Source organism: Peptostreptococcus anaerobius 653-L, from assembly GCF_000178095.1.
GTDB classification, from domain to species: Bacteria; Bacillota; Clostridia; order Peptostreptococcales; family Peptostreptococcaceae; genus Peptostreptococcus; species Peptostreptococcus anaerobius.
The window spans coordinates 1-43,589 of sequence record NZ_ADJN01000064.1; the positions used below are offsets into that span (position 1 = coordinate 1).

The 43,589-nt window shown below is 35.9% G+C and carries 32 protein-coding genes and 1 pseudogene; 5 read left to right on the forward strand and 28 right to left on the reverse strand.

What is annotated here, in order from left to right; all coding sequences use genetic code 11:
• Positions 1-44: 44 nt before the first annotated feature.
• From HMPREF0631_RS08065 to HMPREF0631_RS08080, 4 genes are read right to left on the reverse strand one after another with little or no spacing between them, the layout of a single operon-like run.
• Entirely contained in the window at positions 45-341 is a 297-nt protein-coding gene (locus HMPREF0631_RS08065) for a hypothetical protein (protein ID WP_039866493.1), read from the reverse strand.
• A 7-nt stretch (positions 342-348) separates the two neighbouring features.
• Positions 349-1,113, reverse strand: coding sequence for an ABC transporter permease (locus HMPREF0631_RS08070; protein ID WP_002844401.1), 765 nt, complete (start codon positions 1,111-1,113; stop codon positions 349-351).
• An 11-nt stretch (positions 1,114-1,124) separates the two neighbouring features.
• The gene (locus HMPREF0631_RS08075; RefSeq protein WP_002844376.1) at positions 1,125-1,850 is read right to left on the reverse strand and encodes an ABC transporter permease; all 726 of its coding nucleotides are present in this window, start codon (positions 1,848-1,850) and stop codon (positions 1,125-1,127) included.
• Entirely contained in the window at positions 1,847-2,614 is a 768-nt protein-coding gene (locus HMPREF0631_RS08080) for an ABC transporter ATP-binding protein (RefSeq protein ID WP_002844388.1), read from the reverse strand. The genes HMPREF0631_RS08075 and HMPREF0631_RS08080 overlap by 4 nt, the downstream gene beginning before the upstream one ends.
• 145 nt (positions 2,615-2,759) lie before the next feature.
• On the opposite strand from HMPREF0631_RS08080, the gene HMPREF0631_RS08085 reads away from it, so the two are divergent.
• Together HMPREF0631_RS08085 and HMPREF0631_RS08090 are read left to right on the forward strand one after the other, a co-directional pair.
• Positions 2,760-3,464, forward strand: coding sequence for a response regulator transcription factor (locus HMPREF0631_RS08085; RefSeq protein WP_002844395.1), 705 nt, complete (start codon positions 2,760-2,762; stop codon positions 3,462-3,464).
• Between the two features lies 1 nt (position 3,465).
• The gene (locus HMPREF0631_RS08090; RefSeq protein ID WP_002844396.1) at positions 3,466-4,863 is read left to right on the forward strand and encodes a sensor histidine kinase; all 1,398 of its coding nucleotides are present in this window, start codon (positions 3,466-3,468) and stop codon (positions 4,861-4,863) included.
• A gap of 608 nt (positions 4,864-5,471) precedes the next feature.
• Here the strand turns inward: HMPREF0631_RS08090 and HMPREF0631_RS08095 are convergent.
• From HMPREF0631_RS08095 to HMPREF0631_RS08120, 6 genes and pseudogenes are all read right to left on the reverse strand, one after another.
• Positions 5,472-5,639 (reverse strand): annotated as a pseudogene (locus HMPREF0631_RS08095) (relaxase/mobilization nuclease domain-containing protein); the annotation flags it as partial.
• A 305-nt stretch (positions 5,640-5,944) separates the two neighbouring features.
• Positions 5,945-6,529 carry a sortase gene (locus HMPREF0631_RS08100; RefSeq protein ID WP_002844397.1) on the reverse strand — a complete coding sequence of 195 codons (585 nt, stop codon included), beginning with the start codon at positions 6,527-6,529 and terminating at the stop codon, positions 5,945-5,947.
• Positions 6,522-9,650: a SpaA isopeptide-forming pilin-related protein gene (locus HMPREF0631_RS08105; RefSeq protein WP_002844390.1), complete on the reverse strand. Its 3,129-nt coding sequence runs from the start codon at positions 9,648-9,650 to the stop codon at positions 6,522-6,524. Before HMPREF0631_RS08105 ends, HMPREF0631_RS08100 begins: the two co-directional genes overlap by 8 nt.
• Positions 9,640-10,626 (reverse strand): Cna B-type domain-containing protein, encoded by a 987-nt coding sequence (locus tag HMPREF0631_RS08110; protein ID WP_002844387.1) that lies wholly within the window; start codon positions 10,624-10,626, stop codon positions 9,640-9,642. The genes HMPREF0631_RS08105 and HMPREF0631_RS08110 overlap by 11 nt, the downstream gene beginning before the upstream one ends.
• A gap of 40 nt (positions 10,627-10,666) precedes the next feature.
• Positions 10,667-11,542 (reverse strand): class C sortase, encoded by an 876-nt coding sequence (locus tag HMPREF0631_RS08115; RefSeq protein WP_002844402.1) that lies wholly within the window; start codon positions 11,540-11,542, stop codon positions 10,667-10,669.
• 1 nt (position 11,543) lies between these two features.
• Complete coding sequence (locus HMPREF0631_RS08120) at positions 11,544-13,004, reverse strand: SpaH/EbpB family LPXTG-anchored major pilin (protein ID WP_002844374.1); 1,461 nt, start codon at positions 13,002-13,004, stop codon at positions 11,544-11,546.
• Between the two features lie 773 nt (positions 13,005-13,777).
• On the opposite strand from HMPREF0631_RS08120, the gene HMPREF0631_RS08125 reads away from it, so the two are divergent.
• Positions 13,778-14,101, forward strand: a complete 324-nt coding sequence (locus tag HMPREF0631_RS08125) for a hypothetical protein (protein ID WP_002844375.1) — start codon at positions 13,778-13,780, stop codon at positions 14,099-14,101.
• A gap of 239 nt (positions 14,102-14,340) precedes the next feature.
• On the opposite strand, the gene HMPREF0631_RS08130 is transcribed toward HMPREF0631_RS08125, so the two are convergent.
• From HMPREF0631_RS08130 to HMPREF0631_RS08205, 16 genes are all read right to left on the reverse strand, one after another.
• The gene (locus tag HMPREF0631_RS08130) at positions 14,341-16,188 is read right to left on the reverse strand and encodes a recombinase family protein (protein WP_002844385.1); all 1,848 of its coding nucleotides are present in this window, start codon (positions 16,186-16,188) and stop codon (positions 14,341-14,343) included.
• 62 nt (positions 16,189-16,250) lie between these two features.
• Complete coding sequence (locus tag HMPREF0631_RS09890; RefSeq protein WP_001058405.1) at positions 16,251-16,397, reverse strand: SHOCT domain-containing protein; 147 nt, start codon at positions 16,395-16,397, stop codon at positions 16,251-16,253.
• A 446-nt stretch (positions 16,398-16,843) separates the two neighbouring features.
• Positions 16,844-17,260, reverse strand: a complete 417-nt coding sequence (locus tag HMPREF0631_RS08140) for a sigma factor-like helix-turn-helix DNA-binding protein (protein WP_001051308.1) — start codon at positions 17,258-17,260, stop codon at positions 16,844-16,846.
• A 277-nt stretch (positions 17,261-17,537) separates the two neighbouring features.
• On the reverse strand, positions 17,538-19,361 hold the full coding sequence (locus tag HMPREF0631_RS08145; RefSeq protein WP_002844382.1) for a serine hydrolase domain-containing protein: 1,824 nt from the start codon (positions 19,359-19,361) through the stop codon (positions 17,538-17,540).
• Positions 19,358-20,737 (reverse strand): MATE family efflux transporter, encoded by a 1,380-nt coding sequence (locus tag HMPREF0631_RS08150; RefSeq protein WP_002844373.1) that lies wholly within the window; start codon positions 20,735-20,737, stop codon positions 19,358-19,360. Before HMPREF0631_RS08150 ends, HMPREF0631_RS08145 begins: the two co-directional genes overlap by 4 nt.
• Positions 20,738-20,763: 26 nt before the next feature.
• Positions 20,764-22,155 carry an ABC transporter ATP-binding protein gene (locus HMPREF0631_RS08155; RefSeq protein ID WP_002844372.1) on the reverse strand — a complete coding sequence of 464 codons (1,392 nt, stop codon included), beginning with the start codon at positions 22,153-22,155 and terminating at the stop codon, positions 20,764-20,766.
• Positions 22,152-22,847 carry an energy-coupling factor transporter transmembrane component T family protein gene (locus tag HMPREF0631_RS08160; RefSeq protein ID WP_002844403.1) on the reverse strand — a complete coding sequence of 232 codons (696 nt, stop codon included), beginning with the start codon at positions 22,845-22,847 and terminating at the stop codon, positions 22,152-22,154. The genes HMPREF0631_RS08155 and HMPREF0631_RS08160 overlap by 4 nt, the downstream gene beginning before the upstream one ends.
• On the reverse strand, positions 22,847-23,455 hold the full coding sequence (locus HMPREF0631_RS08165) for an MptD family putative ECF transporter S component (protein WP_002844381.1): 609 nt from the start codon (positions 23,453-23,455) through the stop codon (positions 22,847-22,849). The genes HMPREF0631_RS08160 and HMPREF0631_RS08165 overlap by 1 nt, the downstream gene beginning before the upstream one ends.
• A gap of 19 nt (positions 23,456-23,474) precedes the next feature.
• Complete coding sequence (locus HMPREF0631_RS08170) at positions 23,475-24,215, reverse strand: class I SAM-dependent methyltransferase (RefSeq protein WP_001077894.1); 741 nt, start codon at positions 24,213-24,215, stop codon at positions 23,475-23,477.
• Positions 24,216-24,800, reverse strand: a complete 585-nt coding sequence (locus HMPREF0631_RS08175; protein WP_002844398.1) for an L-2-amino-thiazoline-4-carboxylic acid hydrolase — start codon at positions 24,798-24,800, stop codon at positions 24,216-24,218. It lies immediately after the preceding gene.
• Positions 24,797-26,551, reverse strand: a complete 1,755-nt coding sequence (locus HMPREF0631_RS08180; RefSeq protein ID WP_002844378.1) for an ABC transporter ATP-binding protein — start codon at positions 26,549-26,551, stop codon at positions 24,797-24,799. Before HMPREF0631_RS08180 ends, HMPREF0631_RS08175 begins: the two co-directional genes overlap by 4 nt.
• Positions 26,548-28,302, reverse strand: coding sequence for an ABC transporter ATP-binding protein (locus tag HMPREF0631_RS08185; RefSeq protein WP_002844383.1), 1,755 nt, complete (start codon positions 28,300-28,302; stop codon positions 26,548-26,550). Before HMPREF0631_RS08185 ends, HMPREF0631_RS08180 begins: the two co-directional genes overlap by 4 nt.
• A complete protein-coding gene (locus HMPREF0631_RS08190) occupies positions 28,292-29,761 on the reverse strand; it encodes an ABC transporter ATP-binding protein (RefSeq protein WP_002844386.1) in 1,470 nt (489 codons plus the stop codon). Before HMPREF0631_RS08190 ends, HMPREF0631_RS08185 begins: the two co-directional genes overlap by 11 nt.
• A complete protein-coding gene (locus HMPREF0631_RS08195; protein WP_001162459.1) occupies positions 29,758-30,462 on the reverse strand; it encodes an energy-coupling factor transporter transmembrane component T in 705 nt (234 codons plus the stop codon). The genes HMPREF0631_RS08190 and HMPREF0631_RS08195 overlap by 4 nt, the downstream gene beginning before the upstream one ends.
• Positions 30,463-31,062: an MptD family putative ECF transporter S component gene (locus HMPREF0631_RS08200; RefSeq protein WP_002844380.1), complete on the reverse strand. Its 600-nt coding sequence runs from the start codon at positions 31,060-31,062 to the stop codon at positions 30,463-30,465.
• Between the two features lie 65 nt (positions 31,063-31,127).
• Complete coding sequence (locus HMPREF0631_RS08205) at positions 31,128-31,742, reverse strand: TetR/AcrR family transcriptional regulator (protein ID WP_000155678.1); 615 nt, start codon at positions 31,740-31,742, stop codon at positions 31,128-31,130.
• Between the two features lie 590 nt (positions 31,743-32,332).
• On the opposite strand from HMPREF0631_RS08205, the gene HMPREF0631_RS08210 reads away from it, so the two are divergent.
• Together HMPREF0631_RS08210 and HMPREF0631_RS08215 are read left to right on the forward strand one after the other, a co-directional pair.
• Complete coding sequence (locus tag HMPREF0631_RS08210; RefSeq protein WP_002844384.1) at positions 32,333-32,683, forward strand: plasmid mobilization protein; 351 nt, start codon at positions 32,333-32,335, stop codon at positions 32,681-32,683.
• A 5-nt stretch (positions 32,684-32,688) separates the two neighbouring features.
• A complete protein-coding gene (locus HMPREF0631_RS08215; RefSeq protein WP_002844393.1) occupies positions 32,689-34,020 on the forward strand; it encodes a relaxase/mobilization nuclease domain-containing protein in 1,332 nt (443 codons plus the stop codon).
• Positions 34,021-34,112: 92 nt separating this feature from the next.
• Here the strand turns inward: HMPREF0631_RS08215 and HMPREF0631_RS08220 are convergent, their stop codons facing one another.
• Both HMPREF0631_RS08220 and HMPREF0631_RS08225 read right to left on the reverse strand, forming a co-directional pair.
• Positions 34,113-34,772 carry a hypothetical protein gene (locus tag HMPREF0631_RS08220; RefSeq protein ID WP_002844392.1) on the reverse strand — a complete coding sequence of 220 codons (660 nt, stop codon included), beginning with the start codon at positions 34,770-34,772 and terminating at the stop codon, positions 34,113-34,115.
• 42 nt (positions 34,773-34,814) lie between these two features.
• Positions 34,815-43,568 (reverse strand): helicase-related protein, encoded by an 8,754-nt coding sequence (locus tag HMPREF0631_RS08225; protein WP_002844379.1) that lies wholly within the window; start codon positions 43,566-43,568, stop codon positions 34,815-34,817.
• Positions 43,569-43,589 lie beyond the last annotated feature (21 nt).

A 43,589-nucleotide genomic window follows, 5' to 3' on the forward strand; every position in this document is an offset into this window, starting at 1 on the left:
AGTATTAAAGAGATAAATATTTTTCTCATAATAAGAATACCTATCTATTGAATAACGTTAAGGAATACTGCAAGTGCAAGAATACCGCATATAAGCAATATCCATAGGCTACTAATAACCATCCCAATAATGTTTACAACACTTCTGCTATCGTGATTTTTAACACAGACAACGGATAGTGCAAACCCAACCAATACAGATACTATATTTGCACCTGCCCAGACCGAACGCACTCCATCAGACAATGTAATGTTCAGCAGGGATGGGATAAAAGTTGTCAACGGCAATATACTAATGACAATTGCTGCTATACTCAGTTTTTTAAATTTTTTATTTTCCATAATCGTATTACCTCATTTCTTTTTTTCCAAAGCGTGTTACCGCCACTATAAGTACCGAAGTAAAAATCAATATCGCACATGGTAAAAACGGAAATAGCTGAAAAGCTGTACTCTCACTTCCTACACTGAAATCATGTAAAGAACACGAAACCAAATAGCCGCTATAACAATAGGGATAAGCAATCCAAAGTGGTGTATTCGCTACTAAGACACTGGGAATAACCAACAATAGATTAAATCCGACAGAAAGTAGCGTCTTGCTAAACAATACTGTAATTGCCCACATGATTGCTATACTCGGAAGCATAGTAAGAAACAGATCAACGCTCCATTTCAGCAAATACATGATAGGTAATGCTTCCGTAATTCCTGCACTTTTCGTTGCAATCAATCCTCCAACAACAAATACACCAAGAAACACAACCATTTCCATGAACAAATAGAATAGCAACACACAAAATTTTGCGGCAGAAAGTGCATATCGGCTAACAGGCAACGCCAACATTTTTAATATTCCGTTGTTTCCCGTTTCACGTCCTGCAAGCATTACGCAAACAACAATCATACTAAATGGGAGTAAATAATAGGCATATACTAATGCACTTTGAATAAACATTGCCGCCCAGGCATTGGTGTATTCGGGTGTAAAATAGCTTTGCAGATTTGCGACACCAGAAGCTACTACCAATATCGGAGCAATGAAAATCAGAGGAACAATTTTACTTCTCTTAACTTTCATAAATTCAATTTTAAGTAATTCTAAAAAACTCATATCGGCACCTCCTATTCATAACGCAGATTTTTTGCTGTCCATAATCCTGCAAAAAGCAAGACGGCTGTCTCAATCAATGCTATTATTACAATAGTCATATCTGGCTTTGCACTCGTCGCAACGGCAGGCTTCAGCATAACTACAAACGGATGGACACATAACCATTTTATATTTGATGTCGCTAACGCCATTCCGCTTAAAAAGCCTGCCACTCCAATGCCAAGAGGTATCCACATATTTTCAAATCGAGAGGATATGAAAAGCATAAAAGCTAATACAGGCATTGATGTCGTAAAAGAATATCCTGCAAAAGACAACAATGTTCCAAGTTCAAATGTTCCCTCTGGCAAATCTGTCATTCCAATTTTGGCAAGAGCTAAGTGCTGCAAGCCTATGGCAAATGAAAGCATGACCGTCAAAATTAAAAACTTGCAAAAATACATAGCAGGAACACTCATTGGCAGCATATACATCTTTTTCACGGCACTTCCCTTAAATTCCATGTTATATATGATACAGGAAGCAACGATAACGCCAAACATATTTAGCACCATAATCATGCCATAAACCTGCGTAAGAAGAACATCCATAGGAGCTAACGGCAAATTAAGCAGCGTATCTTTCCGTACAATAAAGTTTACAAGTGCGTATGCCGCACCCAAAATTCCAACCGCAAGCATTAACGGAATAACGCCTGTTCTTTTTTCTTTCCGAAGCTCAATAGATAACGCTCTCATAATATTGCCCTCTGCTTTCTGCTTGCATTATCTTTATCTATCATACTCAGAAACATATCTTCCAGATTATCAGCGGCAAATCCAGACTGCATTGCGTTCTGCCGTAAACTATCCAGACTACCCTCAAAAAGCAGACGCCCATGATTAAGTATTCCTATATCATCTGCCATCAGCTCAATTTCAGACAGCATATGAGAAGAAATAAGAATGGTACAATCATAAAGGGCGGGTAACGACTTAATCAGATTTCGGATTTCATGTATGCCAGACGGATCAAGTCCGTTTGTCGGCTCATCCAAAATCAAAATAGGGGGTCTGCCAAGCAATGCACCTGCAAGTCCTAATCTCTGCTTCATACCCAACGAGTATTTTTTAGCAAGGCGGTCGCCAAACTCAGAAAGACCTACCAATTCTAATGCGTCCTCAACAGCACTTTTAGGCAATCCCAAAATACACCTTATAATATCCAGGTTTTCTCTGCCTGTTAAGTTTGCATAAAAGGATGGTGACTCAATGAAAGAACCTGTTTCTTTCAAGATGGAAAGACGGTCATTCGGAAACTGTTTACCGTCAATTTCAAAGCTGCCTGTTGTCGGGGTGGTAAGCCCTAAGAGCATTTTCATTGTAGTAGACTTTCCTGCACCGTTCGGACCTAAAAAGCCGTAAATACTCCCTTTTCGAATATGCAGTGAAACATCATTGACAGCAACAAAAGATTTGTATTTTTTTGTCAACTGCTCTGTTTTGATAATATAGTTGTTCATAGCAACATCTCCTTTCTGTCCTTATGGTACAACACCAACCTTGTGGCAACCTTCTATCCACCTTACATTTACCTTACATTCATTCGCACATTAGGAAATTTCAAAATTCTATGCTATAATATTTAATTAGGAGGAAGGTATCTGTATGAATTTTGAATATTTGAAAGATAAACGCCTGTTGCTTGTAGATGACGAGCAGGAGCTTTTGGATATGGTTGTGTCTATTCTGAATGAGGAAGGATTTAACAATATTGCCACCGCAAAAACCGTCAAAGAAGCACTTGTCTTAGCAGACAATTTTCAACCAGAATTTGCTATCCTTGATGTAATGCTACCAGACGGTAACGGCTTTTCTTTAATGGAACAGTTAAAGCAGAAAGGCGAATACCCACTATTATTTTTGACAGCCCGTGGAGAGGACGAGGATAAATTCAAGGGGTTTGGTCTTGGTGCTGATGACTATGTCGTCAAACCATTTTTACCAAAGGATCTAACATTCCGTATAATGGCTATTCTACGAAGAAGCTATAAGGACGAAAATCCTCTTGTAAAATTGCAAAACAGCGTAATTGATTTTGACCGTGCAGAGATAATCAAAGGCGGAGAGCATATCGCTCTAACGGCAAAAGAGCACGACATTTTGGCTGTTTTATACCGCAATGCAGGTCGGATTGTAACAATAGATGCTCTGTGTGAAGCAGCTTGGGGCGAAAATCCATTTGGATATGAAAACTCTTTAATGGCACACATACGCCGTATCCGAGAAAAAATAGAGGAAAATCCTTCACAACCTGTTTCACTGATAACAGTAAAAGGATTGGGATACAAGCTGATTGTGGAGGGCAGATAACATGAACAATTTGCCTAAACTTATATGGCGTTTTACGGGTATTCTTTTGTTGAGCTTCGTGCTGTTGGTATTTGCTAATTTTGCTATATTTGCATCCCTTATGGTTTGGCAATCGCCATCTGTTGCTGACTCGCCATATAATGTGGCAACACAGACAGGCAAGGCGTTTCAAATAACCGAAAGCGGATATACATTGCAGGAAGATGTTTCCACGCAGTTAAAAGAACAAAATATATGGGCCTTTGTTGTTGATAACGATACCTTGCAAATCGTGTGGAAAACAGAAAATGTTCCCGATACAATACCTGCTAATTACTCATTGTCTGATATAGCTGATTTATCTGTCGGGTATCTCGATGGGTATCCTACTTACACGGGCGAAACAGAAAATGGCATTGTCGTTCTTGGCTATCCTAAAGACAGCTTTTGGAAACATACAAGTGCGAGTTGGAACTATAACTTTTTTGCCCACTTACCACAAATCGTTTTCATTGTTTTTGCTGTTAATATTGCGGTTATCCTGCTGATTTATGTGGTAGCAAATATGAAATTCTTAAAACCTGTAAAACCAATTACAAAAGGCATACAAGATTTGTCTATCGGTGAGCCTGTTCATATTTCAGAAAAAGGTCTGCTTTCTGATATTTCTGCCAATATCAATCGGACTTCTAATATATTGCAGGAACAGCGGCAACAGTTAAAGAAAAAGGAAACCGCAAGAGCGGATTGGATTGCAGGAGTTTCTCATGACATCAGAACTCCGTTATCTATGGTTATGGGGTATGCAGGTCAACTAAAGGACGATGCAACTTTGACTTCTGAAGAACGACAAAAGGCAGAAGTCATTGTAAGACAAAGTAAGCGTATACAGAACTTAATCAATGACCTTAATCTTGCGTCCAAATTAGAGTACAATATGCAGCCGATAAATCCTGCAAAGCAAAATCTAATTGCTATTGTTCGGCAGGTAGTTGTTGATTTTATCAACATGGATATTGAGGACAAATATCCGATTGAATGGGAAACAGACGAAGCCTTAACCATATGCCCTGTAAAAGCTGATAAGGACTTACTAAAGCGAGCGATTAGCAATCTCATTCAAAACAGCATCAATCATAATGAACAGGGCTGTAAAATCTATGTCAGCGTTACGGCTGACAGCGGCATATGCACAGTAGGTGTTTCTGATGACGGCGTTGGAGCTACTAACGAGCAAATAGAAAAGCTCAATAATGCTCCGCATTATATGGTCTGTGACGAAAATACAGCTGAGCAACGCCACGGTTTAGGACTTCTTATCGTAAAGCAGATTATATCAGCACACGACGGAACAACCATTATCGAGCATAGCTCCTATGGCGGTTTTTCAGTAAAAGTCACATTGCCAATACAAGAATAAAAGCAGAGCCGATGCACTGTTTATAGGTGCATCGGTATTTACATATGAGCTTTTATCTCTTGTATATAGAAATTATATCTCTTATTGTAAGAGATTTCAGACCGTTCAATAAGAACTCTCATTTCTGTAAAATATAATAGAAATATTATATTGGTTGATTGTATAATCAATTTGTACAACTAAATAAAAAATGATTCATTGCGAATCCTGTGTTAAAATATAAGTCACAACACAAATACATACACTCCTTGTATCAGCTAAAACACATTCACCACTTATAAGTTTATGCGTTCCTATAATATTATTTGTGGTATCTCCATTTATTGGTAGAGTATTACCGTTTGATTGCTTTTTCAATATAACACCAGATCAGTTAATAAATGTATATAACTGCATTAAGATACCATTATTGTATCAATTTTTAGGGAATGTAGTTATGCAGATACATATGATAATAGTGATGTATTCGATTATTGTAATGCTATCTCTCCCCCTCTTTCCCATGATAATTTTCATAGTTTTTCCTATATTGAACAATGTCAGAAAATTGTTCTTTATTCAAAGAATACTCTTGCATAAGGGTATTCTTTTTTTACTTATTGCCATTCAATTTCGTGAGCTTTTATAGGATCAACCTCTCCTGGCAGAAAAGATTGAATTAAATGCCTAGCTAGAACTGTACCTTTAGTATCATTGTCTTCTCTAGTTTTCAAAAATTGAATATGTGCAGTAGATGGTTGTCTTCCTTTGTAATTAAGGGATTTGTTTGAATTCATTATACCAGCTTCTATTCCTCAGGATGACAGTGCTGTCGATGCTGTCCTCGACAGTAGTTTTCGGATTCGCTTTTTAATCAGAAATATCAACTCGAAAAGCCTCGATTAAGGAAACTATCCGCCTAAAATTCTAATATCAAACAAGCCTAGCCACAAAGGCTTATAGCTTTACAAGCAATTATTAGACAAGGTAAAAGTGGATGCCCCCATCAAAAGATGGGTCACATCCACTAGCAAGTATTATTTCGTCCAGATTTATTCAAGCCTTGACTTAATTTAGAAAAATATTCACCCTATTTTTTATTCTAACTTTGAATTTTACAGCGTACAAGGACTCTAGATTTTCCACCTAGGGTGCAAGTAAATAAGCTTAGGTCCCAATCTCCTGCCACAAGCTCATTTATTTGATCCGGCCTAATAATTTCTACATCTTCTACCTCATAGATGAAGTGATTATCATTCATATCTACAAATTCAACCTTATCTCCTTTATCAAGCCTATGAAGATATCCAAAGTGAGCATTATAGTTATGGGCAAGGATTATCATATTATTTTCATATACACTTCCCCTGTACCTTGCTGGAGATATCCTTATTAAGGGATATGACCAATCACTAAGGATGGACAAGTCCAGGGAAAGTTTTTCAATTTTGAGATAACCTATATAGTCTAAGCCATTAATTTGCCTGGTTGGCATCTCCATTTTTGGATTTTCTATATAATTATTTTGTGGACTAGGTTTTTTCCCAACTTTCTCTTTAAGTTCTGTTACAATTTTTTCCGTCCTCACTTTAGCCTCATAATCTTCTCTAAGATTATGAGCAAAAAAGATAAAGGCTAACAAGATACAAGCTCCTCCAAAATAAAAATATATGTTCTTTCTAAGCATTTCTTTTTTTCCTTATTAGGACAAAGCCTGCTACTAGAATTAAACTTCCTCCTATGACTTTTATAAGAGTAATCCCTCTAGCTCCTGTTCTCGGCAATTCTACACCCGGTACATTTCCTATAATATAAGTATCTATGCCCTTGACTGTTTTTTTTGCTAGGGCTATCCCTTTTTCATTTGTTATAGTAGTTTTTCCTTGTCCATCTACTTGGATTTTCCAGAAGGCATTTTCTGAAATAAAACCATCTGGAACTTTTGTTTCTACTAAAATATATTTACCAGGCTTGATAGACCTAACTTCTACTTTTCCATTCCTAGCTGACTTAGCTATAAAGACTTCACCATTCTTATTCCAATTGTCGTCAGAATTATAAATAGTAAACTCCGCACCAGGCAAGGAATCACCCGTTTTTGAATTTTTCTTTATGATATCAAAGTTTGAGATGAAATATTTATTTTTTATTGTACTTGTAATAGTTTTATCTTTTTCTACATTAATAGTTTGTTTGGAATATTCCACTGTGAATTTTCTATCTAAATCAATTTCTTTAATATCTAACCTAGCTCCTGCTGGTAAATTCTTTATCAGAACTCTTTCACCATTACTAATTTTAAAGCTTGCTTTGCCATCACTATCAAATGTAATAGTAGAATTCCCGTTTGGAAATTCACACTCAAATTCTCCAGAGACTGCCCTGTCCTCACCATTTAAGTCTTTTTTTCTCAGAGTCAACTCTACAGAAAATTCTTTATTTTCCAGTTCATTCTTTTCTTTTCCAATTAAGTTTGTCAATACTTCTTTTTCGATTTCTATATTGCCAGTTTTAGTTTCATTTTTTATATTAAGAATACCCCTATTATTTCCTCGATAAATCATATTGCCACTTTTATCAGATTGAATTAAATCGCTGGCATTATCAGTATAAGATAAATTCACTGTGTTTGGTCCGTTAGACTTGTAATCATAAGGAAATTTATAAGGTGTTATTACTTCTTCTATCTCGTAAGTTCCCCAAGGCAGATCTCTTAATGTCATAGTTCCATCATCATCAATTTCTGAATCGCTGATGATTTCATTAGTTTTTTTATCTATTATCTTAAATCTTGCTCTTCTATCTCCGAGCAATTTGCGGTTATTTTTGTCTACCTTTTTGATTTTTAAGTCATATAGAAGTCCTCTGACAGAAGGCTTTGGAAATTCAGCTTGATAATTTGTGGATGAGTTTGTATTTTCCCAAGTCCTTTTATAAAATAATTTTGCATAATCCGATGTAAAATACGCTCCTCCATCACTCGCAGACCTTTCCATGTTGTTGGCACAAGGATGAAATCCAGGTTTTTTTACATCTAATTTAACCTTATAAACAAGTTGAGCTACATTATAATAATAGCCTGTAATTGGACTTTGTTGGTGAGTAATCTTTACATTAGGATTTTCTTTTATATTCCATTTTATTAATTTGTTTTCCTTGTCATAAGCCACAGAACCATCAGCATACTCTTGACCATCATATATTAAATAATCTCCCAATTTGTCATCAACATATTCTAATTGTGCAGGAGGGACTAGATAATAAACTCCCGCTTGTTCAAGAGCGTCTAGATTTACAGTAAACGATAAATCATTGCCCTGTAAATTAACAGACTTCGATGTTAAAAATACAAGTCCGTTAACAGATATAAAACCTGTTGCATTATTACAGTTAGGTACTTCTCCATAAAATTTCATTTTCCTAGTAGCAATTTTGCGATTATTTCTTTCAAAATACACAGTAGCATGATAAGTCCTACCTCCATTATTTGGATTAGCATTTACTTTCCCATGCCTTCCCTTTATACTAGTTATGATATCTCCTATATCATTTCTATGATATTTATTTGAGGTAGTTATTATAAAATCCGCTTCTTGTAATAAACTATCCCAACCTACTCTTTTTGATATACTTAAATATATTTTGAATTCATTTTCCACATCTGTTGGAACAACATTTTTTTGAATCCAAACATCTTCGTAATCCCCAAAAGCTGTAAATCCCTTTTTATCCCTTTGAGAATTCCCCTTGTATATTTGGCTTACTATCTGCCATCGATTCTTCCCATTTGTTCTCAAGTTTATATTATTATAATTTGTGTAAAAACTATTAGAATAGAGGGCTGGTATATATCTAATATCTTCATCTATTTCTTTTGTGCTTCTTACAGAGTACTTATCTTCCTCGTTTTCGCCTTCTACGACAAGTTTTAATAAATCTTCCTCTTCTAAATCCATATTATCCTTGACTCTAATAATAAATTTTATTTTACTATTATCTAAACTATTATTTTCCAATATTAGTTTATTATTCTTATTTTCTTCTACGGATTCATTCTTTATAGTTAGATGCTCATCTTCTAATGAATAATATGCCTTTATATTTCTCAATTCTCCTAGCACGGATTGTATTTTTTCAAAAGCATCTTTATTATTTGAAAGATCACCCTGATTGTCTTTTATATAAGAGTCGATTTCATTTAATATCTCTTCTATTCTTTTTTCTTGAGTCTGTGTAAATAACTCTTTGACTATTTCTATGTTCTTAGTAGGATGTAGGGATAGGGTCTTAATTACTTTATTATTTTGTGATTCTAGGCTTAATTCAAAATAACCCTTCTTACCTTCAATTTCGCTAGCTGTTAATTCTGTATAATTAATTTTATTATCGCTTTTATCAATATCTAAGTCATAATGATCTTCTTTATTTTGCCTATCAGCTAAATCATCTTCATTGTCTAATTCATCAGAATTTCTTCCATTAGGAGAATCGTTATTAACCTTATCTTTATTGCTAATAATAAGCCTATATTTTTTAATAAGTTCTTTGTCAGCTTCTGATAATTTTATTTGCTCTTGTATTAAATCTTGATTTGTTTCTTCATTTGAATCTTCTCTTATTTGATCATCCATATTAGAATCTATATCTGACTTGCTATCATTTACAATATCATTAGCACTTACATTCGAATTAAATACATTTTGAGAGTTGTTTTCTACATAATCACTAGCAAAGACTCCTGAAAAATGAGAGAATAGCATGATTATAACTAAAAATATATTTAATAACTTGGATATTTTATATTTCATTACCTTCTCCCTTTCTCTTTTCTTTGACGTATCCTATTACAATACTAATAATCCCCATGCCTGATAGAAAATATACAGGCCACCATAATTGTCCAGTTTGTGGTAACATAGGTGGTTTTTTAAAAGCTACTTGTTGAGGAGTTGGGGCTGGTTTTGGTAAAGTAGCTGGGAGATAAATATTTGTAATAACAAAGCTATTATCGTAATTCTTAACTTTGACTTCGTATCTTTTTCTATTAACATTTTTCTCAACTACTGTCCATGACACGCTAGAATCAAGGTTCTTCCAAACATAAGTCCAATTATTGTCTTTGTTTAGCCTTACACTCTCTTTTGATTTTCCATTGCCCAATAGTTCCACTTCTATAAAGCCTGGTCTTTTGTTTTCATAACCATCATCATCCCAAACCTTCAAGACATCTAGGTCTATGGTCTTTTTGGTGCGAGTTTCTTTTGTAAGTTTAGGATAGGCCCTTGATTTATCTAAATATATGCCTGTTTCTGTATCCTTTTCAGGAAGTAAAACAACGAAGGGATTACTCATATACTTGTAGGAGCCTGTAAATAAATCCTCTCCAACAATAAGATATAGACCCTTGTTTACTTTCACATTCAATAAGCCCTTATCGTCGGTTTTTCCCTTACAAAATGCTTTAACCTTGTCTTTTTTTACATATCCTTTCAAGGTATTAGCATATTCATTCCACTGACTTTTCTTAACTTTATCATAATTTATGGGATATTTACTAAAGTCTTCACTCAAGCTGATATTGTTGTTTTTATCAATATTTCCTATTTTATATATGCTAAATTCAGCATCCTTTATGCCATCACTTCCATCTGTATAAGAAATTGTAAAATCTATTTGTTCTGGAGAATTAATATTATTACTCGCGTAAACATTTTGAAAATTAAAAGCAATGCCAAATAGCAATACAAAAAGACACAATAGCTTGCTTTTATTTATTCCTTTCATTTCATTTATTCCTCCTCCAAATTTTTAAGTATATCCATAACTATTTTTCTGATAAACTTTTTTCTTTTTTAAGATATATGAAATCTTTTATTATAGATAGAATGATTATAATAATCAGACCAAACATTAAAACTAGTTTAAGGATAGTAAGAAACATGTTTTTCTTAACTTCGTTTCTTATTGTTTCATCCTTTGATATGTTTGGCGAACTAATTCTTTCTCCTCTAACTAGTAGTCTATGAGTATTTATTCCATATGGCGTACAAGTGAACAATGTTACATAGTCTTTTCCTGCAGAAACTTTTAGAGGCTCTACATTTTTGGGTAGAACTGTTTCTTTAAGGATTACTTGATAATATAAATCTTCACCTAAGACCGATACTATAAACTTATCTCCAAGATCTAATTTATGTAAATCTGTAAATAGTTTTGCACTTGGCAAACCACTGTGAGTTGACAAGCAAGCATGAGTTGATGCTCCACCGACAGGCAAAGATGTGCCAGGCAAGTGACCCACCCCCTTTTGGATAACTCCTTCATTTACCCCATGATAGATGGGAAGATAGACCCCTATTTTTTTTATTTTAAGAAAGCCCATCATCCCATCATTAAAAGGATTTAAATTTTCTTTGTAACCATGAACTAAATTCGGATAATAAATAGCATCTTTTTCTTCAAAAATCTTTTGATTGTATAAACTAGCCTCATCTTTGATTTTTTGAATGTCAATCTTGGCAAATTCATCTAAAGATTTCTCATAATTTATAATCCCCCTACTCTGCGTAAAATTATTTACATAATCACTTATATTAGGGTAGAAAAAGATAAGGAAGCCTATTACAAGTAAAATTTTTAGAAAAATAGATTTCTTCCTCTCCATAATTTTTCTATGAGAAGGAATTAAATTCCTTCTCATATTACCTTTCTTGTAATTTAATTTTTCTTCTAATTAGGCTTAGTGCTGCATAAAGAATTACTGCTCCACCAATCAAAGCAAATAACTTAGTTCCTGCTCCACCAACTTTTGGTAGTTCTGTACCTGAACTATTCTCTACATCAGAAGTTGCTTCCATAGTTACTGTGTCTGCTGCATTAGAGCCATCTTTCAAGACAACTTCTTTTTCTTCTGTAAGTAAGTTGTATCCGTCTGGTGCTTTTGTTTCTTTTAGCTTATAAGTTCCAGCCTTTATTCCTGTAAATTCGAGTTCACCCTTCTTATCTGATGTTAAAACTGTTGCTTGATCTAAATTTTCAACCCATGAAACTTTCTTTTCATTATTTGCAGTATCTAGCTTGTAGAATTTTCCGTCAGAGTTTTTAAGAACAAATTGTGCACCTTCAAGTTTTTTAGTTTTGTCATTCTTAGCACATTTTGTAACTTTGATTTTTCCTGAATATATTTTTACCTTTTCTTCTGGAGTCTTATCCTTAGTTTCGCCATTCTTAGGGTCGTTTGAAAACTCGACATGAGCCTTGTTTTCTTGACCTTGATTACCAAGAACAAAGTCCTTGTTTACTGTTGTATCATAAGTAAGCTTTATGTCTTGACCAACTATAGCAGAACTTTTTTTCACAAGCTCTAATATATTGAATGTAACACTTAAATCCTGACCACTTACAGCCTTTGTAATATTTGCTGTATTATCAACTCCACCAATTGTAACTTTGATGCTATTTGCATCAATACTTAGGCCCTTTGGAAGTGTATCTTTTAGAACATATTCATACTTCTTATAACCAGTTGGATCTGGAACTTTTCCTGTAATTGTGAAGCTTACCTTCTCGCCATAATCTGCAGATTTTGATTTTGCTTCCTTTTTGATTGTTGGATAAATTCCCTTCACTGTAACTTCACCCGTAGGTTTAGTAGATGTTAGAGAAACTATAGAACTTTGACCCGTAGCAGCTTCAGATGCTCCTTCTGGATGAACTAAATAATATCCAAGGTCTAAGCCTGTAAATTTTAATGTCTCACCAGTTGCTTTTTGAACAGCTTGTCTTTTTTTATCAGCTATTTCACCCATTGCAGTTTTTGCAAATTTTGCCACATTATCATCAGTAATGTTTATATACTTAACCTTCCCATCTACTACAATAGGATTAAGGCTGTTATTTGAATTATTTTTATCAACTATAAACTCTTTACCATTTCCTTTAGCGAAAAAATCTTTCCATCCATCTGCTATAGTATAAGATACATTGTCATCTTTGTAAGTTAAGTCAAATATCTTATAAATTCCATAAGTCTTATCCTTAGTTGTTCCATTTACAGTTATCGAACCATTGCCTGCAGCGAAAGCGTTATTTAGCCCAATACTTGTCAACAAAAGAGCAAGTGCAAGCATCATTCTCAATATTTTTTGAATCCTATCTTTCATATTTCCTCCTTAATTAATTAATTTTTTTGATTTTAGAGCTTTATTGTATAACTAAGTCGCTTTATCGTAATAGTTTAAGCAATTCATAATTAACCTCCTTACGCTTAATTTAGTGTTGATAACACCGTTTTTTTAATTTTAGGTGTAGAAAAAAGTATCAGCTATAAAAGATAAGTAGCTTCATTTATATACATCCCATTGCTTGCTTTGATAATTTGAGTCGCATTTAATTTGATAGGCTACCGTTAAAATTAGAATTTTTCGGATTCCAGATAAAACATTGCAATTTCAAATAAAAATAAAAGTGTACAAATTGATATTGCAATTTACGACTTTATTTGTATCCATCTTCTCAAGGATATTAATGGATGTCTGATATCTATCTTTCCCATAAACTCTATCCAAGGATAACTCTGAGGAAGATTCACTAGCATATGTATTTACTGATATTAAGCTTGAAAAAGTAATACCCGTCGCTAATAACAGTGATATGCTTTTCTTACTGTTTTATATTTTTGTATTCATAATACCTCATACCACCAATAAAAAATTTTAGAGAATAATCTCTAATAAAATTGTAGTCCTATTAATATTGATTGTCAATATTAATTAAAAATAAAAATGATTGTTTCTTGCAAAAGTAAATTCCACCATGATATAGAATTTGCTTTTATCAAATACACTTTATTTGTATATGGAATTTACTAGTTCATAATTCAAATGTATCATAAGTTTATAGTTGCATTCCATTGATTTATGAGGAGGAAATTATTATGAACACACAAAAATATTTAACTCTTGAATCAAGAAATATAAAGGTAGATAAATCCTGTCGTATTAACCGTACTTTTAAGGATTATAAAGACTATATGACTAATCATCCTGACCTTCCAGCGCAACAAATAGATTCTGTTGTAGGTATAAAGGGTGGTCCAGTATTGCTTACTATACACTTTGTAAAACAGGAACTACAACTTGCATTTTTAAGAGAGTCTAACAACTCAAAATCGCTTACTGACATATTTAAAAATCTGTACTCTAAAATGGGTTCTGATGCATCTTCTGACATATTTCCAATTTTGTTAGCAGATAAATAACAAAACCGAAATCGGTTTTAATTCAATCAAATTGTACAATTAGGATCATTGAAAATGCAACTATGATATATCTTCACTAGGGATGGAATTTACAATTTACGAAAAAAACAAGTGAATCCGACTCCTAATTAGTATGTATAAAATGCTTCCAAAACTTTACTTCTTAGAGTGTATTTTAATACTTTTCTATTGAAAAGTCAGGGCTATTGTCTTAACAAAGAAAAAGAGATTCCAGTAAATTATACATTTACATGAAATCCCTTTGTTTCAAGCCTTTTATACAGTTTTAATCGTTTGTTTTTGACAGTAGAACTACAGTCTCCACATGTGTTGTCTGTTGAATAGGAACACAATTTATTAACCTCGTTGCTTGACTGAGAATACAATTTATCGCCATCATTTTCCTCAACAACCTTTGCATTTTTTCTTCTGCTCTTGAATAATCGTCCGTTTTGAGAATCCTTTTTCCCTGTCTTATATATGATAGTAATCATTGCAGGATCAATATCACCATCATCATTTGTCCCACCGATTACAATTTTGTCTACTATACTTTCAAATACTGTCCTATCAAACTCTTCAAGATATTTATTAGACTCCAGTAACTTCTTAAACCCCTCAAGCCTTTTCTTCAATGCTTTTTCATCAGTCAGTGTTACCTCTAAAGTCCTCTTTTCTTCGAGCAATTTTTCCTTGCTTATGGCTATTTCATTATATTTCTCTTGATATATCTCCATACTGATTGCTTCATTAAGTCTTAATTCTACAAGGTCTTTTTCTTTCTTCAGTATTTTATCAAGTTGATTGCTTATTTTCTTCAAGTCCTTTGCTAAGCTATTATCTTTTAGCTCTTCTTCCACAGTTTTCAAGAACTCATTTGTAATTTCTACATTATTGTGGCATACCTGACGATAGCTTTCCATAAATGCTTTTTCTATAGCTTCTTCCTCAATGCCTTTGCTATGTGGACAATATTTCTTTCCGTTTTTTGTTGCATTAACACATTGCCAAATTACCTTTGTATATTCAGAGCTTGAATGCCAATTTCTTCTTGAAAGCATGTGTCCACAAAAACCACATTCAAGCATACTGCTAAAGGCGTATTTTCTTGAATACTTTTCTCTTTTGCCACCATTGTTAGCAACAGTATTTCTATTTTTTGCTCTTCTTAATCTAATCCCCTGCGCCTTTTCAAAATCTTCTTCAGAAATAATAGGTTCGTGATGATTCTCAATATAGAATTTATCTTGTTCTCCGAAGTTATCCAATCTTCTTTTTGAAATAGGATCAACAGTAAATGTTTTGCCCATAAGAAGATCGCCCTTGTATTTTTCATTCTTAATGATTCCTAAAACAGTGGTTTCAGTCCACCTCTTATGCCCTCTTGGTGATAAATAACCTTGTTCTTCAAGCTCTCTGGAAATAACCATCCCACCAACACCTTCAAGGTATCTCCTGAAAATATATCGTACAATCTCAGCTTCTTTTTCATTGACGGAAATACTCTTGGTCTCCGGATCATAGTCATAACCTAAGCAGCCTTGAAACCCGACCATTTCTCCTCTTTCCATCTTCATTCTCAAGCCTTTTTTAACATTGGCTGAAATATTTTCCACTTCCTGTTGAGCGACTGAACTTAAAATAGTCAAAAGCAATTCGCCATCCATCGTTAATGTATTGATATTTTCTTCTTCAAAAAATACTGCAACATTGTATTCCTTCAGCTTTCTAACATATTTCAAGGTGTCTAAAGTATTTCTTGCAAATCTTGATATAGATTTTGTAATTACCATATCTATATCTCCGTTCATACAATCATTGATTAATCTTTGAAAATCAATTCTTCTGTCAACCTGTGTGCCGGTTATTGCTTCATCAGCATATATCCCCGCAAGTGTCCACTCATTATTTTGCTTTATAAAATCTGTGTAGTGTTCTACTTGAGAATTATAGCTGTTAATTTGATCTTCGGTATCCGTGCTGACTCTGCAATAAGCTGCTACCCTCTTTATTGAGCGCTCTACACAGCCTGATGCAGTTCTTTTCAGTGTGGTATCACCTTTAATAACTTTTACATCTCTTTTCACTGCACCCGCCTCCTTTTTTTGTATCTTTCTATGCAGTTTTATTATACCACACTTCCAAGACATTATAAATATAATTCTGTGGGAATGTTATACTTTTTCATCAATTTAATTTTTATCTTTTTATATTCAATATCGCTGAGTAAGTGCTTAGAAAGTAACATAGACAGCATAGATAATTGGAGGCTGTATTTTAATAATTCATTATTCATTTCAACTCCTCCTCATTCAAATTTATTTTTAAGTTTAATGACATTGGTAGGTGCTTGGCAGCAACATAGGAATCTCACCTCCGCCTCTTATTCCAGACGAGCCGGCTTAAACTATTGAAGTATCATTATCACTACTTGTTTCAACGAACAGATTGCCACATCTGTTTTTATGTATTCTTATTTATCGCTCGCTTTCTTGTTTCCTTGATTTATCAGTATTCATAAAACCAAAATTTCTTTCAGCAGAAAGGTCATGGCGTAAGTCATAATCCTCCACAAGTAGCTAAAGTCCTACCTTGGTCTATTCAGTTGTCAAGGAACAAGTGCCTAATGGCATTAAGAGAGATTTTTAACTTTGACTTTTCTCAAAACACTTCTTAAATAAGAAATGAGGACAGTTCTCCCTTCACTTTATAAAGGAAAATCTGCCCTCATGCACAAGGCGATTACTTCATAAATTCTTCCAATAGCACACTTAGTTTTTTAAGAATGCTATTTTTTCGCCATTGTATAGCTTGATAGCTCACTTTCTTACCTCTCGCTATGCTTGATAGCGTTTCATCATTGAAATACAAACGCTCTATGATGTCCCTTTCCTCATCGTTTAGTTTTGATATAGCATTTCTGACTGCCTCAATCATCATCTGTGTTTCAACAATCTTTGCTACATCAACGCTTTCATCAGCGATGTTATCTACAAAATTCCCATCATGATCCAAAGAGGAAAAGAAAAGCAGGTGGTTTTTTCTGTCCACCTGCTCTAAATACTTCTCGTGTTCTTTTTCTCGCCAGTAGACTTTATAAATATCTTCACTGACTTTTACCTTTTGCCCTCTGACATAAAGGTAATACTCTTTTGCCATAAAGTTTCCTCCATTTCTTTTTTGTCTATTTGTTTTTCAGACAAAAAAGGAGGACTCCTGCACATAAGCATAAAAAGTCCTCGAAAACGGAAGAAACCTGTTCTTCCAAAATGTTTTAAATTTAATTGTTTATAATAATTACCGACATCAAAAAGGTCTATTATTATTTTCTATATAAATAACAGACCCTACATAACACATAGCAATTACCTCCACTATTTAATCAAATTTTCCTTACTCGAAAAATATATATTAGAGCATTCTTTTAAAAGATCCTCTATACAACAGTTAAAAACCCAAGATAATATGCCGAAAAAATCTGAGCTATAAATATTAGTAGTAATCCACTGTTTTTGATACTTCTTTCTTTGAAAATTGCATATCCTCCACATAAAATCCCTATAATACTAAAAAACCATCCGGCAATAACAATAATCATAAGTTCATGAGCAAGAATTTCATATATTGAAAACCAATGAACTATTCCGGTAATTCCAGAAACCCCAAGCATAGCTCCACAAATATATAGATACATATGATGCCGCGTACATTTCTTCCGCCTTTGTAGAGTTGAAATGATGCATATAATCAGTAATGTTAAAAATAATAATGTGGTTGATATATAAGTTCCCAAGCTGAACAAAAATGCTATTTTTCCTTGTGTGTTAGTGGCAGGGATATAATCATGAGCTAATCTAAAGCTCATAGAATGTACTTTGCCGTCAGCTATATTAAAAGCAAGTGTTTTTTCTTCAGGACTCGCATCCTTGCAAAAGAAAATGTTAGAATCTATTTGTTCGTAATATTGCTTTTTATCTTCAAATGGCATAGTAAGACAAAGACGATTTCCATCTGTCACCCTAATGGAAATCATTTGCATTTTCCCTTGTATTTTTCCAACATTTTTCAATGCAGAGCGGGCAGGAAGATAATCTCCGCTTAACATCTTAAGATCTAAATTTTCTTTTATCTTTTTTTCATCAGCTTCTGTATATGCAATTTTTTCCATAATCTCCGAGCAAAACTCCGTCTCCATTACATTTGTCAATATTAAAATTGCTCTCTCATTTTTTGGCTCTACCCATATTTGTGTTTTGAACCCGTATGTTCCCCCTTCATGCCCAAGTATTTCCGGATTATTCACATATTGCCAGAAGCCATGAGACAAACCGGAATTTGCACCATAGGAGCGATAGGTTTCTGTAAACATATCTTTTTTAGTATGAGGATTATTAAACAACAGATTATCTTTGTCATGATTTTTAGCCAGCTCTTGTGCATAATTCAATAAATCTCCGGCTGAGCCATTCATTCCACCAGCAGGGTACATTCTTAAATACATATTCGGTTCTTTTCGGAATCCCTTTTCAGAAAAAGAATAACCGACTGCCTTTCTTGCCAAAATCGTAGGATTGTCATTCTGAAATGGACCTATCGATGTATTGTTCATATCTAAAGGTTTCAAAATATGTTCATTTACATATTCTTTGTAATTTTGACCGCTCGCTCTCTCTACAATAAATGCAGCTAATGCAGCACCCCAATTAGAATATGCGCTTACCTTGCCCGGTGAAAATACCTGTTCGGGTTGATATGAGGACAAGACTTCGGCTAATGCAAATTCCTTATCACTTTCAAAATAGCGCAGGTTAATAAGCTGATCCTCGAAACCCGCCGTATGATTCATGAGATGGAGCATTGTAATAGGTGTATCATAATGCAAATTTTTCAAAAAACCTTTTGGTAAATAATTGCGGATATCCGCATTCAAATCAATTTTTCCTTCTTCACTTAATTGCATTACACTCACCCATATAAAGGTTTTTGATATTGAGCCCCATTCAAAAACTGTGTTCTCAGGATTCATAGGTATATTTTTTTCTAAATCAGCATATCCGTAGGTTTTTGAAAACACAATTTCTCCGTGTTCAGATACAATAACACATGCACCCGGAACACTTTTACCTATATACGCATCCGCAACTTTATCAATAACAGTTTCGTAATGTTCAGTTTCTTCCGCAGCAAAAATAAAGGAACGCGGAAATAAAACGACAAAGGCAAAAGCAATGAAATAACTCAAAATGAAGATTTTTTTCATGATATTTCGCCAACTTTCACCTTGCTTATTTCCTGTGCAAGCTTAATGAGATGCTTGTATTCACTAATTAGCAATATAATTGCAATCAAAATTATAACGACATCATTCAAAGGCAACGCCAACCATACTCCGAGAACATTTCCGTTCAGAAAACGAGGCAATATCAATACTAAAGGGACTACAAGTACAAGTTGCCTTAGTATAACCAATACTCCTGCCTGTTTTGCTTTCCCGATAGCCTGAAAATAAGTGACTGTCATTATGAGCATGCCATAGGTAGGAAATATACAGTACATAAGTCTAAAATTAGATAATCCTGAACTTACGATAGCTGAATCGGTAATAAATGCAGATAATATCTGCACTGAAAAAATTTCGATTATGGCAAAGAAAAATCCGGCAAGACAAGTCGAACCTATAATAAATACATTCGTAAGTTTTTTAACCCTTATATATTCTTTTGCTCCGAAATTTGTTCCGACAGCGGGCTGCATCCCTTGACTCATTCCCCATATCGGAACAAATGCAAGCTGCATAACTCTTTGAGCGGCTCCCATAAGAGCTATTTGCTTTTCTCCGCCAAAATGCACTGCCGTATTATATACAACTGTCATTTGAACCAACATCATAATTTGCATGAGCATAGCGCTCATTCCCACGGAAAAAATTTCAGGTAATAAATCTTTTGCAGGTTTTATCCCATGAAAACGAACCACCGGACTTTTTTTCAAGAAGTATATTAAGGTGACCAGAGCTTGACTGATTTGAGAAATTACAGTTGCAATCGCAACGGCTTGCGGTCCCCGAGATGGCATAAGCAGAATGAATATAGGATCTAATATAATATTCAAAATAGCACCGGCCGCCATGATTCCCATTGCAACTCCCATGCGGCCCTCTGCCCTTATTACCATATTTGCACCTTGCATAAAATTTACGAATATGGAGCCGAGATATACTGTTCTTAAATAAGAAACACCCATCTCCAGCACTTCACCGTCGGCACCAGATAAGCGTAAAAATTCAGGAGCAAATATGATACCGATAATCATAACTACTGATGATAGAATGATTACCAAGAAAGTCAAATTTCCTATAATCTTATCCACGGTTTCTTTATCTTTTTTCCCGATTGCCCGAGAAAGTACAGAGCCCGAACCTATTCCGAGAAGAACTGCAATCGCATTATTGATCAATACAAACGGAGATGCCGCCGAAACTGCACTCATGGCATCGGTTCCTACCATTTGCCCGACATAAATTGAATCGACAAAGGCATATAATCCTACTATCAGTTGACCCAAAATCGCCGGCAAACTAAGGCTAATCATCAATTTCCAAGGATTTTCCGTAAGCAATTTATCACGAACATCCATTATAAGACCCTCCTTGTCTTTTATTTTTATGTTTTATCTATATTTATTCTGTATTCACAGCAAGCATCCATAAATTCCTCATCATGAGTGATTACAAAAATGGTTTTTTCTTTTTCCGTAGCCTTTTTTAGTTCCCTTGCAACCAAAAACATATTTTCGGCATCCAATCCACTGGTCGGTTCGTCAAGTATCAAAATATTTTTACCTGATAACAGCGCACAGCATACCGCAAGTCTTTGTTTTTGTCCCCCTGACAAGGAAGCAGGATGAGAATCTTTATATTCGTACAGATGCATATCCTTAAGCAATTTTTTTGCATCTTCTAAATTCTCTGCATCATATTTTGTTCCGAGCAAAAGTTCTTTTGAAACGCTTTCTGTAAAAAATTGTGTACCTGTGTCATTTGAACAGTAATAGGTATGTCTGCGAAGATTTCTGTATCTTACCTTTTCACCATGAATATAAACATTACCTTCTGTTGATTTTTCAAGTCCGCTCAAAATTAAAGCTAAACTGGTTTTTCCCGCACCATTGTTGCCTGTGATGGCAGTAACACTTTTTTCATTAGCAAAAATATCCACATTTTTTAATATTTGTTTTTTATTTTTCTTGAGAGCTATCCTTTCTCCCTGTATTGCAATATTGTCCGTTCGGGGTGGGGGAATTTGGTTTGTAAAAGGTTTATTTATAATACGGCGAAGTCCCTTTGAAATGCGTTCCAAGTCATTCATTGTACTAAATTCTAAAGAAGAATATTCATGCTGTATCTGTCCGTCTTTCATATATAAATACCTGTCGGCAAGCTCTTCTGTCCAACTGAGACGATGTTCGGCAATCAGCAATGTGTATCCTGCTTTCTTTAACTGCATAAGGATGTTTTTCATTTGAGTGATGCCGTCTTTGTCCAGATTTGCAGTCGGCTCATCAAACACAAAAACCTCCGGATGCATTGCATATACAGAAGCTACTGCTGCTCGTTGTTTTTCACCACTTGAAAGCAAATCTAAGGAAATCTTTCCTATGTTTTCCAATTTCATCTTATGAATAGCATCCTTTGTTCTTTTTTGAATTTCAAATTTTGAGAAACCGTAATTTTCACATCCAAATGCTATTTCACCCTCAAGCTCTGACGAAAAAAATTGTCTTTGAGGATCTTGAAATATGCTGCCGACAATTTTACCGATATCATAGGACGGCATCATTTCAATATCTTTTCCTGCAATTCGTATACTGCCTTTTTTAGTTCCTTTGTAATATTTTGGAGCAAGACCGTTGATAAGTCTGGTAATGGTCGTTTTCCCACATCCTGATTTTCCTGTCAAAACCACGCATTCACCGGCTTTTATCGCTAAATTTATATTCGTCACACCATGGTTGCTATCAGCATACTGAAAGGAAACATTCCTTAATTCAATCATATTTTGATGCCTCCTATCCATAAATAGCCCGATACCAAAGCGAACCATAAAATCATGGCAAATATATCCGTTATTTCAATCTTGCTCTCATAGTAGCTGCTTCTTTTTCCCGGTGATTCTCCACCTCTTGCAATAGCTGAAACGGAAAGCTGATCTGCTGTCATCAAAATTCTGACGAGCAGGGGAATCAGCACATATTCGCATGTCCTTGCGGGTGCTTGCAATATCTGTTTAATACCTGTCAGGTTTCTGTTTTTCATAGATAGATACACACTCCTTAACTCCGATTTCATGGTAGGAAAGAATCTGAATACTACAAGAACTCCCAAAATAATGGATGTGGGAAGGTGAATACTGCTTAGGAACGCTGAAATCTTTCCGGGTGGTGTTGTAACCAAATCCCATGACATCAAGAAAGCAGGAGAAAGATTCCAAAACATCAGCACATAAAATTCTGAAAAAATCAACATATGAAGTCCGCAGCGTTGTATGGCGCAGAGCAAAATTCCCAATAAGATGTAGAATATGCCATAATTAAATACGATTTTCCATTTTCCCTGTATAATAAGATGCAAAAAAGCGACAATTGTAAGGATACAGCTGAAAATGACATCTTTTCCCATATAAATGGCTATCAGCACACAAATGAATCCCCATATTTTAGTTATGACAGCAAAAGAAATTTTCCTCATTATAGAAGTCCCGTTTTTTTGAAATGCTTTCCCATAATTTTTTTCCCGGCCAGACCACCCGCAAACCCACATATCGTGGTAAAAATCACAATGAATACAATCCATCCGGGAGTCTTATAGTAGCTGATATATGAATCTATATAATTTTGATCCATGCCACTGCTTTTTGCAAAGCTGTAATAGGTTTCCCAAAAGAACCAAATCGGCAGTAAATTGACACCGTTATATAAAAGACTGGCAACAGTCCACGCCGCTATAATTTGTTTTGGATTTCTTTCAGAGCAATTTTTCCACAAGATTACTTCGCATATCATACCAACCGCAACAAAGTACGGTAAAAGATACCAGTTCCCCATCAACAGATAAATCATACCGACGATACTCATATAAACAAGGCTGACAAAGTGCTTCCTTACCCGACACAAAAGCAGATAATAGACAGGTGCACATAAGAACATGGTAAAACCGATTGATAAAACCATGCTGACAAAATGATTGGCCATGCATACCATATTTACAATAAACTGGATGAGAATAAGAAAGAGACTCAACAGAGCAGCCGCAATGACATCTTTAATTTCCCATTTTAATGCTTTATTTTTTTTCATTTATTTTCCTCCGTAAATATTACTTTTGAGCTTTGATGATAAAGGTCGGCATCGTGCGATACCTGCGTGCCATAAAAGGATTCCAATACTTTTCCTGTAACAGTGTCTCTGTTTCAATGTTCTTAAAACCTGTTTCTCTGCATGTTTCCAAATCCCATTCCGGGCGTTTTATATAACTTAAAGGGAGTTTTTTCAATTCGTCCATCATATCTGTATCATGATAATAATCCTGAAATTTGCCGTAGCGTTTTGTTAAAATGTTTTCATCTGACTGAAAGAGCTTTGCCTGTTCCTCTCCCCAAAAAGGGAAAAGCCAATTTGCATCTAAATTCAGCATACAACCGCCGGATTTCAAAATTCTGTACCACTGCGCATAAACTTTTTTCGGATTATTAAATAGCCAAAAGGCATGTCTTGAGACCACTGCATTAAAGGTATTATCGGGAAAATCCACTAACTCTGTGTCTTTAAGCATAAAAGTGATTTTATTTGAAAATCCTAACTCCTCAGATATTTTTTCAGCTTCCTTGAGCATTGCGACATTATTGTCTATTGCAATGACATCACACCCAATTTGTGCAAGAAGCAGTGAAATAAACCCGGTTCCACATCCGACATCTAAAATTTTGTTTTTTTGACAATCTCCAAGACACCGTTCTAACAAACCTCTCCATTCCAGACCTCTTTCTTCTATTTCTTGAAGAAGAAACATTTTCATTTTTCCGGCATCCCCGGACCATTTTTCCTCAGCCCTATTCATTTAACTTTCCCCTTTCCTATTTATGAAGCAAAAGTCGCATTTTTCACCGTTCATTCCCAGTGTCTGACTTCTTTCAAATACAAATCCCTTTATATTTCCGAATACGATATGATCACACAGACAGAATATCTCACAAAGCTCTGGGCATTCAAAAAAATTGCAGGTATCCGCCCAAAGGCACTTGAGCACATCGACACGGTAGTATTCCCCGTCATCCGACAGGATTCTGCTTTTCCATATTTCATCGCCCGACATCCCTTTTTTCATAAACAAACGAAATATCCTGAAAAACCCGGGGATATGGAAAAATGTTTTCAAAAGCTTATGTGCCTTTTGGGCAACATAAAATGAATACTCCTTTACCAATTCTTTTGCCTCATTTTTTGAAAGCCCTTTATCTATGAAACATCGGTATAGGGCTATATTTGAAATAATGCTTCTTTTTTGCCTTTTTTTCTGTTTTTCCGTCCATGATCCTTGATTGATTTCTTTGATGAGCTGCTTCATTTTTGTTTTATGTTCCGCATCTATTTTTTTTAATATCTGTGCATTTAACTTTCCGAAGTAAAATTTTTTGTATGTCATTCCAGACCTCCTAATTTCCATCCAATTGCATTTCCCCGAATTTCAACAAATCGTCGATAAAGTCCTTCCTGCTGTATCAGCTCCTGATGTTTTCCTCTTTGCACAATTCGTCCATTTTCAAGAACAAGAATTTGATCTGCTTCTCGAACTGTATTCAACCTGTGAGCAATCATCAGAAGCGTTTTATTTTTTGTCAGCTCTGAAATAGCCTGCTGCAATTCCCGTTCGTTTTCAGGATCGACACTTGCCGTAGCCTCATCTAAAATGACAACAGGTGCATCTTTCAAAATCGCTCGTGCGATAGAGATTCGCTGCTTCTCACCGCCGGAAAGGGTTGCACCTCCTTCTCCAATCTTTGTTTGGTATCCATCCGGAAGTGCGGATATGAAATCATGGCAGCATGCTTTCTTTGCCGCTGTAATCATTTCTTCTTTTGTTGCCTGCGGTTTTCCAAAAAGAATGTTATTTTCAATGGTATCTTCAAAAAGGTAAACTCTTTGAAACACGATGGAAAAATTTTTAAGAAGGCTGTCGCAGGTATAGTCTTTGACATTAACGCCGCCTAAAAGAATTTCTCCGTCTTTTACATCCCAAAACCGTGCAATTAAACTGCAAAGGGTCGTCTTTCCTGAGCCTGATGGTCCTACAATGGCACAGCTCGTACCTTGAGGAACAGAAAAGCTTACATCGTGCAGAATTTCCTTTTCCTCATATGCAAAGGAAATGTTTGAAACGGTTATGTCGTATGCTTTCGGGATAAGGTCTGTTCCCTTTTCATCAAGAAGGGGAATATTGGATATTGTTTCCAATCTGTCTAAAGAAGCATCCACAACTCTTGCAACGGCAGCCGTACTTCCTGCAAGCTCCACAGTCGTATAAATCATAAAGCTTGCGACAATAAGGAGCAGGCACTTTTCAGGAGTTATTTCTCCGTTCATAAGCAGGTATGGTGCAACAACAAGGATTGCGAATCTGGCAAATTTGAATATCATTTGAAAGACGGCAGCTAAGCCGGAGAAAACTTTTTCTAAAGCGATGTTTGCCTCTGCGCTTTCATTGATTGCAGCGTCTACGGATTTGTCCGAACGGTCGGCAAGTCCGAATGCCTTTATCACGGACATCCCCTGTATATATTCTAAAATGCCTGTAACAAGTCCGGCCTGTGCAGCTTGCCTGCGCGGAGAATATTTCATACCAGCTTTTTGTGTTTTTGCGTACACACAAAGGGAAAGAAAAAGCCCTATGAACATCAAAACTCCAATTTTCCATTCATAAAACAAAAGCCATATCCCTATCACTGCGGCGTGGATAAATCCTCCGGCTACCGCTTCCATGACGGTAACTGCATTGGTTTCCAGATCTCCAAGTGTTGTAGTAACTGCCGCTGTAATATCTCCAAGGCGATGCTCATTAAAATATCCCATAGGTACGCGTTTTAATTTTTCGCCAAGCTCCATGCGCCATTTGGAACACATGGAAAAGCTTCCAAGGGTTCTTTTTACAGCGGAAAGATTCGTAAATAGAATGCGTCCTGAAATACTTAAAAGCATAATCCCCAAGGCTGCCCATATTGTTTTAATCGACATGAAGCCACTTGAAAGTGATAATAGTATTCCGTTCAAAACTGCAAGCACAGCCATAATGGGAAGCATCTCAAACACGGAATTGCACATATGAAAAATAAACGATAAAATCAATCTTTTTCTTTCCATTCCGGAAAAATCCAAAAGTCGTCTGAACATCTGAATCATGCTGATACCTCCTTCATATCAAGCGTGCTGATATGTGCATTCCAAAGTTCTCTGTAAAGAACACAATTTTGGGTAAGCTCCTCATGTTTTCCTTCCGCTTCTATATTTCCTGCATTCATGACGATAATCTTATCGGCTGATGTGATAGTAGATAATCGATGTGCAATGACAATCAGCGTTTTTCCCGCTACAAGCTCGCTGATGGAGTGCTGAATTATCGACTCATTTTCAGGGTCTGTAAAGGCGGTAGCTTCATCTAAAATAACTACGGGGCTGTCTTTTAATATGGCTCTTGCAATGGCAATGCGCTGCTTTTCTCCGCCGGAAAGATTGCTTCCGCTGTCTCCGACAACGGTATCGTAGCCATTGGGAAGTGATGTAATAAAATCATGGCATGCCGCTTTTTTTGCTGCATTTTCGATTTCGCTGTTTGTAGCATCCGGCTTACCGATTCGTATATTTTCTCGTATAGAAAGATGAAACAAATAATTATCCTGTGAAACATACGCAATATGTTCCATTATCTGCGAAAGCGGTATGTTCTGCACATCGACACCGCCTATTTTCACGGTTCCGCTTCCCGCATTCCAAAAAGACGCAATGAGTCTGGCGACAGTGGATTTGCCCGATCCCGACGGTCCGACCAAAGCCGTCATTTCATTTTCATTCGCTTCAAAGGAAATGCTGTGTAAAACCTCTGTATCCTTGTAAGAGAAAGAGACGTTGGAAAATTCTATTTTTTCTCCTTTAAGCTGTACTCGTTTTTCCGGGCGTTCCATTTCTTCCGTATCCAAAAGGCTTCCGATTTCTTTTACGGTGGCATCTACCATAGCAAGGCTGTCTGTATATCGCAATGCCTGAATAAGCGGAGCAATCAAGCCCAATGATAAAATAATGCAGGATATAAAACTGCCTGCGCTTATGCTTCCGCCTATATAAAACAAACTTCCGACAGGAAGAACTCCGATTAGACTTGAGGGTGCTATTGCAATACCTGCCGCATAGTACGGATTCGTCTTTTTGAACCATTCCGATTTAGAATTTTCATTCTCCTTTACCGCCTCTGCATATTTGCGATAAGAATCGCTACTTTGATTAAAAGCCTTAACCACTTCGATTCCGCCTATATATTCAACCGTAGCGGCATCCATAGCTTTTGCGGCTTTAATAACTCTGTCATAACGCTTCTCATAATCTTTCATCATTCCCATATAACAGAGCATCCCGACAGGAAAGGTTGCAAGAGCAATAAGTGCCAGCCTCCAATCAAGGAACATGAAATAAATCAACATTAAGACAGGAATCATAATATTTGCTGTTAATTCCGGTATCATGTGAGCAAGGGGTAACTCCAGTTTTTCAACCGTATCTACAAGCATCGTTTTGAATTTTCCTGACGGGGTATCCAAGACAAATCCCATGGGCACTCGTGACAACTTTTTCGTAAGTGCAGTACGAATATTTTTTAGTATAGTAAATGCGGCTTTGTGAGACCGCACCGTAGATACAGTTGATAGACCAAGCTGCAAAAGGTACCCCAAAAGAGCAATTACTGCCATCGGCATGATTGATTTCAAGCTGTAATCGCCGGCGCATATTTGAATAATAATGCGTGAAACTGCAATGTACGGGACGATTCCAAACCCTGCACCAAGAACGGCAAAAACAACCGAACTTAAAAGCAAGCCTTTACATGATCCGGCAAACTCAAATAAGCGATGCAATGTGTTTTTGTTCTTCTTATTCTTCATTTCGATCTCCTTCTGCTAAAATATATTTTTCGATATTTTTCTTTTCTTCACCTCTCAAATCGGCAATTATTTTACCGCCTGACAAAAGCAAAACTCTGGAACATATTGTTTTTATAAATTCAATGTCGTGTGTAATAATGAGCAGGATTTTTTCCTGTTCAGAAAGTCTCTCTACCATCGTTCCTACTTCCCGCATGCTTTTTAAGTCAAGCCCACTGGTCGGTTCATCGAAAATAAGAATTTCTTTATCACAAAGCAAGCTGATTGCCACTGCCAACCTCTGTTTTTGTCCTCCTGAAAGTGAAAGGGGATGTCTGTTTTTTAATTCGGAAAGAGATAAGGCCGATAAAGTTTCGTCAATAACAGACTCATCTGTTGTTTTTGTTCCGAGTGTGCATTCTGTTTCCACACAATCCGTAAAAAGTTGATGTCCGACATCCTGCATCACCATGTAAGATTTTTTAATACGCGCTTTTGCAGACAAACTCCTGCCGTCTACAAAAATATTTCCCGATTTTTGTTTTATCAGTCCGCATATCGTGCGTGCCAGTGTCGTTTTTCCTGTTCCGTTTGCGCCGGTAATTGCGACGATCTCTCCACCATTTGCGGTAAAAGAGATGTTTTGCAAGATAATCTTTTCACCATATTTGACATGAATATCTTTCAGCTCTAAGGTGTGTTGGGAAAATTTTTTATCATTGGTATTTGTTTTGATTTCAGAAAGATTTCGACACCTGAGCCCCATATTTTGTATTTGTTCAAGCGGGAGCTCGCAAAAATCCTGTATACTCATATCCTTAAAAATCTGACCCTCCTGCATTAAGATGACCCTGTCTGCAACATCTGTTAAATACCACAAGCGATGTTCTGCAATGATAATCGTTTTCCCTTGTTGTTTTATTTTTTCTATCAGTTTTTTCAGTTCAAGCACGGAATGAAAATCCAGATTTGAGGACGGTTCATCCAATACAAAAATATCCGGATTCGTGGCATACACAGACGCAAATGCAATTTTTTGTTTTTCCCCTCCGGAAAGTTCAAAAATGCTGCATCCTTTTAATTTTTCTATATGCAAATCTTTAGTAATCCTTTCAAGCTGCTGTTTTAATTCTTTCGTCTCAAGCATTCTGTTTTCCAGTCCGAAAACAATTTCACTATCTGTATCTGTGTTGAAAAATTGTGTTCTCGGATTTTGAAAAACCGTGCCGACACTATCGGAAAGAGTTGAAATTTCGGTCTCGGCAACATTCATTCCTTTTACAGTTACTTTGCCTGAAAGTTTTCCTTCAAAAAAATGAGGAATCAGCCCGTTTACCAATCTGGTAAGAGTCGTTTTTCCGCATCCTGATGCACCGCACAAGAGAACACATTGTCCTTTTGGAATATTTAAGTGTAATTCCCGTAAAGAAGCTTTTTCCATATCCTTGTAGGAAAAAGAAAGTTTTATAAATTCAATCAAGGGAATACACCTCCTCGTAAAAAATCAAAAAATATCATGCAAATAATCCCTATATAGATTGTTACAATCAGAGCATCATGGATTGAAAAACAAACTTTTTCCATACAGCTGCGCCTTCCGACATGATCTATTCCTCTTGTAATTGCGGCTTGTGTGATTTCATCAGAGATTTTAGAAGCAGATACCAGCATCGGTACATATACATACTCCATTATTTTGACCGGATGGCGTAAAAATCCTGTAAAAGAAGCGGTTATCCCTCGAAGAGCCATGGCGTCCTTAATATAGTTCCATTCCTCAGCCATTGTCGGAAAGTATCGCAATGTAACAGAAAGTGCAATAGTGAAACCTTTAGGCAAATGCAATCGACTGAATGCAGCTAAAAAAGCACTGACCTTTGTAGTTTGTATTAAAAATGTGCCGAGCATAAAACAAGGAATAAGTTTTCTTATATAGACATCAAACATATATATGATGCCTCCGATCGTAACAGGTAATTTTGATATAACAAAAAGCTGTACCATCAATAACACAATAAAGAGAATTCCGTATTTTGAAGCAGTACGGAACTCTTTCGCCTGTAAGAGCAATAATATAGGGATTGCTGTAAAAAGGCATTCTATAACGATACTTTCATTCAGAAACACGGAAATACTTGTTATTGATAAAATCAGCAGCTTTGTTCTGGGATCTAAAGCCATTTATATAATCCCCACTTTTTCAAAATGTTTTTTCAATAATTTTTTACCTATAAGGCCTCCGATTATGGCACAAATAATTGTCCCCAAAATCATTAAGGGGATAACCCACCAATTTATTCTAATAGCATTGATGATTCCTTCAAAAGAAGAAACATCTCCTTTTCTACGCATGAATTCATCAAACTGTGCAGGCATGATAGCCATGGGAATATAGGCTCCCATTGGAGACAGCGCAAACACGCAATAGGCAAGTAAATTTCTTCTGAATGATTTGAAATTTCCTGATTGGCAAATAAAGTCCGCAATAAATCCAAATACGATGAAAAATACCGACATCATCCAAAACATACCGGTAACAAATAACAAGATTCCGGCAAGTATACCAAGTATGGAAAGTGATCCGCGCTTCGGTATTTTAGCGGTGTATAACATAAAAACACTGCCCGCAAATAAAGCTACTATCATCGGCATAAACGGAAAAGTGACAGGTGTCATCTGTGCGATACCGCCTATAACAAATGCAATAACAAAATAAATAAGTGAAAAAATGCCTATGGAAATATAATCTCTTGTTAGTAATATATTTTCTCTATTTTTCATAATAATCATATCCTTTCTAAATATAGTTGTTAGCCTTTGCTAACCTTGCGTGAAAATTTTACGCTTTATTTAAACCTTAAAAGTCCATCCCATCCCGAATTAAAAAAAACTGCAAGCTCTTTAACATATTTAATGGCTTGTTCTCTTGTCATATCATGCACAATCGTTTCAAAAACAGCTGTAAAATATGCACTGGTAATCATGTGATGTAAATCATGACTGACGTTTCCTGCCATTTTGCCTTTTTCTTTAAGAATAGCGTAATATTTTTCCGTACGGGATACTTCCAATTCTACAAGTTCATGAATATAATCTTCGTATTTTGTGCCTTCAGAACAGCAAATTACAAGCTTGAATTCTTCAAAATAATCATAAATATAATTCACAAAATGCAAAAGATATTTTGTAGACAGCTCTCTGCTTTCTAAAGTTTTATTTTCTGGAATTAAATCAAAATGTGCATCTTGTGCAGCTTTGAACTGTTCTATTAACCCATCAGCTACATCAGAAACAATAGCTTCAAATAAGGCCGCTTTATTAGGATAGTAACCATAAAAAGCACCTTTCGTAAATCCTGCTTCCTCGACAATTATTCTAAGTGAAGCATCCTTAAATCCTTTTTTTAAAAATTCTTTCTTGCCGACTGCCAATATTTTCTTTTGAGTCTCAGAAATAGTCATTTAAACACCTCCATCAACAATATACCATCGGTATATACCACCAGTATATACCATTGGTATATTGTTGTCAATAGTTTTTTTACATTCATAATAATATTCACATTTTTTCAATTTCCTGTTTGAAATTTACTCTAAAAATTAAATCATACGAGAACAAATTAAACTTATAATGCTAATGTTATCTTTAATCCAGAACTTTTTGAGCCTTAAAACAAAGAAATGTTTATTATGAATGTAAACTATTGCAAAATAATAAAGAATTACAAAAGTCCTTCGATTGGAATTATTCACCATATAAATCAACAAATCTGCGTTCTTCTATGGAGAGAAATATTTTAAAATTAATACAAAACCTATGATATAAATACAGCTAAAGGAATTGATTTATGGTATAATACAAATGTAATACTTAATAAAAGCTTAACGCTTGCTACCCTAATCATTCTTTTGTAGCAAGCACAGTAAGTGTACGGACACTTACGTAAAAATTGATGAAGCAGCCCTCTGGGATCTGCTTCTTTTTTTATCAATTTTTAACTTGTTAGGGTGTACCCTAAGACCCCGAAATACATTCAAAGGAGGATTTACCTATGGCAAATAGAATACGAAATGAAAGACTTGAAATTAAATTAACCGAAGAAGAAAAGGCTCTTTTTGAGGAGAAAAGAAAACTTGCGAAATGCAAAAATATGAGCCATTTCATTCGCAAGTGCGTTTTAGAAAAGGAAATATACCAAGTGGATTTAGAACCCTTTAGAGATTTACAAGGCTTGCTTTCCAACGCTACAAACAACATCAATCAGATTGCAAAGCGTATAAATTCTACTGGAATAATCTACAAAGACGATATAAACGATATAAAAAAGCAGATTGAATATTTCTCAAAAGAGTTGTGGCAAATACATTCTCTGCTTCTTAACAGAACTTCCGGAGGTGATTAAATTTTATGGCTATTACAAAAATACATCCTATAAAATCAACCCTTAATCTTGCCATTTCATATATTGTTAATGGAGAAAAAACGGACGAGCAAATCTTAGTAAGCACTCATAAATGCCATCAGGAAACTGCTCATACCCAGTTTTTAAGAACACGAAATGATGCGGGAACAAACGGAACTGTTCTTGCAAGACACCTCATTCAATCCTTTTTACCCGGAGAAGCAAGTCCTGAAATGGCACATCAGATCGGTCTTGAACTATGTAAAAAGATATTAAAGGATGAGTACGAATTTGTCTTATCTACCCATATAGATAAAGGGCATATTCATAATCACGTCATATTTAATAATGTGAATATGGTTACTGGTAAGTGCTATCAGTCCAACAAGAAAAGCTACCACCAAATCAGGTATCAGAGCGATAAGTTATGTAAAGAAAATAACCTATCTGTGATTGATGAGTTCTACGAGAGCTATAAGAGAAAGTACAAAATAAATGGAAAGTCTTGGTATGAAAATGAGCAATTTAAGAAAGGTACTTCTTGGAAAAGCAGGCTTCAATTTGACATTGATCGTTTGATAAAACAGTCTAAGGATTGGGAAGAATTTCTAAAGAAGATGGTGGAACTTGGTTATGAAATAAAACATGGCAAACACATTGCCTTTAAGCCAAAAGATAAGCAGAGATTTACAAGGTCTAAGACGATTGGTGAGGATTATACCGAAGAAAGATTAAGAGAGCGTATTACAGAAAATCAATCTATTAAAGCCCCGCCTGTCAAAAAACGAATCGGAAATGTTATCAATATGAATACCAATGCCAAAGTGAAAGAGAGCAAAGGCTATGAATACTGGGCAACAAAGCATAACTTAAATACAATGGCTGAGTCAGTTGTTTTCATCAGGGAACATGGCATTAACTCCGTTAAGCAGCTTGATGAATACATTAGGAAAAGTGCTGAAGAAAGACAGAACTTACAAGATAAAATCAAAGAAATTGACAAGGATATGCAGCTACTTTCTGATACTATGGAACAAGTTCATACTGTTAAAAAATATCGAGCCTACTACAAAGAATATAAATCAAATCCATCGGACAAGGCATTTTTTGAAGAATACAAATCGCAAATCACGCTCTATGAAACTGCTCTTTCCAAGCTGAAAAGCTCCTATTCTAAACTTCCAAATTCAAAGAATATTTTAGATAGACTTGATAAACTGCAAGAAAAAAAGAATATCCTCATGAAAGAGTATTCTTCCTCAAAATCTACTATGGACGAGCTTTATCAAATACGAAAGAACTATGGAATTTACATGGGCAAGGAGATGGAGAGATAATTTTTTCTCTCCTCTTTTTCTACCTTGATTTGGCAATTCAAGACCAATAAAAAAATAGTCGGTGCAGTCCTAAGACCACACCGACCGTAAATTTATCTCTCAGCTTCTTTGCTTACTTCTTTCTTTTCTTTCGGCTTTTCCTTATCTTCAGCCTGATATTTTTTGATAGCCCCAAGTACAGATTCTTTCTTTTCTTCTTGTCCTTTCATTTGTTCCTTTGCCTTTAACAGCTTTGAAGAAAGTATCCTGATGTTGCTATGCTCCTTGCCGTTATCATCAATGGAGGTTCTGATTTGTCCAAAGAGCTTAACAAAATCTCCCTGCTTAAAGTCCTTTGGAATATCGCTTTTTTCTCCGTATGCCGAGCAATTATGATAGACCTTATTCCCTTCATCATCTTTAGATACTACGGAGAAATTCGCTACCTTAAAGGCTTCTCCGTTCTTATTTTCCCTTTCTACTACATCGACCTCTCCAACAATATTTCCTACAATATTGATAAGATTATCCTTTTCTTCCTGAGCATAAGGCAGGTCTTTTATCTGCCCCTGTTCCCTTAAATCCTCAATCATATAGTCAAATTCCTCATGCAGTAAATTAAGGCTGTCATTTTCCATATAAGCGTCATAGAGCTTATCCAAAGCACTTTCATCGTTGATACCTTTTTCCATGCTTATAATCGCCTTTACAAAGTCCTTATGATTATCATTTACCATATCTTCTATTTGATTTCTCATTGTTTTGTAATCCATGTTTTTATCTCCTTTCATGGCAAAAGGGAGGTTTCCCTCCCCTTATCTTAAAAATTCCTGTTCTTTTGTTTTTTGCTTTTCTTCTGTTTTACTTTCATTTTGATAGGCTCTTATCTGTCCTAAAATAGATGGCTTATCACCTGATTTTTGTGTGGTTTCTTCTTTACTATGAAGATTGTCCTCCACATCATAAGTTGACTCAAAATAATCACTGTCCTTAAAGTCATTGTCATATCTGTCAGGAATACCGTCATTATCGAGGTCTTTAGAAAGTGGATCATAGAAGTTGCCTTCATCGTCAATATCAAGACCCGTTGCTGCTCTTAAATCTTCTGAATCAACATAAACCAAATCGTTAAAAGAGGACATTTCTATTTCATTTTTCATATTCCTTAGAGCTTCATTTTCTCCTTTATTCTCATAGTCAAAACTCTCTGTTTTGATAGGCGTATCATCAATGTACTGCGTCCAAGTTTTCTCCTCTAAGTTCAGTTCATACTGAATCCCATGTCTTTCATCCGGTGTATTGGTATAGGCGATACCAATATGCTTCAAATCAGGATACAAGGTATTAAATTCATCATAGCTGTGATTTTCTTCGTACTCTCTGTTACAGAAGTCAATGATTGCCCTTTTTACATCTTCCACAAGAGGATTGTCATTTCTCTTTTCTTCCACTTCTCCCATATCAAGGAGCTTATTTAACTCTGCCAAGCGAAGCACTTTTGATTTTAACTCATCTGCCTTTTCAAAAGGCTTTTTTAGCTCCTCTTTGGCATTTTCAAGCTGTTCCTTTGTACTGATAAGTTTTTCTTCAAGCCTATTTAATTTCTCGGGCATTTTCTCAAGAGCGTTATCCAGTCTTGTAATATTCCCGTCCGCACTTGTTCCAAGCTCTCCTGAATGCTTTGCAGCACCATTTAGGCTAAAGTTATGTTCATTGGTAAAGAAGTTATAACTTACCTCTAAATCCATATTCCTATACTTTCCTATAACCTTGCTTTCATTGATTTTCACTTTAGAAATAGCTTCAAGAAGTCTTTCTCCGGCTAATTTCTTGTCGGTAATCTTTTCTCCCGCAATTGTAATGGAAGTAAACTTTTCCTCACCTTCCGCTTTAGATTCTACACTTGCTATATCTTTCTTAACAGCTTCTATGAGCTTTTCCGTTCTTGCGATTTCTTCGGGATAATTTTTCGCCACCTTATCCTCTAATCTGTAACGGTTAGACTTATAGTTTGCTTCAAGCATTTTAAGTTTTGTAACTTCATTATCCAAGTCCATCTTTTCTTTAATCTTCGGATCACCTGTGGCAAGAGCTTTAATCTCAGCATAGTTAAGGGAGCTTTCGTCCACATCTTCCGCAACTCTGACAGGTGTTTTACTTGTCATAATCTGTGAAATAAACTTTTGCTTATTTTCTATCGTCTGCCACAAATAGGCATCAAAGGTATTCTCTGTAACATAACGATAGATATTCACTTTCTCATTTTCATTGCCCTGTCTTACAATTCTACCCGCACGCTGTTCAAGGTCAGCAGGACGCCAAGGCACATCGAGATCATGCAAAGCAATCAGCTTGTTTTGCACATTCGTTCCGGCTCCCATCTTCTGCGTAGAACCCATTAAGATACGAACTTCGCCTTTTCTTACCTTTGCAAAGAGTTCATCTTTTTGCTTATCGGAATTCGCTTCATGGATAAAAGCAATTTCTTCTTTTGGTATTCCCATAGCTACAAGTTTTTCTCTAATATCATCATAGATGTTAAATTCTCCATCTCCTTTTGGAGTGGACATATCAGAAAAAAGTAGCTGTGTTGACCTGTTTTCTTTTGTCTTATCCCAAATGGCAAAGACATTCTTTACACATACATTGACCTTGCTATCAGGATTATCAGGAAGCAGAGGATTGATTAAACGCTGATCTAAGGCAAGTTTCTTGCCGTCATTGGTAATTTTAAGCATATTATCTTCATCAGGCTCTACAACTCTATTTCTGACATCATCTGCTCTTTTAGAAAGGCTCTTTAGGATTTCCTTTTGTTCTTCAGAAGGCTCTGTCTTAATAACCTCATAGTTAGCTTCAGGTGTAGGAAGGTTAAGCATATCCGCAGTCTGAATATCTGCAACTTCCTTAAACATACTCATAAGCTCAGGCAAGTTATAGAACTTTGAAAATCTCGTCTTTACCCTGTATCCTGTTCCTTCCGGAGACAATTCAAAGGAGGATTGTGTTTCTCCAAAAGTGGAAGCCCATGAGTCAAAATGCTCCAGTCCGTTCTTTTTAAGACTTTCATACTGAAGATACCTTTGCATAGTATAAAGCTCGGTCATTGAGTTACTTACAGGTGTTCCTGTTGCAAAAACCACGCCTTTGCCGCCTGTCATTTCATCCATGTAGCGGCATTTCATAAACATATCAGAGGACTTAAAGGCTTCTGACTGTCCGATACCTGCAACATTTCTCATTTTTGTATAGAGATAAAGGTTCTTAAAGCCATGTGCCTCGTCAACAAAGAGCTTATCAACTCCTAATTCCTCAAAGGTAATGACATCATCTTTCTTAAAATCATCGTTTAGTTTCTCAAGCCTTGTTTCCAGTTTTTTCTTTGTCTTTTCAAGCTGTTTTACTGTAAAGTTTTGGTTCCTATCATGCTTGTATTCTTCTACATAATTTACGATTTCATCAATCTGATCTTGGATATGCTTCTCCTGATATTCCTTACTCATAGGGATTTTTTCAAACTGCGTATGCCCGATAACAACCGCATCGTATTCCCCTGTAGCAATCTTGCCTATAAATCTCTTTCTGTTTTTCGGCTCAAAATCTTTCTTATCAGCCACCATAATGTTAGCCGATGGATATAGCTGCATAAACTCACGCCCGATTTGTCCTGTTAAGTGATTGGGTACAACAAATAAGGACTTACTGCACATCCCAAGCCTTTTACTCTCCATTGCAGAAGCTACCATTTCAAAGGTCTTTCCACTTCCTACTACATGGGCAAGCAAGGTATTTCCTCCATAAAGACTTCTTGCTATGGCATTTCTTTGATGAGGTCTTAAGTCAATCTCTGTATTCATTCCCTCAAAAGAGAGATTGCTTCCGTCATATTCTCTGTTACGGATAGAGTTAAAACGCTCATTATACAGCTTTACAAGACGACTCCTTCTTTCCTGATCGTTAAATATCCAGTTCTTAAATTCTTCTTTTAATAGCTCCTGTTTTTGTCCTGCAAGCATGGTTTCTTTTTTATTTAAGACAGAAGTTTTAGAGCCATCCGGATTTACAATCTGGTCAAATACCTTTGTTTCTTTAAGGTTTAAGGCATCTTCAATCAGCTTATAGGCATTTACCCTTGATGTACCAAAGGTCATTTCTGCAAGGTCATTTCCTCTGTCCCTGCTTTTTCCTTCTACATTCCATTCGCTTGTAAGGTTTGAAAATTTAACCTTAATATCCCATTTGGCATACCCCGGAGTTTTCAGCGTTTCAAAGATGAATTTCTCAATGTCTTTAATCGGTATCCAAGTTGCACCAAGACGCACATTGATTTCACTTGCTTCAAGCTCCTTTGGAAGAACTTTTGTAAGCTCTGTTTTTTGATATTCCAAACGGTTCATTTCATAGCTTATCAGCTCTTTTTCTTTTCCGTTCTCAGCAAAGCCAAGATGAGGTAGCTCTCTTTCCGTTTGTCTGAGCTTTGATAAGTAGCTATCTACAATGGCAATCTTGTCCCTGATATTCCCACTTAAATATTCATCTTTTGTTACATAGCCATACTTATAGGAATTGCTGCCATTTGCACAAGCAAAAGGTAAATCCCCATCCTCCAAGTTAAAGGAAAGTGGTCTGTAAAAGTTTTGTTCTTCTCTAATATTTAGGTAGATTTCCCCTCGAAGCTCCTCAATTAAGGTCGGTCTGTCTTTTCCTGTAAGACTTCCCATATAGTCAAAGTCCACATAGCCTTTTTCAGATACCGATAAAACAAGAGCTTCTAAAGAGGTATCCACATGGTCTATGACTTTGGCTTTTGTAATGGTTCTTTTGGAAAAAATATCTCCCTTTGCCTTGAAATTTTCTTCTTCATCAAGGATTTCTATGGAGGAAACAAGCGGGAAGTTGCTATCCTCTTTTAAGGCTCTGGTATTGCTTAAATTATTGACAAAGCCATGCTTCTTTGAAAAGTTATCATATACTTCATTTAGTTTTTCCTGTGAAGCCTTGATTTCTTCCTCGCTAAAATCTTCTTTCTGCTTGTAAATTACATCTTTTAAGGCAACATTCAGCTCAAGGTAATCCTTGATTTTTTCTTTATTCTTGTCTGATACTTCCTTTTTGATAAAAAGTGAGTTTTCTCTGTAATAGACTTCATCGTCAATTAAGGTATAAGAAAAGTTCTTTACATCATCAGTTGCAGGGATTGAAGTGATCTCATCATCAAGTAGCTCTACTTCTTCATACTTGGCATCTTTTGAAATTCTTTCTCCTGCAATCTCAAGTCTGTCCTTTAACGAAGCCATATTTATCTCTGTACCTAAAAAAGCTATCGGTTCACAAGTTAGAGTTTTCCCAAACCTTCCGCTAACTTCACGCATAGAACCAAGCACCTGCTCAGGATGATCGACAAAGTATTTGTTATATGAAAGTCCATTTTCATCTTCCGCAAGGTGTATCCAATCTTCATCTCGCTCTAATACACTATCTCTTTTCTTTAAGAAGATAATATCCGAAGTTACTTCTGTGCCGGCAACACCCTTAAAGGTATCATTTGGAAGTCTGATTGCTCCTAAAAATTCGGCTCTTGCTGCAAGATAGCGTCTTACACTTTCGTCCTTTTTATCCATTGTTCCGGAAGATGTAATAAAGGCTATAACACCGCCGTTTCTTACCTTATCAATGGACTTGGCAAAGAAATAATCGTGGATAAGAAAGTTATTGCGATTGTATTCTCTATCATTTACCTTGTACTCTCCAAATGGAACATTTCCGATTGCGATATCAAAGAAGTTGTTGGAAAATCCCGTTTCTTCAAGTCCCTTAACCTGTATATCACTTTCCGGATATAAGAGTTTTCCAATACGACCGCTTACCGAATCAAGCTCTACTCCATAAAACTTTGACTTATTCATTTCATCAGGTAGATTACCGATAAAGTTACCGATTCCCATTGACGGCTCAAGGATATTTCCCTGTTTAAATCCCATGCCGGAAAGCGTCTTATATATTCCGTCAATGACAGTTTTCGGTGTGTAAAAGCTCGTTAAGGTTGATTCTCTTGCAGCTTCATATTCTGATAACGATAGATTTTCCTTTAAGAAAGCTCTTGCCTCTTTCCACTGTCCATCCTTACTTTCATCAAAGACATCAGCAAGTCCACCCCAACCAACATATTTCGCTAAAACTTCCTGAGCTGTAATATCAAGCTCTCGTTCTCCAATTTCCACCCTGTTAAGCATAGAGATTGCTTCAAGGTTATTATTTAACCTCTCGCTTGGAGATAACTTTGAAGGAAGCGTTTCTTCTGTAATCTTGAAATTGTGAGCCTCATTTTTCTTTATTTCTACTTCCTCAAAAGTCTTTTCAGGCTTCTCATTGGTCAGATTTTCAAAGATTCTATCAAGCTCACTTTCCTTACGATAAGGAATTACATCGGAGCCTGTAATCATACCGCCAAGATATTCGGTATTATCCTTGATCGTTACGGTCTTTAGGTTATTCCCTATATCATCAAATCTTGTGATGGTACAGTCTTTTCCCTTGTACTTCACTTCATCACCGATGATAAATTCAGGTCTTTCAAGATTTACTTGTCTTAATAAATCCTCATCATCTGTAAAGGATATAATCGGGATTTGATGATTACCTTGCCTTACAGGATCAAGCCACAAATCATTTCTTCCTGTGATTTGATTTTTGGAAATCTCTCTTACTTTGTACTCCTCATGATTAAAATAGACGGTATCGCCTTCTTTAACTGCAAACTCATCTGAAAGGCTCTCCTCTTTTTCATTAAGCTCTACTTCTTCTCTTTCCTTTAGATAATCAAATAAGGTAGCCTGAAAAGGTTCTGCTTGTATGCTTTCTTCCACTTCTTCAGGTGCTTCAAGCTCTACTTTATCTTCAAAGCTAAGTTCTCCATTAAAGACAGACTGAAGCTCCTGCTCATCCATCTGCTTTTTAAGTTCACTGTCTTTCAGTTCTCTAAAGGTCTTTGGAAAATCCTCTAAAACAAGTCTTTGGGCATTTAATTCCTTTAACTCCTCAAGATTAAAATATCCCCATTCCGGCTCAATCCCTAAAACAAGTCCAAAAGCATCTTTACTTTTCCTGTCATACTCCGTCATATACCAAGTCCAGTTACTTCTAAATGGAATAATGTATGCTGCATGAACCTGTTTATCCGCTAAAGCTACATCCTCATGTGCATAAAGCTCAGGCACTCTTTCAAGCATTTCATCAGTCATCAGATTATTTGGATCGTCTTTAGAGTAATAACTTGGTTCTTTTTGTTCTTCTATCTCTGTCTTGCTTTCAATATTTTTTTCTTCAAGATAAAGATTTTTATAAAGCAGCTCATCTATATGCTTTGCTACATTTGACCAAGTAAGAAATACATCGTTACAATGATTCTTCTGTAATTTCAGTCCCTTTGCATCATGCCATTCATCACTTCCCTTTGCTCCTGAAACAGCATGAGAATGACCTCCGATTCCATACTCATCTTTTAAGAAATTCGCTTTTTCCTGAAGCGTATGATTTTCTTTGAAAAACTTAGTAATTCGCTCTTTTCCTTGAGATACTCCACTTCCTCTTGAAATCGTATCAAGAACTTCATCTTCTGTAATAAAGCCTTGTACCTTTGGAGGTTCGGTAAGGTTAGAGGTATATTTCCTTCTTGGAAGTGCAAGCTCCTGTAATCTCTGATAAAGGCTATCTACCTTGTGATAATGAAACCTTAGTACATCTTTGTTTTCTTTATATTCTTTCAAAAAGCGACTATACTCGGAAATAACATTTTTTAGATAGTCAGGATTTTTAAGAGCTTCCGATAACTGTCTTGTTTCTTTAAGAAACCCACCTCCTCTTTCTATAAAGTCAAAATAACCCTGTGCTTTTCCTTCTTCACTTAAATCGTGGTATAGATACCATAGCGATTTTGAAACTCTATCTCTTTCATAGTCCTGTGCTTCCAAAAACTCTACATTTGTGGCAAACTTTCCATTTTCTAAAAGTTCATTGATTCTTCTTGCAGCATCACTCCAACTTAAAATTTGCGTATCATCTTCTCTTGCAGAAGTTCCATAAGCTAAATGAATGCCTTTATCCGAATACCAGGAAGATACTTCTCTTTCATCAATGTAAAACCCGTTTCCGCCTTTAAAGGTATCTTTAAGGTATTCTCCTAATTCTTCTACTGTTTTCCCTTTGGAAAATTCAGCAATGATAGGAAGTCTTTCGCCCTCATGGTTTCCACCGTTTACAAGAATACTGTCAATATCATTTTGTGTAAGAGGTATTGTAAGTTTAATCTGTCCTGATCTGTTTTTGGGTAAAGAAAAAGAAGCCTTGTCAGCTTCTCTTATCTCTTTATCCGTATTTTCTTTTAGATTTCCACTATCTCCTTGATTGTTATTTCTTTGAGGGCTGAAATCATCGCTTTGTACTGCGGATGGCTCTCGTCCTCTATCTGCCAAGCCATCATCAGTTTCGGCTTCTCTGCTCTCATAAACTCTATCGCCTGTTTCTGAGTATCCATCAGGTGTCCTATCAGCTTCTTCTCCTTGTATAGATCCACTAACATCTCGAAGTGGCTCTGCTCCTCGCTGTTTGAAAGATAATCCAGCCTCATCACTGCGTATGTCGGATTCGGATATTCCCTCATAAAGTCCATCTCTTCCTCTAACTGATTCAGTGTATTCTCTTTGATTTTCTCTATTATCTCGTCCGTACTCTCCATTTCGGAAAATTCGCTCGTTTTCACTAATTCTTTCCTGATCATCTCGTCGAAGTACATTTTCTTCTACCTCCTCTAATTCTTCTTTTATTTTATTATATCCTGCTTCTTTACCTCTTAAAACTTCTTTTTGAAGCTCTAACTCTTTGCTTTTTTGAATGGTTGCACCAATTACTGTTCCGCTAATGTCCGATACCGTTTCTCCAATGCTCATAAGAGAAATGCTGTCAAGCATTGCAAAGTTTTCCTTTAACAGCTCCTTATCCATAGGATAGTCTAACTTAAATCTTGAAGCTACTGCATAGCTCACTGAGTCCCTTGCAAACTTGGTAAATGATATTCTGTCCTCATCAGATATTCTAAGTTCATTCATAAGGCTATCTATCTTTTCATCTCCGTAGAGCCTGCTTAAAGAAAAGATGTTTTCTAAGGTGCTTTCGCTTTCTTCATAGCCTTCAGCTTTTATCATTTCTTTTAATACATCTCTATGGGCTTCTTTATCAAATCTCCAAAGATTTACTTCATTGACATCTCTGTTTTTGGAAACGGTTTGACTTATATCAAAGATATAGTCCACCTTTTTGTATGTGCTATAGTCCTCTAAAATGGGGATACCTTTCTGTCCTCGCATAACCGTTCTGTTAAAGCGTTCTCTCCAGTAGTCAAACTTGGCACAAGCTGTCGCTTCAGGATTTTTATCATAAATACTTAACTGACTTCTAAAGTCGTACCTCTGATTGTTTCCGACAACCTTTAAGAGCTTCAGATACTCTGCTTCACTCTGCAAAATATCTTGTTTTATTAGCTCCAAAATGTTATGAAAATCATTTATTCGCATGTTTACCTCCTTCTTTTTTAC

What these genes read in the sequence shown, in the direction of transcription:
- HMPREF0631_RS08105 (WP_002844390.1), bottom strand. Translation starts at nt 9,650, where the DNA reads ATGAAATATAAAATATCCAAGTTATTAAATATATTTTTAGTTATAATC.
- HMPREF0631_RS08200 (WP_002844380.1), bottom strand. Translation starts at nt 31,062, where the DNA reads ATGAAAAATAGAGAAAATATATTACTAACAAGAGATTATATTTCCATA.
- HMPREF0631_RS08125 (WP_002844375.1), top strand. Translation starts at nt 13,778, where the DNA reads ATGAACACACAAAAATATTTAACTCTTGAATCAAGAAATATAAAGGTA.
- HMPREF0631_RS08090 (WP_002844396.1), top strand. Translation starts at nt 3,466, where the DNA reads ATGAACAATTTGCCTAAACTTATATGGCGTTTTACGGGTATTCTTTTG.
- HMPREF0631_RS08220 (WP_002844392.1), bottom strand. Translation starts at nt 34,772, where the DNA reads ATGGATTACAAAACAATGAGAAATCAAATAGAAGATATGGTAAATGAT.
- HMPREF0631_RS08170 (WP_001077894.1), bottom strand. Translation starts at nt 24,215, where the DNA reads ATGAATAGGGCTGAGGAAAAATGGTCCGGGGATGCCGGAAAAATGAAA.
- HMPREF0631_RS09890 (WP_001058405.1), bottom strand. Translation starts at nt 16,397, where the DNA reads ATGAATAATGAATTATTAAAATACAGCCTCCAATTATCTATGCTGTCT.
- HMPREF0631_RS08215 (WP_002844393.1), top strand. Translation starts at nt 32,689, where the DNA reads ATGGCTATTACAAAAATACATCCTATAAAATCAACCCTTAATCTTGCC.
- HMPREF0631_RS08180 (WP_002844378.1), bottom strand. Translation starts at nt 26,551, where the DNA reads ATGATTCAGATGTTCAGACGACTTTTGGATTTTTCCGGAATGGAAAGA.
- HMPREF0631_RS08205 (WP_000155678.1), bottom strand. Translation starts at nt 31,742, where the DNA reads ATGACTATTTCTGAGACTCAAAAGAAAATATTGGCAGTCGGCAAGAAA.
- HMPREF0631_RS08085 (WP_002844395.1), top strand. Translation starts at nt 2,760, where the DNA reads ATGAATTTTGAATATTTGAAAGATAAACGCCTGTTGCTTGTAGATGAC.
- HMPREF0631_RS08195 (WP_001162459.1), bottom strand. Translation starts at nt 30,462, where the DNA reads ATGGCTTTAGATCCCAGAACAAAGCTGCTGATTTTATCAATAACAAGT.
- HMPREF0631_RS08075 (WP_002844376.1), bottom strand. Translation starts at nt 1,850, where the DNA reads ATGAGAGCGTTATCTATTGAGCTTCGGAAAGAAAAAAGAACAGGCGTT.
- HMPREF0631_RS08165 (WP_002844381.1), bottom strand. Translation starts at nt 23,455, where the DNA reads ATGAAAAAAAATAAAGCATTAAAATGGGAAATTAAAGATGTCATTGCG.
- HMPREF0631_RS08175 (WP_002844398.1), bottom strand. Translation starts at nt 24,800, where the DNA reads ATGACATACAAAAAATTTTACTTCGGAAAGTTAAATGCACAGATATTA.
- HMPREF0631_RS08120 (WP_002844374.1), bottom strand. Translation starts at nt 13,004, where the DNA reads ATGAAAGATAGGATTCAAAAAATATTGAGAATGATGCTTGCACTTGCT.
- HMPREF0631_RS08115 (WP_002844402.1), bottom strand. Translation starts at nt 11,542, where the DNA reads ATGAGAAGGAATTTAATTCCTTCTCATAGAAAAATTATGGAGAGGAAG.
- HMPREF0631_RS08070 (WP_002844401.1), bottom strand. Translation starts at nt 1,113, where the DNA reads ATGAGTTTTTTAGAATTACTTAAAATTGAATTTATGAAAGTTAAGAGA.
- HMPREF0631_RS08110 (WP_002844387.1), bottom strand. Translation starts at nt 10,626, where the DNA reads ATGAAAGGAATAAATAAAAGCAAGCTATTGTGTCTTTTTGTATTGCTA.
- HMPREF0631_RS08185 (WP_002844383.1), bottom strand. Translation starts at nt 28,302, where the DNA reads ATGAAGAATAAGAAGAACAAAAACACATTGCATCGCTTATTTGAGTTT.
- HMPREF0631_RS08140 (WP_001051308.1), bottom strand. Translation starts at nt 17,260, where the DNA reads ATGGCAAAAGAGTATTACCTTTATGTCAGAGGGCAAAAGGTAAAAGTC.
- HMPREF0631_RS08145 (WP_002844382.1), bottom strand. Translation starts at nt 19,361, where the DNA reads ATGAAAAAAATCTTCATTTTGAGTTATTTCATTGCTTTTGCCTTTGTC.
- HMPREF0631_RS08150 (WP_002844373.1), bottom strand. Translation starts at nt 20,737, where the DNA reads ATGGATGTTCGTGATAAATTGCTTACGGAAAATCCTTGGAAATTGATG.
- HMPREF0631_RS08155 (WP_002844372.1), bottom strand. Translation starts at nt 22,155, where the DNA reads ATGATTGAATTAAGGAATGTTTCCTTTCAGTATGCTGATAGCAACCAT.
- HMPREF0631_RS08100 (WP_002844397.1), bottom strand. Translation starts at nt 6,529, where the DNA reads ATGCTTAGAAAGAACATATATTTTTATTTTGGAGGAGCTTGTATCTTG.
- HMPREF0631_RS08065 (WP_039866493.1), bottom strand. Translation starts at nt 341, where the DNA reads ATGGAAAATAAAAAATTTAAAAAACTGAGTATAGCAGCAATTGTCATT.
- HMPREF0631_RS08080 (WP_002844388.1), bottom strand. Translation starts at nt 2,614, where the DNA reads ATGAACAACTATATTATCAAAACAGAGCAGTTGACAAAAAAATACAAA.
- HMPREF0631_RS08160 (WP_002844403.1), bottom strand. Translation starts at nt 22,847, where the DNA reads ATGAGGAAAATTTCTTTTGCTGTCATAACTAAAATATGGGGATTCATT.
- HMPREF0631_RS08225 (WP_002844379.1), bottom strand. Translation starts at nt 43,568, where the DNA reads ATGCGAATAAATGATTTTCATAACATTTTGGAGCTAATAAAACAAGAT.
- HMPREF0631_RS08210 (WP_002844384.1), top strand. Translation starts at nt 32,333, where the DNA reads ATGGCAAATAGAATACGAAATGAAAGACTTGAAATTAAATTAACCGAA.